This is a genomic window from Streptomyces kanasensis (assembly GCF_043077165.1).
Classification (GTDB): Bacteria; Actinomycetota; Actinomycetes; order Streptomycetales; family Streptomycetaceae; genus Streptomyces; species Streptomyces changanensis.
The window spans coordinates 256062-307863 of record NZ_JBIBSF010000004.1 but is presented as its reverse complement, the minus strand read 5'-3'; the positions used below and the strand labels follow the sequence as shown (position 1 = coordinate 307863).

Sequence of the window (51802 nt, the reverse complement as noted above, 5' to 3'; positions counted from 1 at the left end):
CGGGGGGGGGGGGGGGGGGGGGGGGGGGGGGGGGGGGGGGGGGGGGGGGGGGTGGGTGGGGGGGGGGGGGGGGGGGGGGGGGGGGGGGGGGGGGGCGCGGCCCGCCCCCCCCACCGCTGCCCCGGTGCCACGTCGCGCCGGAACCCCACCGACCGGTGCCGTTCCACGGACGTACGGCCGCGGAAGCTCCCCCTCGAGTCCGCCGGGGTGGTCGCCCCCGCCGGAGCCCGGTCGACACATCCTGCCCGGCGGCCCGGCGGACGCGTAACCTCCGGTCGGCCCCCTCCGACCGGCCGACGGCCGCGGACGGCGTACCGGCGCGGCCCGGAGTCCCGCCCCGGGCGGCTCAGAGGGGCAGGACGGCGCGGACCGTGAAGCCGCCCTCCGGGCAGGGGTGCGCCGACAGGCAGCCGCCCAGCAGCTCGGCCCGCTCCCGCAGCCCGGCCAGGCCGTACCCGCCTCCCGGCAGCTCCGCGGCCGCCTCCGCCGGCCCGCCCGGTACCGCTTCCTCCGCCCCGCCCGCCCGCGGTTCCCGCGCCCCGCCCGGCACCGGAGACCCCGCCGGTGCGGCGGGCGCGGGGGTCGGCGGGGTGTTGCGTATCTCCACCGTCAGGGACCGTCCGTCCGGCGCGGGCGCCACCCGGACGGTGACGCGGGCACCCGGGGCGTGCTTGCGGACGTTGTTGAGCGACTCCTGCACGATGCGGAAGGCCGCGCACTCCACTTCCGGCCGCACCGGGGCCGCCCCGGGGGCGGTCACGTCGGCGGTCACGTCCAGCAGGCTGTCGGCGGCCAGTTCGCGCAGGGTGTCGAGGCCCGTGCGGGCCGCGGCGAGGGCCGCGCCGGTGTCGGAGGCGCGCAGGACGCCGACCATGTCGCGCAGCTCCTCCAGCGCCCGGACGCTGTGGCGGCGGATGCTCTCGGCGGTGTCGCGCTTCCAGGGGTCCCCGCCCGCCGCGCCCTCGGCGGCCCGCAGGGCGCCCGACTGGACGGCGATGATGCCGACGTGGTGGGCGACGGTGTCGTGCATCTCCCGGGCGAGGCGGGCGCGTTCGCGCACGACGGCCCGCTCCGACTCCAGCTCCCGCTCGCGCCGCTGCGTGGCCGTGAGGTCGGCGAGGCGGGCCCGCAGCTCGGCCCGGGTGGCGACCAGCAGCCCCAGCGCGGTCGGCCCCAGGCTCAGCAGCGCGGCCGCCTCGATCGAGGTGAGCACTTCCTGGCGGGTCATCGCGGCGAACTCCCCCAGCGGCCAGGGGCAGGCCGCCGCCGCGAAGAGCAGGGCGCAGCCGACGGCGATCCGGGGCCGCGACCGGCCGCACGCGACGGCGACCATCGCGATCATCGGGGGCAGCCACAGGTGCCCGGTGAGGATGGACGGGAGGGTGGCGCAGAGCGTCGTCAACGGCAGCCGCCGGCGCAGCGGCAGCGCGAGCAGCGCGACCGCGCAGACGGCGAGGGGGACGGCGCTGAAGGCGTCGGCGACCGTGAGGAGCTCGGCCGCGGCGGCGACCACGACGATCCGCTCGGCGGTCGAGCGGGTCGTCACCGCACGAGCCGCAGCTGGTGGGCGCGGACCGCCGCCTGCACCCGGTTGGTGACGCCGAGCTTGGCGAGGAGGGTGCTGACGTGGTCCTTCACCGTGGTCGTCCCGATGAACAGCCGCTGGGCGATCTCCGTGTTCGACAGCCCTTCGGCGAGGAGCGCGAGCACGTCGCGCTCCCGGGCCGTCAGCTCCGGTGCGGGGGCCCGCTCACCGGCGGTGGACGACCGGTCCCCGGGGCCGTCGCCCTGCGCGCGCAGGTAGCCGTCGACCACCGTGCGGGCCACCTTCGGGGCGATGACGCTGCCGCCCGCCGCCAGCTCCTTGATGAGGTACTCCAACTGTTCTGGGGCCGTGTCCTTGAGGAGGAAGCCGGCCGCGCCGCCGCGCAGCGCCGCCGACAGGTGCTCGTCGGCGTCGAACGTGGTCAGCATGGCGACGACCGGCGGCTCGGGCAGGGCCCGCAGGTCGGCGAGGACGCTCAGACCGTCCCGGTCGGGCATGCGCACGTCGAGCAGGACCACGTCCGGTCGGTGCCGGACGGCCTCGCCCAGCGCCTCCGAGCCCGTACAGGCGGCCACGGCGCGGGTGCCGTCGAAGCCGTCGACGATCCGCCGGAGTCCCTCTCTGATCAGGTCCTCGTCGTCGACGATCATCACGTGCACTGCTGAACGGTTCATACGGCCGGACCCCACTCAGGCGTTCTGGAGCGCCCTCAGCATAGGCGCTGCCCGCGCGGGCGAGGAGCCGTCGCGGCCCGCGGGGAAGCCCCCGGCACCTGGGGTGCCGGGGGCCTCGGGGGTGCCGCGCCGACCGGTGCCGACCCGTGGGCCGGCCGCCGGGATCAGCCGCAGCGGCCCGCCGGGCGGGCGCGGGTGACGAGGTCGGTCCAGCCGGTCGTGCCGTCGAGCCAGACCACCCGGGTGCCGGTGTCGGCCGCCGGGGAGAGCTGCATGCCGCGGTTGCAGGAGACCCGCTGGGTGCGCGAGCCGTCCGTGGTGAGCTGCCAGACCTTCGGCAGGGCGGCGTTGTCGAGCGCCTGCGAGCCGTCGCCGACGGGGGTGGCGCTGACGGTGACCGCCGTGTCCGAGACGGTGAGGTCCGAGGCGACGAGGGCGCCCGGCTTGTACTCGCTGCTGATGTCGTACGTGCCGGTGCCGTCGTGTCCGGTGCGGCGGATGGTCGACTGGCCGTCGTCGTCGAGGTTCTCGTCGTTGAGCCAGAAGACGTGGGTGGCGTTGACTCCGGTGCGGCCCAGGGACTGCGGTTCGCCGAGCTGCTCGGCGAGGACGGTCCGGCCCGTCCCCAGGTCGAGGATCTCGACGCCGAGCCGGTGGCCGCCGTCCGCCGGGTACAGCTTGGCGTAGGCGATCCGGCCGTGGCCGACGGAGGGCAGGCCGGTGAGGGTGTCGTCGCGGGCGCCGTCGACGTACGTGGGCCGCGGGTCGCCGGCCCGGAGGAAGCCGACGTGACGGCCGTCGCCGAGGACGTCGTACACGTCGAAGACGGTCGTGCCGCGGTCGACGCGCAGGCTGAGGACGTCGCCCTGCGTCGACAGCAGCTTCTTCACCGGGCCGCCCGCGAGGGGCCGGGAGAGGACGTCGACGCCGTCGGGGCCGTACGCGGCCCACACCACCGTGCGGCCGTCGGTGGCCGGGTTCACGTGGTAGCGGCCGTCGTTGGGGCTCATGAGCCGGGGGGCGCCCTTGCCGTCGACGCGGCCGGCGAGGACGGAGTACGGCTCGGAGCCGTCCTCGTCGGACCGGGCGGCCGTCCACCAGCCGCCGCCCGCCTGGACCTCGGTGCCGTCGGTGTTCACCTTGGTGAGCAGGGCGTCGGAGTCGACGCCGAGCGCGTTCTCCCAGCCGCGCACGATGCCGTGGGCGGTGAAGGACCGCTTGACGGTGTCGACCTGGCGCGCGGTGGCGCCGAGGTCCCGGGCGGCCGCGACGACGGCCTCACGCCCCTCGGTGAAGCCGTCGAGCGGGGTGAGGTACTCGGTGAGCGCCTTGTAGACGATCCGGTCGGCCAGCTCGGGGCCGAGGTCCTGGCGCACGTCCCACAGGGCGCCGGAGAAGATCGTGGAGTTGAGGTGGACCCCGCCGTTGTCGATGCCGAAGGTCACGCCGAGGAAGTTCTTCGCCGTGGTGGCGCCGTCGTCCAGGTCGCGCAGGGCGCAGTCGCGGGGCTTCGCCGTGCGGCACAGGTCCTCGCCGATGAGCCCGGCGTCGGGGTCGTCCATCGAGCGGCCGGAGCGGTCGACGTCGATGGCGTTGCCGAAGTAGTCGGCGACGGCCTCGTTGAGGGCGCCGGACTGGCCGGCGTAGACGAGGCCGGCGGTGTTCTCGACGACGCCGTGCGTCATCTCGTGGCCGACGACGTCGAGGTCGGCGGAGAGCGGGCGGAACTCGTCGTCACCCGAGCCGTACACCATCTTGGTGCCGTCCCAGAAGGCGTTGACGTAGGGCTCGCCGAACAGGGTCACGCCGACGAGGGAGTCGACGGCGGAGCCGCGCCCGTCGAGGCCGGACCGGCCGTGCCGCTCCTGGTAGTAGTCGTGGACCTGGCCCGCGGCCCAGTGGGCGTCGACCGCGCCGGAGTCGGTGGCGTCCTGCCCGAACGCGGGGGTGGGCGAGGAGAACGGCTTCAGGTCCTCCGGCCAGCCGCCGAGGACGTCCAGGACGTCCTTGTCGCGGGCGTCCCAGGTGGTGAGCGCGTTCTTGCCGCCCCCGGCCATGCGGGCCCGGTCGGTCATCAGGTACGGCCCGTCGGCGGCCGGCCGGTCGACGTTCAGCGGCACCTTCGTGCCGTCGAGGCGCACGCCGCTGCCGGTGACGGCTTCGGCGGGGTCCGCCGCGGCGGCCGGGGCGGCGGGGCCCTCCGCGGCGGCCGCGCCCGCCGCCCGCTGCCGGGTGTCCGCGGCGGCGGTCCGGGGGGCGGTGAGGGTCTTGATGCCGGTGTGCTGGAGGAGGGGGTAGCCGGCCCGCGCGTCCACGTAGACGTGCTGGAGGACCGGTTCTCCCGTCACCGGGTTCGTCCCGCGCACGGTCACGTGGTACGCGAGGACGCCCGTGCCGCGCGGGATGACGACGAGCCCCGCCGAGCTGCCCCTGAGCGCCGGGCCGCCGGTCGCGTCACGGCGGGCGGGGTCGGCGCCGGACCGGGTGAGCCGGTCGCCGCCGAACCGGTCGAGCGTCGCGCCGACGGCGCGGCGGACGGCGGTCTCCGCGCTGACGGCCGGCGTGGTGCCGACCGTCAGGCCGGTGAAGTACCGGCCTGAGGTGCCGGTCACGGCCCGGCGCCCGGCGCCGGTCTCCATGCGGACGACGTACTGGCCGCCGAGGACCGGGACGCCCCGGTGCCTCTGCTGGAGCCGTACCGTCTCGTCGGCGCCGCGTCGGAGGGTCTGCACGGGGGCGAGATCGCGCCGCGGCTCGGGGATCTTGTACCGGCTCTCCTTCGCGGCGAGGTGGCCGCGCGCCGCGTCGGCGGGGGAGGCGCCGGCGTCGGCCGGATCGCGGATGCCGTCCACGAGGGACGGGGTGTCCGTCTCGGGGAGCGGGATGAGGTCGGCCCCCGGTGCGGTGGGCCGGGGGTCGCCCGGCGCCGCCGTGGTGGCCTGCGGGCCCGCCGTCCGGGTGGTGCCGGCGGCGTGGGCGGCGGGGACCGCCGTGATCAGCAGCCCGGCGGCGAGGAGCGCCGCTCCCCCGCTCGCGGCAGCCCCCTTCCGTATGCCGGTTCTCGCTGAAGTCGTCCTGGATGCGCGCACAGTTCGTACCCCTCCTACGTGCTTGGTCAGAGCCGTTCGGGTGGTGTGGGGCCATGCAAGCGGCGCGCTTCACCGGTGGGCAATGAGCCAACTGTGCGGAGAAGTGGACATGCACACTTGTGTGTCCGGTGAGGGCCCGAAGAGAATCCGACCCATGATCAAGGGGGGATTGCCCCCACTTGGCCTGGGGGAGGCCGAGGAGCGGGCGTATGAGGCATTGCTGCTGGAACGGGCCGAACGCGTCGAGGAGTTGGCACACCTCCTCGACCTTCCGAGGGAGCGGGTGCACACCGCGCTGGACCGGCTGGTGGAACACGGGTTCGCCCGGCCGGCGGACCCGGCCCGGGAGGGCGGACTGCCGCACCCGGCGGCGCCGGCGACGGCGATCCGCACGCTGATCGACCGGCGACAGGAGGAACTCCACCGCAGGTCGGCGGAGTTGGAGCGGCTCCGGTCGACCGCCGAGCGGCTCGCGGCGGAGCGGGCGGCCGCCGCGCAGTCGGGGGCCGGCGGCGTCGAGGCCGTGACCGGGCGGCGGGCGGTCGACGAGCGGGTCGGGCGGCTCCTCGCCGGGGCCGAGCGGGAGGTGCTGCTGATGGACCGGCCGCCGTACGCGGGCCTGGACGTCAGCGGGTTGCTCGCCCGGGGTGTCGAGGTGCGGGCGGTACTGGACCGGGCGGGGCTCGCCGCGCCCGGACGGGCCCGCGCGGTGGCGGCGCTGGCGCGGCGGGGGTTGCGGGTGCGGGTGGCGGCGGGGGTGCCGACGCGGCTGGTGGCCGTGGACCGGCGGGTGACGCTGCTGCCACCGGCGGACCCGGCCGACCCGCGGGCGTACGCCCTGGTCGTCGCCGACGCGCGCCTGAGGGAGGCGCTGGTGCCGCTCTTCGAGGCGGTGTGGGAACGGGCGGTACCACTGGAGTGCCCGGGTGCGGGTGCGCCGGGCGCCGGGCCGGGTGAGGGTGCGGGCTCTGGTGCGGGCTCGGCCGGTGCGGCGGGGGGCGGCTCCGGTGCCGGTGCCGGTTCGGCCGGGGCCGAGGCGGCGGGGGCCGGTGCGGCGGGGCCGGCGGGCGCGGTGGGCCGGACTTCCGTGGGGGCCTGGCGGGACGGCGGGGCCGGGGACCGGGCGGAGCAGCGGGAGTTGCTGCGGCTGCTCGCCGCGGGGCTGAAGGACGAGGCCATAGCGCGGCGGCTCGGCGTGCACGTCCACACCGCGCGGCGCCGGATCAGCCGGCTGCTGGAGGCGCTGGACGCGCGCACGCGCTTCCAGGCGGGGGCGCGGGCCACGGCCCGGGGCTGGCTGGAGCCCTGACGCGGGCCCGGACGGGGGCTACCGCCGGCAAGGGCACGGGATCCGCCGCCCCGCCGGGCGGACGGCGCGGGCCGGTACGGGCGGGTACGAGTGAGGCGCGGGTCGGTCCGGGCGGGGCACAGGCCGGCACGGGCCGGACGCCCGGACCCCGTACGAACGCGCGGCAACGGCCGGCCGCGCCCCCTACGAGGGCGCGGCCGGCCCGTTCCGGCGCGGGGCGTCAGGCCGCCGTCGCGACGGCGGTGGTCGCCGGCGCCAGGGCGATGTCGAGCACCTGCCGGACGTCCGTCACCGTGTGCACCTCCAGCGTGTCCAGGACCTCGGCGGGCACGTCGTCGAGGTCGGCCTCGTTCCGCTTGGGGATGACCACGGTCGTGATCCCGGCCCGGTGGGCGGCGAGCAGCTTCTGCTTGACCCCGCCGATCGGCAGGACCCGGCCGGTCAGCGACACCTCCCCGGTCATCGCCACGTCCGTGCGCACCAGTCGGCCGCTGAGCAGCGAGGCGAGCGCGGTGGTCATGGTGACGCCGGCGCTCGGCCCGTCCTTCGGTACGGCTCCGGCCGGGAAGTGGATGTGGACGCCCCGGTCCTTCAGCCCGGTGACCGGCAGTTCGAGTTCGGCGCCGTGGGAGCGGAGGAAGGAGAGCGCGATCCGGGCGGACTCCTGCATGACGTCTCCGAGCTGCCCGGTGAGGGTGAGCCCCGCCGCCCCGGTCTCCGGGTCGGCGAGCGACGCCTCCACGAAGAGGACGTCCCCGCCCGCGCCGGTGACGGCCAGGCCGGTGGCCACGCCCGGCACGGACGTGCGGCGCTCGGCCGGGTCCTGGGCGGACTCCGGTACGTGGTGGGGCCGTCCGATGAGCCCGCGCAGGTCGTCCCCGCCGATCGTGGTGGGCAGCTCGCGGTCGCCCAGCTCGGTCTGGGCGGCGACCTTACGGAGCAGCCGGGCGAGGGAGCGCTCCAGGTTCCGCACGCCCGCCTCGCGTGTGTACTCGCCGGCCAGCCGGCGCAGCGCGCCCTCCTCGACCACGACCTCGTCGCGGGCGAGTCCGGCCCTCTCCAGCTGCCGGGGCAGCAGGTGGTCGCGGGCGATGACGACCTTCTCGTCCTCGGTGTAGCCGTCGAGGCGGACCAGCTCCATGCGGTCCAGGAGGGCCTCGGGGATGGCTTCGAGCACGTTGGCGGTGGCGAGGAAGACGACGTCGCTGAGGTCGAGCTCGACTTCGAGGTAGTGGTCGCGGAAGGTGTGGTTCTGCGCGGGGTCCAGCACCTCCAGCAGGGCGGCCGCCGGGTCGCCGCGGAAGTCGGAGCCGAGCTTGTCGATCTCGTCGAGGAGGACGACGGGGTTCATGGACCCGGCCTCCTTGACGGCGCGGACGATCCGGCCGGGCAGGGCGCCGACGTAGGTGCGGCGGTGGCCGCGGATCTCCGCCTCGTCCCGGACGCCGCCGAGGGCGACGCGGACGAACTTCCGCCCCATCGCGTGGGCGACGGACTCGCCGAGGCTGGTCTTGCCGACGCCGGGCGGTCCGACGAGGGCGAGCACGGCCCCGCCGCGGCGGCCGCCGACGACACCGAGCCCGCGGTCGGCACGGCGCTTGCGCACGGCCAGGTACTCGGTGATGCGCTCCTTCACGTCGTCGAGCCCGGCGTGCTCGGCGTCGAGGACCTGCTTGGCGCCCCGGATGTCGTACCGGTCCTCGGTGCGCTCGTTCCACGGCAGCTCCAGGACGGTGTCGAGCCAGGTGCGGATCCAGGCGCCCTCGGGTGACTGGTCGCTGGCGCGCTCCAGCTTGTCGACCTCCTTGAGGGCGGCCTCGCGCACCTTCCCGGGCAGGTCGGCGGCCTCCACGCGGGCCCGGTAGTCGTCCGTCCCGCCCTCGTCGTCCTCGCCGTTGAGCTCGCGGAGCTCCTTGCGGACGGCCTCCAGCTGGCGGCGGAGGAGGAACTCGCGCTGCTGCCGGTCGACGCCCTCCTGGACGTCCTTGGCGATGGACTCGGCGACGTCCTGCTCGGCGAGGTGCTCGCGCAACTGCTCGGTGGCGAGCCGGAGCCGCGCGACGGGTTCGACGGTCTCCAGCAGGGCCACCTTCTGGGCGGTGGTGAGGAACGGCGAGTAGCCGGAGTTGTCGGCGAGGGCGGCGACGCCGTCGATCTGCTGGACCCGGTCGACCACCTGCCAGGCCCCGCGCTTGCGCAGCCAGCTGGTGGCGAGGGCCTTGTACTCCTTGACCAGCTCGACCACGGCCCCCGGCAGCGGCTCCGGCACGGTCTCCTCCACGCGGGTGCCCTGCACCCACAGCGCCGCTCCGGGCCCGGTCGTGCCGGCGCCGATCCGCACGCGCGCCCGGCCCCGGATGAGCGCCCCGGGGTCCCCGTCGGAGAGCCGCCCGACCTGCTCGACGGTGCCGAGGACGCCGATGCCGGCGTACGTGCCGTCCACCCGTGGCACGAGCAGCACCCGCGGCTTGTCGTTCCCGTCCCGGGCGGCGGCCTGGGCGGCCTCCACGGCGGCGCGGACGTCGGTGTCGGACAGGTCCAGCGGTACGACCATGCCCGGCAGGACGACCTCGTCGTCGAGCGGCAGCACGGGCAGGGTGAGCGGTGCGGACGTCGAAGCCATGATCTCCCCTTCGGCAGTCAAGTTGAGCTGTACCGACTCAATGCACCTGGGCACCCCGGTGTTCCCGGGGGCGCGTTCGCCCACAGCGATCACCGCTCCCACCAGCGGTGACCCGGGCGACCGACCCGTCCCGCGTCCGCGTTCCGGGGGCGTTGTCAGTGGCCGCTCCTACGATCCGTCCATGAGCATGATCGGAGAGTACGTACGGCTGACGCCGGCGCAGTTCGAGCGCGCGCTCGGGGATCCCGAGTGGGCCCGGGGCCTCGTCGACGAGCTGGTCGACGCGGAACTGGACGAGGAACCGGACGCGGCGTCAGCCCGCTGCCTGAGCACCGACAAGGCGTGGCACGCGCTGGACTTCCTGCTGTCGCGGCTCGACTTCCCGGTCGACGTCGTCTTCGGCGAGGAGCCGCTCCCGGAGGCCGGGGACTGGGGGTACGCGCCGCCGCGCTACCTCACCCCGGAGCGGGTCCGCGCGGCCGCCGAGGCGCTGGCGGACGTGCCCGCGGCCCGGCTGGTGGAGGGCGTCGGGCCGGAGGACCTGGCCCGGGCGGAGGTGTACCCCAGCGTGGTGTGGGAGCGCGGCGAGTCCCTCGACTACGTGACGCACCACTACGACGAGCTGGTCCCGTTCCTCACCTCCGCGGCCCGCGACGGTGACGCGGTGCTGCTCTGGCTGGACTGAGCACGCGGACGGTCCCCGCCGGACCGGCGGGGACCGCCGCGCTCCGCGGCGTCAGGCCGTGGCGCGGTGTTCGCATCCCGAGGCCGGCACGGTGTCGCCCGCGTCGACGCGCAGATGGTCCTCGCCACCGCCGCACGACCGGACGGTGTCGCCCGGCGCCCCGTCCCGCAGGACGATCCGGTCGCCCCCGCCGTGGGTGGTGACCTCGTCGCGGCCGGTACCCGCGTCGACGGAGGCGTCGACGGGCGCCGCCACGTGGACCCGGTCGTCGCCGTCCCGCACCCGGACGGCGACGCGGCTGACGCCCTCCACCGGGCCGCAGGTGACCAGGACGTCGCTGCGCCGCACGCAGCCGGGACCGGCGGTGACCCCGGCCTCGTCCTGCACGGCGACCTCGCCGAGGAGGACCCCGACGACGACGTCGTTCGCGACGCGGCCGCTCGCGGTGTACACGACGGCGGCGCCCTGCCGGACGGCGGTGCCGCCGGCGGCACCGGCCCCGGCCGCCGCGGGCGTCGCCAGGGCGAGGGGCAGGGCCAGGCCGAGGACGGCGGCGGACGCGGTCGCGCGCCGCAGCGCGGCACCGGCGGCGGAGGGTGTTCTCATCAGCGGTCTCTCCATTCGCGCACGGACGAGGCGCCTGTCCGGCCCCTCACCGCCCACCGAAACAGAGGGTGACGGGAACCGCACGATTTGTTAACCCCTGGTGATGCCGTGACGCCTCGTGTGTAATGGCCCCATGCAGAATGCAGTTATTACCGCGGCGTGGGTGCGCGGCTGGGCGGTCTCGCGCGGCACACCGCCGCCGCTCGAGGAGCCGTGGGGCTACCGCATCGACGTGGGCCTCAGCCGGCACGTCTTCCGCCACGTGCTGCCCGAGCCGGACGCGGCCACCGTCCGCAAGCTCTGCGAGACGGTCACCCAGCCGTACGCCTGGCTGAAGGTGCTCGCCGAGCCGGAGGACGTCGCCGACTGGCTCACCCCCGAGTGGACCGTCCCCGACGACCCGGGCTTCATGATGTACACCGCGCTGAGCCCCTCCCCCGAGGTCGCGCCGCCCACCGGCTACACGCTGCACACCGAGTTCCACGAGGGCGTCCACCACGTCCGCGTCCTCGCCGGCGACGGCGGGCTCGCCGCCCACGGCCAGGTCGCCCCGACGGGCCCGACCGCGGTGTTCGACCAGATCGAGACGTTCGACGGCCACCAGCGGCGCGGCCTCGGCACCCTCGTCATGCGGCGCCTCCAGACGGCGGCCGCCCGCGCCGGGGCCTCGACCGGCGTCCTGAGCGCGACCGTCGACGGCCGCCGGTTGTACGCCTCGCTGGGATGGCACCACCAGGGACCGCTCACCGGCGTCGTACGCGACGGCTCCACCCCCTGAGGGGCGCCGCTCACCCCGGGGCGACGACCCGTCCGGCGGCGCGCCGCACCAGCGGCCACCCGGCGACGCCGATCAGCAGCGCCAGGACGTGACCCCAGGCCGTCAGGGGGTCCTCGAAGGCGACCAGGTCCCGCAGCAGCATCGCCCCCACCCAGACGAGCACCGCGCCGCGCACCACCGGCCCGAGCAGCCCGGCCAGCGCGCCCACGCACGCGAGCAGCCCGAAGCTGATCCCGTAGTCCAGGCGGTGCAGGGACGTTTCCGGCAGGTGCCCCGCGACCACGGACACCGCCACCGGGACCTGCGTCACCAGCGTCGCCCCGACGTGCCCCACGGCGAACACGCCCGCCGTCCGCCACGCCCCGATCCGCCGCTCCAGCGCCGTGAGGACCAGGACGAAGCCGACGGCGTACGGGGAGGACAGGCCGCCCGCCACCCACAGCGCGCTCGCGAGGAGCACCGCCGACGGCGTGCGGGACAGGTGGGCGACGTCGGTGCTGGAGGCGTGCAGCAGCGCGGTGACGGTACGCGGGTCGCCGAACTGGGCGTAGAGGGAGGTCGCGAGGAGCACGAGCGCGTACCCGAAGGTGAACGGCGTACCGGCCGGCGTCGGCAGCAGCCGCGACGCCCGCCGCAGGATGCCGGGCCACGACCGCACCACCGGCACGGCCGGCCCGGTGGACGCGGCGGTGACCCTCGGCGCGGTGGGCCCGGTCCGCGCCCCGAGCCCCCGCGGCACGGCGGCGGCCGGTGGGGCGACCGGCCCGGTGGACGCGGCGAGCTCGGGCACGGAGGCCACCGTCGGCACGGCGGCCACCGGCCGCGTGACAGCGGCCCTCGGCGCGACGGCGGCCGTCGGCACGGCGGCGACCGTCCGTACCGCGCCCCCCGGCGTGACCGTCCCGGGCGGCGCGGCGGCGACCGGCGGCGTGACCGTCCGGGGCGGCGCGGTGGGGCGTGCCCCCGCCGGCGTCCGCTCGTCGGCGACGGTCCCTGGGGCGCGTGGGGTGCGTGGGCCGGGTACGCGGCACGACGGCCGCTCCGCGGCATCCGCTCCGCCCGGCGTACCGCGGGTCTCCGCTTCGAGGCGCACGGCGAGGCCCCCTCCTTCTCGGCCCCCCGGCATCCGTCAACCCCTCGGCCCACCAGCCCCCTTACCCAACGCGACCGATCACACCCCCGTCCATGACGCAGGTCACACGGCGTCAGGACGGCCCGGCTGCCGCATAAAGTCGGCGCATGCCAGTGACGCTCGACCGACGTGAAGGACCGTACGGCGAAGTCGTGCTGCGGCGGCGCGACGACCACTTCGAGATCATCGCCAACGGCACCTTCCTCATGGACACCTCCGACGGCCGCTCCGAGCGGCTGCTCGTCGACGCCGCCCTCCGGGCCCTGGGCGGGACGCCGGGCACCCGGCCCCCCGGCGAGGACCGGACGGCCGGCGGCGGCCCCGCACCCGGCCGCGCCGGCGCCCGGCCCTCCGTCCTCATCGGGGGCCTCGGCGTCGGCTTCTCGCTCGCCCACGCCGCCGCCGACCCCGCCTGGGGCCGCATCGCCGTCGTGGAGCGGGAGCAGGCCATCATCGACTGGCACCGCGAGGGCCCGCTCGCCGCCCTCTCCGCCACGGCGCTCGCCGACCCCCGGACCGTCCTGCTCCACACGGACCTCGTCGCCCACGTCCGCGACCCGGACGTCACCGACACCTACGACGCGCTCTGCCTCGACATCGACAACGGCCCGGACTGGACGGTCACGGAGGGCAACGACGGCCTTTACTCACCGTCCGGTCTCGCCGCCTGCGCGCGCCGGCTCAACCCCGGCGGCGTCCTCGCCGTCTGGTCCGCCCGGCCGTCCGCCGATTTCGAAACGTCCTTGCGGAATGCCGGATTCAGCAGGGTAAGGACGGAAGAGGTGCCCGTTGCCCGGGGCGTGCCGGACGTCGTCCACCTCGGGATTCGCCCCGCGTAGCCTCGACGCGGTCGCTGCCTTTATGTTGTTGCCGGAACGCACGGATCTACAGCTCGCGCAGGACGCGACGGGGGCGGGGCATGGAGCACGCACACACCAGCCACACCGGCAGCGCGGTCACGCCGGGCACGCAGCGCCGGGTCCTGGTCGTCGAGGACGACACGACCATCGTGGAGGCCATCTCCGCCCGACTGCGGGCGGAGGGGTTCCTGGTCCAGACCGCGCCGGACGGGCCGGCGGCGGTCGACGCCGCCGAGGCGTGGCAGCCGGACCTCATGGTCCTGGACGTCATGCTGCCCGGCTTCGACGGCCTGGAGGTCTGCCGCCGGGTCCAGGCCCAGCGGCCCGTACCGGTCCTGATGCTCACCGCGCGGGACGACGAGACGGACATGCTGGTCGGCCTCGGCGTCGGCGCCGACGACTACATGACCAAGCCGTTCTCGATGCGGGAGCTGGTGGCCCGCGTCCACGTGCTGCTGCGGCGCGTCGAGCGGGCCGCCCTGGCCGCGGTCACCCCGCGCAGCGGCATCCTGCGCCTCGGCGAGCTGGAGATCGACCACGCCCAGCGCCGCGTACGCGTCAGGAACGACGACGTGCACCTGACGCCGACCGAGTTCGACCTGCTGGTCTGCCTGGCCAACACGCCGCGTGCCGTCCTCTCCCGCGAGCAGCTGCTCGCGGAGGTGTGGGACTGGGCCGACGCCTCGGGCACCCGCACCGTGGACAGCCACATCAAGGCCCTGCGCCGGAAGATCGGCGCCGAGCGGATCCGCACGGTGCACGGGGTGGGGTACGCCCTGGAGACCCCGGCGCCGTGAGGCGCCGCCGCCCGGGGGCGCGCGCGGACCGGACCCGGGACCCGGCGCCCGGCCGCGCGACGGACCCGGGACCCGACCGCGCGACGGACCCGGGACCCGACCGCACCGCCGACCGGTCGCCGGACCCGGCACCGGGCCGGACACGGGACCCGGCACCGGAGCGCACGGTCGACCGTCCGTCGGGTCGCCGCTGCCGCGCGGGCGGACGCGCCGGGCGACGGGGCCGGCTGGGCCCGGTCACCATCTCGATCAAGACCAAGCTCGGCACGCTCGTCGTGGTCTCCGTCTTCATCACCACCGGCCTGCTGCTGGTGGCCCTGCGGACGGAGACGGAGCTGCGGTTCATCACCGTCTTCTCGGTGATCGCCACGCTGCTCCTCACGCAGTTCGTGGCGCACGGCCTCACCGCGCCGCTCGACGAGATGAACACCGTGGCCAAGGGCATATCGCACGGCGACTACACCCGCCGCGTGCGCGGCGCGGGACGCCGGGACGAGCTGGGCGACCTCGCCGAGACGATCAACCGCATGGCGGACGACCTGGAGGCGGTCGACCGGCACCGCAAGGAGCTGGTCGCCAACGTGTCGCACGAGCTGCGCACGCCCATCGCCGCCCTGCGGGCCGTCCTGGAGAACGTCGTGGACGGCGTCTCGGCCGCCGACCCGGAGACCATGCGCACCGCCCTGGCGCAGACCGAGCGACTGGGCCGCCTGGTGGAGACGCTGCTGGACCTGTCGCGCCTGGACAACGGCGTCGTGCCGCTGCGCTGCCGCCCCTTCGAGGTGTGGCCGTACCTGTCGGGCGTCCTGAAGGAGGCCAGCCTCGCCGCGTCGCACCGCGCCGTCGGCTCCGGCAGCCGCCCCCACACCCGTACGGACGTCCACCTGCACCTGGACGTCTCCCCGCCCGAGCTGACCGCCCACGCCGACGTCGAGCGGCTCCACCAGGTGGTGGCGAACCTCGTCGACAACGCCGTGAAGCACTCGCCGCCGCACGGCCGCGTGACGGTACGGGCGCGGCGCGGCTCCTCCCCCGGTTCGCTGGACCTGGAGGTCGTGGACGAGGGACCGGGCATCCCGCCGTCGGAGCGGCACAAGGTCTTCGAGCGGTTCAACCGGGGCAGCGTCCCCGCGCCGCACGGCCCGGGCAGCGACGGCGGCACGGGACTGGGCCTGGCCATCGCCCGCTGGGCGGTCGATCTGCACGGTGGCCGTATCGGTGTGGCCGAATCGGCACGCGGCTGCCGCATCCTCGTCACCCTTCCGGGGATTCCCCGACCGCGCGGTTGACATAGGGTTCGAACCGGAACCGCTCTCCGTCCGTGTACCAGTACGGCGTACCGGCGCGGAGGGGTGCGGAGCCGGTCAGGGGTGCGGACCGCAGGTGGCCGCAGCTCCGCCGGGCGCTGCCCGGTCACCGCGGGTCATCACCGAACCACGCTTGTTTCCCGCCATTTCTTCCCGTGAAACTCGTCGTTCGATGTGATGTGCACGACGATGGCACGCCCGGCCTGCACCTCCCGCCGGGAGAGGCGTAGCCTTGATTCCCGCTGTCCATCACCTTGTGAAGCGGAAGAGGGCGGTTGCCGCCGTGTCGTCTCAGTCCCCCAGTAACTCGAGCATCTCGACCGACCAAGACGGCCAGGGCCAAAACCCTGCGGCCGCCTTCGGCGCCAACGAGTGGCTCGTCGACGAGATCTACCAGCAGTACCTCCAGGACCCGAATTCGGTCGACCGCGCCTGGTGGGACTTCTTCGCCGACTACAAGCCGGGCGCGTCCGGCTCGGCGGACGAACCCGCCGGCGGCTCCCCCGCGGCCTCGGGGGCCGCGGGTACCGTGACGCCGGCCCCGGCCGCGGAGGCGCCCACCGCACAGGCCCCCGCCGCCCCCGCGCAGCCGGCGCCCGCACCCGCGGCGCAGGCCCCCGCGCAACCGGCACAGCCCGCGCCCGCCCCGGCCCCGGCGAAGCCCGCCGCGGCGGCTCCGGCCGCCCCGGCCCCGGCGAAGCCCGCGGCCGCGGCCCCCGCCGCCAAGCCCGCGCCCGCCAAGCCGGCGCCCGCGCAGGCGGCCCCGGCCACGGAGTCCGCGGCGGGTCCGGAGTTCGTGACGCTGCGGGGCCCGGCCGGCGCCGTGGCGAAGAACATGGACGCCTCGCTGGAGATGCCGACCGCCACCTCGGTGCGCGCGGTCCCGGTGAAGCTGCTGTTCGACAACCGCATCGTCATCAACAACCACCTGAAGCGGGCCCGCGGCGGGAAGATCTCCTTCACGCACATCATCGGGTACGCGATGGTGCAGGCCATCAAGGCCATGCCCTCCATGAACTGGTCGTACCAGCTCAAGGACGGCAAGCCCACGCTGGTGAAGCCGGAGCACGTCAACCTCGGCCTCGCCATCGACCTGGTCAAGCCCAACGGCGACCGCCAGCTCGTCGTCGCGGCCATCAAGAAGGCCGAGACGCTCGGCTTCTTCGAGTTCTGGCAGGCGTACGAGGACATCGTCCGGCGCGCCCGCGCCAACAAGCTGACGATGGACGACTTCACCGGCGTCACCGTCTCGCTGACCAACCCGGGCGGCCTCGGCACGGTCCACTCCGTGCCGCGCCTGATGCCCGGACAGTCGGTCATCATGGGCGTCGGCTCGATGGACTACCCGGCCGAGTTCCAGGGCACCTCCCAGGACACCCTGAACAAGCTGGGCATCTCGAAGGTGATGACCCTCACCTCGACGTACGACCACCGGGTCATCCAGGGTGCCGCCTCCGGCGAGTTCCTGCGGATCGTCGCGAGCCTCCTCCTCGGCGACGACGAGTTCTACGACGACGTCTTCAAGTCGCTGCGCATCCCCTACGAGCCGGTCCGCTGGTTCAAGGACATCGACGCCTCGCACGACGACGACGTCACGAAGGCCGCGCGCGTCTTCGAGCTGATCCACTCCTACCGGGTCCGCGGCCACGTCATGGCCGACACCGACCCGCTGGAGTACCGCCAGCGCAAGCACCCCGACCTGGACATCACCGAGCACGGCCTCACCCTGTGGGACCTGGAGCGCGAGTTCGCGGTCGGCGGCTTCGGCGGCAAGTCGATGATGAAGCTGCGCGACATCCTCGGCGTCCTGCGCGACTCGTACTGCCGCACCACCGGCATCGAGTTCATGCACATCCAGGACCCGAAGCAGCGCAAGTGGATCCAGGACCGCGTCGAGCGCCCGCACTCCAAGCCGGAGCGCGAGGAGCAGCTGCGCATCCTGCGCCGGCTGAACGCCGCCGAGGCGTTCGAGACGTTCCTGCAGACCAAGTACGTCGGCCAGAAGCGCTTCAGCCTGGAGGGCGGCGAGTCCGTCATCCCGCTGCTCGACGCGGTGATCGACTCGGCCGCCGAGTCGCGCCTCGACGAGGTCGTCATCGGCATGGCCCACCGCGGCCGGCTGAACGTCCTGGCGAACATCGTCGGCAAGTCGTACGCGCAGATCTTCCGCGAGTTCGAGGGCAACCTCGACCCGAAGTCGATGCACGGCTCCGGCGACGTGAAGTACCACCTGGGCGCCGAGGGGACCTTCACCGGCCTCGACGGCGAGCAGATCAAGGTCAGCCTGGTCGCCAACCCCTCCCACCTGGAGGCCGTCGACCCGGTCCTGGAGGGCGTCGTCCGCGCCAAGCAGGACATCATCGGCAAGGCCGGCACGGACTTCACCGTCCTGCCCATCGCCCTCCACGGCGACGCGGCCTTCGCGGGCCAGGGCGTCGTCGCCGAGACGCTGAACATGTCGCAGCTGCGCGGCTACCGCACCGGCGGCACGGTGCACGTCGTCATCAACAACCAGGTCGGCTTCACCGCCGCGCCGGAGTCGTCGCGTTCCTCCATGTACGCCACCGACGTGGCCCGCATGATCGAGGCGCCGATCTTCCACGTGAACGGCGACGACCCGGAGGCGTGCGTCCGCGTGGCGCGGCTCGCGTTCGAGTTCCGCCAGACGTTCAACAAGGACGTCGTGATCGACCTCATCTGCTACCGCCGCCGCGGGCACAACGAGGGCGACAACCCGCAGTTCACCAACCCGGCGATGGTCTCGCTGATCGACAAGAAGCGCTCGGTGCGCAAGCTGTACACCGAGTCGCTGATCGGCCGCGGCGACATCACCCTGGAGGAGGCGGAGCAGGCGCTCCAGGACTTCCAGGGCCAGCTGGAGAAGGTCTTCACCGAGGTGCGCGAGGCCACCGGGCAGCCCGGTGGCGGCATGGCGGTCGACCCGCAGGCCGGCTTCCCCGCGGAGGGCCTGAACACGGCCGTCTCCCAGGAGGTCGTCAAGCGGATCGCGGAGTCGCAGGTCAACATCCCCGACCACGTCACCGTCCACCCGCGGCTCATGCCGCAGCTCCAGCGCCGCGCGCAGTCGATCTACGACGGCACGATCGACTGGGGCATGGGCGAGACGCTGGCCATCGGCTCGCTGCTGATGGAGGGCACCCCGGTCCGCCTCGCCGGCCAGGACTCCCGCCGCGGCACGTTCGGCCAGCGCCACGCGGTCCTGGTCGACCAGGAGACCAACGAGGACTACACGCCGCTGCTCTACCTCGCGGACGAGCAGGCCCGGTACAACATCTACGACTCGCTGCTCAGCGAGTACGCGGCGATGGGCTTCGAGTACGGCTACTCCCTGGCCCGCCCGGACGCGCTGGTCATGTGGGAGGCGCAGTTCGGCGACTTCGTCAACGGCGCGCAGACCGTCGTCGACGAGTTCATCTCCTCGGCCGAGCAGAAGTGGGGCCAGACCTCCGGCGTCACGCTGCTCCTGCCGCACGGCTACGAGGGCCAGGGCCCGGACCACTCGTCCGCCCGCCCGGAGCGCTTCCTGCAGATGTGCGCGCAGAACAACATGACGGTCGCCATGCCGACGCTGCCGTCGAACTACTTCCACCTCCTGCGGTGGCAGGTGCACAACCCGCACCACAAGCCGCTGGTGGTCTTCACCCCGAAGTCGATGCTGCGCCTGAAGGCCGCCGCGTCGAAGATGGAGGAGTTCACGCAGGGCTCGTTCCGCCCGGTCATCGGTGACGCGTCGGCCGACCCGGCCGCCGTCCGCCGGGTCGTCTTCTGCGCCGGCAAGGTCTACTACGACCTGGAGGCCGAGCGGCAGAAGCGCGGCGCCACGGACACGGCGATCATCCGGCTGGAGCGGCTGTACCCGCTGCCGGGCGCCGAGCTCCAGGCGGAGATCGCCAAGTACTCCAACGCCGAGAAGTACATCTGGGCGCAGGAGGAGCCGGCGAACCAGGGCGCGTGGCCGTTCATCGCGCTGAACCTCATCGACCACCTGGACCTGGCGGTCGGCGCGGACATCCCGCAGGGCGAGCGCCTGCGTCGCATCTCGCGGCCGCACAGCTCGTCCCCGGCGGTCGGCTCGGCCAAGCGCCACCAGGCGGAGCAGATGCAGCTGGTGACCGAGGTCTTCGAGGTCTGACCGGCGGCACCGTACGCACGGCCGGAGGGCCCGGCACCCGTGAGTCACGGGTGCCGGGCCCTCCGGCGCACCCGGCCCTCCGGCCCTCCGGCGCACGGGCCGTCGGCGTAGGGAAAGGGGGACCCCTTCGGTGGGGGCGGTGGGTGCTCCGTCCTAGGGTGGGAGGCAGTGTCGGCCGACCGGCCGAGGGCGAATCAGGAGCACCGTCTTGTACTTCACCGATCGTGGCATCGAGGAGCTGGAGAGCCGGCGTGGCGAGGAGGAGGTCTCCTTCGCCTGGCTCGCCGAGCAGCTGCGGACCTTCGTCGACCTGAACCCCGACTTCGAGGTGCCGGTCGAGCGCCTGGCGACCTGGCTGGCGCGGCTGGACGACGAGGACGACGAGTAGGACGAGCGGGACGGGCGGCTGTCGGTCCGTCCAACGGGACGGGCGGTCAGCCGCCCGGCGGCCGGTGCGGCGGGGCCGGTGCGCCGGCCGCGCGCAGCCGGTCGTACGCGAGCCCCAGCGCGCCATGGAGGGTGAGCAGCGCCCCCGAGCAGGCCAAGCCGGCACTGGGGGCGCGGCGGGCGAGGGCCCAGGCGGTGAGGGGCAGGCCGACGGCCAGCTGGGCCGCCGCGAGGGCGCGGGCGCGCGGGCCGCGCAGCCAGGGGCCGAGCCTGCCGTGCTCGACGGCGTCCAGTTCGGCCCGTACGGCGTCGCGGAGGCCGTGGCCCTCGGCGGTACGACTGTCGGGGCGGGCCCGGGCGGCGGCGCGCAGGCGGGCCGGGGGCTCGCCGGGCCGGACACCGGGCGGGAGCTCCACCCCGAGGCGGGCCAGGACGGCGAGGAGGCCGACCAGGCGGGCCCGGGCGTCGGCGTCCGGGTCGTCGCGGGCGAGGGACTGGAGGTCCTGGACGTCGAGGACCGGGTCGAGGCCGAGGCGTTCGGCGAAGGTGAGCATGGCCTCGTCCTCGCCCGCGGGGGTGCCGTCGGCGAGCCAGGTGTAGTCGACGGGCCTGCGGAAGCCGGAGGCCAGGGCGTAGCCCGCCCGGTCGTCGTCCCACCACAGGGCGACCACCGGCCAGGGCGTGCCCACCGCCAGGGCGGTGGCCCAGCCGGTGGCGACGCGTTCGACGGGTGCCGCGCCGTGGCGCCAGGGTCGCCCCTCGGGGACGACGGCGCTCCAGCCGGGGCCCGCGGGCGTGAGCACCACGCGTTCGCCCAGCAGGTGGGCCGGTGCGGCGACCGCGCCGGTGTCGGCCCGGCAGAGCAGCAGCGCGCCCGTCGTCGTCGCGTCCATGCGCCATACGCTAGGACAATTCGTCCGTTTCCGGCGGCCTTGACGTCCCTCTCCCGCGACCTATCGTGTACCGGTCGGACGCGATATGCCGCGTCCCGGCGGCGTCGGTGAGGGGCCGGTGACGCCCCGTTCGGAAAGGTCCTGCGACATGCCCTCCGTCTTCGCCCACGGCCGTCTGCGGCTCTACCTGCTGAAGCTCCTCGACGAGGCGCCGCGCCACGGCTACGAGGTGATCCGGCTGCTGGAGGAGCGCTTCCAGGGCCTGTACGCGCCGTCGGCGGGCACCGTCTACCCGCGCCTGGCCAAGCTGGAGGCGGAGGGGCTGGTCCGGCACGCCCCGGAGGGCGGCCGGAAGGTCTACTCGATCACCGAGGCGGGCCGCGCCGAACTGGCCGCACGCGGGGGCGAGCTGGCCGACCTGGAGCGGGAGATCCACGCGTCGGTCACCGAGCTCGCCGCCGGGCTCGCGGCGGAGATCCGCAGCGACGTGCGGGGGGCGGCGGGCCGGCTGCGCGACGAACTGCGCGCGGCGGCCGGCGGCGGGGCCCGGGGGGCGGCACCGGGGCCCGGCGGGGACGGGGAGCGGTGGCAGGGTGCCGAGGAGGAGCTGCGGCGGGCCGGGCGGGAGTGGCGGGAGCAGACGCGGCGGGCCCGCGACGAGGCACGGCGCGCCCGCGAGGAGGCGCGGGCCGCGCGCCGCCAGGCGGCGGAGGCGCAGGAGCGGGCCCGTCAGGAGGTGCTGCGCGTCGCCCAGCGGGTGCAGGAGCGCCTCGCGCGGGGCGACTGGCCCGCGGGGGTCCGCGAGGGGCTCACGGAGCTCACGAAGGGCCTGGGCGGCCTCGGCGGCCTCTTCGGCCCGGCGGCGGGACCCGCGCCGACCGACCCGCCGCCCGCCGCGCCGGGGCCGGAGCGCGGACCGGGGGCAGGGCCGGGACGGGAGCGCGACCGGGCGGCGGACGCCGGTACGACGGGGGACCCGGTCCGGGACCTGGAGCGGCTGCTGGACCGCTTCCGCGACGACGTCCGGGACGCGGCCCGCGACCACGGTGTGACGCAGGCGCAGCTGGCCGAGGCCCGCCACCACCTGGCGGCGGCGGCGCACCACGTGACCGCCCTGCTGCGCGGCCCGCACGCGTGACCGGGCGCCCGCGGCGCCCACGCACCACCCTGACAGGCCGGCCTGTCCGGTCCGCCGACCCGGTACGCCCGCCCGACTGGGTCCGGTCGCCCGGCCGGCTCCGGCCGCCCGACTCGACTCGGCCGGCCGACCCACTCAGCCCGGCCGACCCGGCCCGGTCGCCAGGCCGGTCCGGCCGCCCAACCCACTCCGCCCGGGCGACCCGCTCCGGCCGCCCGACTCGGTTCGGCCGCCCGACTCGGTCCGCCTGCCCGTCGACCCGGCCCGGCCCCCGGCCGGCTGGTCCGCCCGGCCGGCTCAGCCGACCCGGTCCGCCCGCCCAGGTCCGCCGACCGACCCGCTCCGGCCGCCCGACCCACTCCGCCCTCCCGACCCGCTCCGGCCGCCGGATCCGCTCCGGCCGGCCGCCCGGCCGGTTGAGCCGACGCGGCCGGCCGGGACGGCCCGGTCAGCTCGCCCGGGCGGTGCCGGGCCCGGCGGGCATCGCCCGTTCCAGCGCGGTGTACGTCGCCCCGTGGTCCGCGAGGACGTCCGCGACGACGCCCGGGCGGGCGGCGAGGGCGAGGAGCAGGTGCCCGTCGCCGATGTGGCGGTCGCCGCGGCCGAGGGCGACGCGCAGCGACCGCTCCAGGACGTCCTTCGCCGACCGGGTGAAGGGCCGGTGGCCGGACCACCGGCGCGCGGGCCTCCGGCCGCCCGCCAGGGCGCCCGCCCCGTGGGTCGCCTCGACCTTCGCGACGATCTCCGTCACGTCGATGCCGAGGCCGGCCAGGGCGTCGGCGTCCGCCCTCGTCAGGCCGCCCCGCCGCCGCGCCTCCGCGAGGGCCGACTCCACCGAGACGCGCCGGCCGGTGACCCCGAGGGCGGCGAGGGCGGTGGCGGACGGGCCGCCCTCCAGGTCGAGCAGGGCGAGCAGCAGGTGCTCCTCGGTGACGGCGTCGGCGTCCGCCCGCTCCGCGTGGGCGGCCGCGCCCTTGACCGCGCTCCGGGCGCTCTTCGTGAACCGTTCGAACATCAACGCCTCCCGTGCTTCTTGTGGACGGCCTGTCGGCTGACGCCCAGCTCGGCCGCGATCTCCTGCCACGACCAGCCCTGGGCGCGGGCGCTGCGGACCTGTACGGCTTCCAGCTGCTCCAGCAGCCGCCGCAGCGCGGCCACGGCCCGCAACCCCACGCGGGGGTCGCGGTCGCCGGCGCGTGCGGCGAGATCGGTTGCTTCGGTCATGCCGTCAACGTATGTTGACGGCACCCTCGCGTCAACCGTAGTTGACGAACGGGGTCAGCGCGCCGCCGGCGAGACGGTGACCGTCACCCGCGCCCCGGGTACCGCGTGCACCCGCACCCGGGCCGACGCGCCCGGCGGCACGGTCCCGGTGCGCGGCCACGCCCGCCCCTCGACGGCCACGCGCCAGCCGTGCGCCGACGCGGGGAGCGAGAGGACCGTGGCGCCGCCGCGCCCGGCGACGTAGGCGAGCCGCTCCGGAGTCCGCGTGACCACCCGGCCCGCCACCGCCTCCGCGTACGGCGCGGCCGTCTGCTCCTTGTTCGTCCGGAAGGCGCCCGACGCGTCGACGGCGCAGTACCCGCCGCCGTAGCACCACACGTACCCGGCCCAGCCGGAGCTGTAGCGGTCCAGGGAGGCGAGCGCGTCGCGGTAGAAGCGGCCCATGTTCGGCAGGGCGTTGTTCAGCGGACCCCACTCCCCCACCACCACCGGCACCCGGTACGTCCTCGGGTACTGCGTCACCGCCGCCTCGTACGCCTCGATCCATCCGGCCGACGGGTCGTAGTCGGCGCCCGCCTCCATCGCCGTGTCGTAGAAGTGCGGGGCGTAGACGACCTTCGGATCCTCGATCCGGCCCAGCCCCGTGGGAACGCCCTCGCCGACGATCGGGGTCGGTTCGACGAAGAGCCAGCTGTCGCCGTCGACGGGGCGGATGGCGTCCGCGAGGCGGTTGTACAGGGGGGTGAGGTGGTCGCGCTCGATCCTGCGGGCGGCCGTCGGCAGGTCCTCCCCCGCGCGCAGCTCGCCCATCGGCTCGTTGATCAGGTCGTAGCCGAGCACCGCCGGGTGCTGCCCCAGGCGACCGGCGAGCACCCGCCACATCGCCGCCTGCGCGCGCCGCAGGTCCTCGTCCTCGTACAGGTGGGTGAAGGCGCGCTGCACGGCCGGTTCGAAGTACTCGGCGAACCAGTCGTCCGGGTGCGGGGTGAAGGGCAGGCCGTCGGTGCGGGTGGCCCACTCCGGGATGCCGCGGTGGCCGAAGGCGGGGCCGAAGACGTCCTGGTGGGCGTCGATCAGGACCCGGACGTCGTACCGGTGCGCCCAGTTGAGGATCCGCTCGATCTTCCGCAGGTACGCCTCGCTGTACCGGCCGCGCCGCGGCTCCAGGTCGTCCCAGAAGACCAGCAGGCGGGCGAAGCCGAAGCCGTGCGCCCGCAGGTCGCGGAAGTGGCGCTCGGTGACGGCCGACAGGGCCGCGTCACCGCGGTGGGTCTTGTCCTCGACGTTCCAGCCGCGCAGGGTCAGGACGCGGCCGCGGTCGTCGGTGAGGGGCGGGATGCCCGTCGGCCGGGCGGTGGACGCGGACGGCGGCGCGGTGTGCGCCGCCGCGGCCGGGCCCGTGGACGCCCCGGCGGCCCGCTGCGGGGCCGGGGGCGGGGCCGCCCGCTGCGGGGCCGGGGCCGGGGCGGCCGCGGCCAGCAGGGCGGTGAGGAGGAGGGCGCTGACGGTGGTTCGCATGGGGACCTCCGGCATGGCGGGGTGGTCGTGCGCGCGATGCCGGAGATCCCATCAGCCGGACTGACGGTCCATCAAGAGGCCGGTCAGGAAACGGGGGTGAGGACGACCTTCCCGAACAGGTCGCCGGACTCCATCTTCGCGAAGCCCTCCCGCGCCCGGTCGAGGGGCAGGACCTCGTCGATCACCGGCCGGACCCCGGTGGCCGCGCAGAAGGACAGCAGGTCCTCCAGCTCGTCCTTCGAGCCCATCGTCGAGCCGACGACCTTCAGCTCCAGGAAGAAGATCCGGGTCAGCTCGGCGTGCGAGGGCCGGTCGCCGCTGGTCGCGCCGGAGATGACGAGCGTGCCGCCCGGCTTCAGCGACTTGACCGAATGCGACCACGTGGCCGCGCCGACCGTCTCGATCACCGCGTCCACGCGCTGCGGCAGCCGGGCGCCCGGCTCGAACGCGTCGACCGCGCCGAGGTCGACGGCCCGCTTGCGCTTGGCCTCGTCACGGCTGGTGGCGAAGACGCGCAGGCCGGCGGCCTTGCCGAGGACGATCGCGGCGGTCGCCACGCCGCCGCCCGCCCCCTGCACGAGGACGGAGTCGCCGGGGCGGACCCCGGCGTTGGTGAAGAGCATGCGGTAGGCGGTGAGCCAGGCCGTGGGGAGACAGGCAGCCTCCTCGAAGCTGAGCTCCTTCGGCTTCGGCAGCACGTTCCAGACGGGCACGGCGACCCGTTCGGCGAACGTGCCCTGGTAGCGCTCGGTCAGGATGGACCGGGGCTCGCGCGGTCCGACACCGTGCCCGGTCTGGCCGATGACGGAGTGGATGACGACCTCGTTGCCGTCCTCGTCGACGCCTGCGGCGTCGCACCCGAGGATCATCGGCAGTTTGTCCTCGGGGAGGCCGACCCCGCGCAGGGACCAGAGGTCGTGGTGGTTGAGGGAGGCGGCCCTGACGGTGACGGTGGTCCAGCCCGGCCGTACCTCGGGCTCGGGGCGGTCGCCCAGCTCCAGGCCGTTGAGGGGCTGATCGCGGTCGATACGTGCGGCATAGGCAGCGAACATGGCCCCGAGACTAGGCGCGGGCCGGTGCGCGGCGGAACCACGCGCCGGTGTGACGCACGTCCCTCCGCACGCCCCCGTGTGCCGGGAGGCCGGGCGGGGGCCGTGCGGAGGGAGTGCCTCCGCGTACCGCCCCCGCCCCTCAGCGGGCCGCCGGCGCTTCCTCAGTCGCGCCGCCACTGGGCGGGCGAGCCCTTGGTGGCCGGGTCCTCGTACGAGCCGGCCCTGCCCCGGTCGACGTGGAACCGGGTCAGCGTGGTGACGGGCGAGGCCGGGTCCCGCCGGTCGGCGATGACCCGCAGGTGGGCGGTGAACCGCTCCGGGGTAGCCTCGTAGACGTCGTAGCCGTAGCGGTTGCCCTCGAAGTACTTCAGGTGCGGGTTGGCGCGCCCCATGACGGGGCCGTTCGTGGCGTTCCAGTCGGCGGAGTACGCCCCCGAGGTCACCGAGTGCGCGGTGAACTCCGTGCCCAGCAGCGGCGATGAGGGGTCGTCGAAGTCGACGCGCACGTCGTCGACGAAGGCCGAGTGCCAGTCCCCCGTGATGACGACGAAGTCCTCCAGACCGCTGCGGTGGACGTGCCCGAGGACCTCCTTCCGCTCGGCGAGGAAGCCGTCCCACTGGTCGGTGAACATGTACGGGCCGCCCGGCCGGGCCCGCAGCTGGCTCAACATGATCGAGTTGGCCCAGACGTGCCAGCCGTCGGGCGCCCGGTCGACCGTGTCCTTGAGCCAGCCCTTCTGCGCGGCCCCGAGGATGGTGCCGTCGGGCAGGTTCTGCGCCGAGCGGTGGGAGCGCAGGTCCAGGACGGTCAGCTCCAGCAGGTCGCCCCAGCGGCGGACGCGGTGGATCTCCGGGTCGGGGAGGGCGGAGGTCGCCGACCGGTCGCGGTGCGGCATGTTCTCGTACCACGCCTGGTAGGCGGCGGCCCGGCGCTGGAGGAAGGGCGCCCCGCCGCCCGTGCCGCTGTAGTCGTTGACGACCTCGTGGTCGTCCCAGGTCAGGAACCACGGGTGGGCGGCGTGCGCGTCCCGCAGGGACGGGTCGCCCTTGTACAGGGCGTGGCGGCGGCGGTAGTCGGCGAGGGTGAGGACGGCCGGCCCCTCGTGGTCGCGCACGTGGTCGCCGCCGACCGGCCCGTGCTCGTAGACGTAGTCGCCGAGGTGCACGACGAAGTCGACGTCCTCGCGGGCGATGCCGCGGTGCGCGGCGTAGTACCCGTCGTGGAACGCCTGGCAGTTGGCCGCGGCGAAGCGGACCCGGGGCACGGGCCCGGCCGGCGCGGTCCGCGTCCGGCCGACGCGGCTGGTGCGGCCGAGGGCGGTGAAGGCGTACCAGTAGGTGCGGCCCGGGGCGAGCCCGCCGACCGGTACGTGGACGCTGTGGCCGAGCGTCGCGGAGGCCGGCGCGGTGCCGCGCGCGACGACCCGGGTCAGCCCCGCGTCCTCGGCGACCGCCCACCCGACCTCGACGACCTCGGGCAGCGGCTGCTCGGCGGCGAGCGGTTCGGGCGCGAGCCGCGTCCACAGCAGCACACCAGTGGGCGTCGGGTCGCCGGAGGCCACGCCGAGGGTGAACGGCGCGGCCTCGTACACGGCGCCCAGCGCCTCCGCCGCCTCCCGGGCCCGCGCGGGCGACAGCCCCGGGCCGAGCGGCCAGACGGTGTGGAGGACGCCCGCGGCGGCCGCGGCCTTCAGCAGGTTCCGTCGGTCGAGGCTCACAGGGCGCTCCCGGTGGCGGTCAGGGTGAGGGCGATCCCGTCGGCGTAGCCGTCGTTGGAGGTGCCGCCGCCGGTGCGGGTGAGGACGAGGAGGAGCCGTGCGCGGCGTGCGCCGGGCGGTACGGCCGCGGCGGCGGTCCGTTCGACCAGTCCGGTACGGCCGCCCCGCTCCCGGGAGGTGACGGGGCCGAGGACGCTGAGCGCGACGGGCGTGCCGGCGGCGTCGCGGAACTCGACGGAGAGCCGGGCGCCGTCCTCCTGGGCCGCGTACCCGCCGAGCCAGGCGCCGAGGGCGTAGCGCACGCGCCCCGCGTCGACGGCGGCGTGCCCGGTGGCGCCGTCGGAGGGCAGGGCGACGTCCTGGAGGAGGACCGTGCGCGGCGCGGTGCCGCCGGTGAAGAAGCGGCTGCCGCGCCGCGGGGGGCCGGGGTCCTCGGCGGTGGGGTAGCCCCCGCCGTGGGCGTACGCGACCAGTGCGGGGGCGCCCTCGACGACCTGCCAGCCCGTCACGGCGCCGACCGGTCGGGGGGTTCCGCCGGGTCCGCTCTCGGCGTCTCCGTTGACGACCAGGTTCACTCGCGCCTCCCGGGGCGGGTAGGGGGTGGGGCGTGCGCATCAGAACACCCGCGAGTGACGGAAGGAAGACCTCCGCATGACCCCCCGGTGCCCCGTCCACGGGCGGCCGGCCGGAGCCGTGCCCGCTCCACACGCGCCCCGCCGACCACGAGCCGTCCCCACCCTCCGCACGCGCCCCGCCGGCCGGCGTCGCCCCCCCCACGCCGGCGGGGGTGGGGCGGGGCCCCCGGCGCACCTCCCCGGGGCCGGTGGCCTCGGGTCCCGGTACGGGAGCCGTACCGGCGCCGCCGGCCCCGGCGGGGGCGCCCCGGCGGGGCCCGCCCCGGCCGGGTGCCGCGTGGCCCCACCGCCACCGGCCGGTGGCGGGCCCCCACGGGCCCCGGCACGCACGAGGGCCGTGCCGCACCCCCGCACGGGATGCGACACGGCCCTCGTCACGCCGTTGCGCCGGCTCAGCGCCGGGCGACCCCCTCCGCACGCGCCGCCGCCGCGACGGCCGCGGTGACCGCCGGGGCGACCCGCTCGTCGAACGGCGACGGGATCACGTAGTCGGCGGCCAGATCGTCCCCGACGACACCGGCCAGCGCCTCGGCCGCCGCGATCTTCATGCCCTCCGTGATGCGGGAGGCCCGCACCTGGAGCGCGCCCGCGAAGATCCCGGGGAAGGCCAGCACGTTGTTGATCTGGTTCGGGAAGTCCGACCGGCCGGTGGCCACGACCGCCGCGTACTTGTGCGCGATCTCGGGGTGGACCTCCGGGTTCGGGTTGGCCATGGCGAACACGAACGACTCCGGCGCCATCGAGGCGACCGCCGGCTCGGGGACCGTACCGCCGGAGACGCCGATGAACACGTCGGCGCCGGCGAGCGCCGACTCCAGCGAGCCGGACAGGCCCGCCTTGTTCGTGAGCTCGGCGAGCTCGCGCTTGACCGGGGTGAGGTCCTCCCGGTCACGGCTGACGACGCCCTTGCGGTCCGCGACCGCCACGTCGCCGATGCCGGCCTCCAGCAGGAACTTCGCGATGGCCACGCCCGCCGCGCCCGCGCCGGAGATGACCGCGCGCAGGTCGCCGAGGCCACGGCCGGTCAGCTTGGCGGCGTTGCGCAGGGCCGCCAGGGTGACGATCGCGGTGCCGTGCTGGTCGTCGTGGAAGACCGGGATGTCGAGGCGCTCCTGGAGCCTGCGCTCGATCTCGAAGCACCGCGGCGCCGAGATGTCCTCCAGGTTGACCCCGCCAAAGGACGGGGCGAGCCGGACCACGGTGTCGATGATCTCGTCGGTGTCGGTCGTGGCGAGCGCGATGGGCACCGCGTCCACGCCGCCGAACTGCTTGAACAGGATGGCCTTGCCCTCCATCACGGGGAGGGAGGCCTCCGGCCCGATGTCGCCGAGGCCCAGGACGGCGGTGCCGTCCGTGACGACGGCGACGACCTGCGACTTCCAGGTGTAGTCGTGCACGAGCTCCGGACGCTCGGCGATGGCGCTGCACACCTTGGCGACGCCGGGGGTGTACGCGAGGGACAGGTCGTCCTTGTCGCGCACGGGGACGGTGGCCTGCACCGCCATCTTCCCGCCCCGGTGGAGGGCGAAAGCCGGATCGAAGGGCTCGTCCGAAGCGTTCTGCGTACCGGTGCCGGTATCGCTGTCGCTACGAGGGTTGACGATCTCCGCTGCCATTGGGATGACCCCTTTAGTCTTCATTGTCTGAGGGTGGCCACTCCTGGTGAGGAGGGGTGGGCTGGCACCGCGTACGTCCCCCGCCCGGGCGGTTGGCCCGCCCCTGCAGGGGATCGGTCGTACGCGCGGGCGCGCCGCACAACGCGCCCTGAGCCCCGGATGAGGGGTGTAAGGATCCTTCTTACCGGACGGAGGGCACCGCCGACGAGTCCGTTTCCCCGCGACACCCCTCACACGGAAAGTGTCCCGGACGGCTGATCGCCGCGTGCGTCCGGGTCCACCCCGGCACCCGGACAGGGGTCCGGTCCGGGGCTCGCGGGACTCCCGCCGGGGGGCCGCATATCCGGCCATTCGCCCAGGGGCGGCGCCACCCCGGTGACATGACTCATAGGAGAATGTCTGGACAAGTCGACTGGGCCCCGGAATGCGGTCGCAATGACGTCCGGATGCCGAGATCCACGGGAGATTTTCCGGCGTGGCGGCATGGATCCCGGAGAAGGTGCGGCCGTCGTGGGCCCGTGTCATGAGCATCGGGGGTCACCCGTTACCCGATTTTGACATGCTGAGGCCCTTGTTACGGGTGGTCCGAATGGCAAGATGCCGTAATCACACGAGGTCGCGACACCCGAAGGTGCGTGCCCGACCCATTGGCATTCCTTTCACCCGCCGGAGGAAACCGACCATGACCGCAAGCACCACCCACCGCTCGACCGCCGCGAAGACCCGGACGCCGCGGACGTCCCGGACCGCCGCGGTCGCTGCGACCGCGGTCGCCGGCGCCATGCTGCTCAGCGCCTGTGGCGACCAGACGCAGAGCGGGACCTCCAGCAACGAGACGAAGGGGTCAGCCGTGGCCTCCGCCCCCCTGGCGGACAAGCTGCCGCAGAGCATCCGCGACAAGGGCGTCATCAAGGTCGGTTCGGACATCGCCTACGCCCCGGTCGAGTTCAAGGACGCGGCCGGCAAGACGGTCGGCATCGACCCGGACCTCGCCGCGGCCATGGGCAAGCAGCTCGGCGTGACGTTCCAGTTCGAGAACGGCACCTTCGACACCCTCATCACGGGCCTGCGGTCCAAGCGGTACGACATCGCGATGTCGGCGATGACGGACACCAAGGCCCGCCAGGAGGGCATCGACTCGGAGACGGGGAAGAAGGTCGGCGAGGGCGTCGACTTCGTCGACTACTTCAACGCGGGCGTCTCCATCTACACCAAGAAGGGCGTCGACAAGGGCATCAAGACCTGGGCCGACCTCTGCGGCAAGAAGATCGTCGTCCAGCGCGGCACCGTCTCGGAGGACCTGGCCAAGGCCGAGTCGAAGAAGTGCGTCGACGGCAAGAAGCCCGCGATCACGATCGAGGCGTTCGACACCGACCAGCAGGCGCAGACCCGTCTGCGCGCGGGTGGCGCCGACGCCGGCTCCTCGGACTTCCCCGTCGCCGCGTACACCGTGAAGACCTCGGGCGGCGGCAAGGACTTCCAGATCGTCGGCGAGCAGGTCGAGGCCGCCCCGTACGGCATCGCGGTCGCCAAGAACAACGCGCAGCTGCGCGACGCGATCAAGGCCGCCATGGACGCGGTCATCGCCAACGGCGAGTACAAGAAGGTCCTCGAGAAGTGGGGCGTGGCCCAGGGCGCCGTCACCGAGGCCAAGATCAACGGCGGTTCCTGATCCCCCGGCCGGCACCGACAGGCCACTGAGAGGCACCACCACTGTGACAACTGACATGAAGAAGAAGGGCCCGGAGGACGACGTCCCGCCCGCCGGTCCCGAGGCGATCAAGGCGGTCCCGGTCCGCCACTACGGCCGGTACGTCAGCGCCGTCGTCGCCCTGGCGGCCTTCGCCGCGATCGTTTTCGCGTTCGCGCAGGGCCAGATCAACTGGGACGCCATCCCGGACTACTTCTTCGACGACCGCATCATCGAGGGCGTCGGCCAGACCCTGCTGCTGACCGTCCTGTCCATGACCATCGGCATCGTCGGCGGCATCCTCCTCGCGGTGATGCGCCTGTCGAGGAACCCGGTGACGTCGTCGATCGCCTGGTTCTACATCTGGTTCTTCCGCGGCACCCCGGTCCTGGTCCAGCTCTTCGTCTGGTTCAACCTGGGCCTGGTCTTCGAGTACATCAACCTCGGCCCGTTCTACAAGGACGAGTGGTCCGACTTCATGACGCCGTTCCTCACGGCGCTCCTGGGGCTCGGGCTGAACGAGGCCGCCTACATGGCCGAGATCTGCCGCGCGGGCCTCCTCGCGGTCGACGAGGGCCAGACCGAGGCGGCTCACGCCCTGGGCATGAGCCACAGCAAGACGCTGCGCCGGATCGTGATCCCGCAGGCGATGCGCGTCATCGTGCCCCCGACGGGCAACGAGGTCATCAACATGCTGAAGACGACCTCGCTGGTGGCTGCGGTGCAGTACTACGAACTCCTCCGCAACGCTCAGGACATCGGCCAGTCGTCCGGCGCGCCGGTGGAGATGCTCTTCCTGGCTGCCACCTGGTACCTGATCATGACCTCGATCCTCAGCGTCGGGCAGTACTACCTGGAGAGGTACTACGCGCGCGGCAGCTCCCGCTCGCTGCCGGACACGCCCTGGCAGAAGGTGAAGACGCACCTGATGTCGTTCTCCAGCCGGCAGGGAGGCACCGCATGACCGCCATGGTGAAGGCCGAGGGCGTCCACAAGTCCTACGGCGCCGCGCACATCCTCAAGGGCATCGACCTCGAGGTGGCGCCCGGCGAGGTGTTCTGCCTGATCGGCCCGTCCGGCTCCGGCAAGTCGACCTTCCTGCGGTGCATCAACCACCTGGAAAAGGTCAACGCCGGCCGGCTGTACGTCGACGGCGAGCTGGTCGGCTACCGCCAGAAGGGCGACAAGCTGTACGAGCTCAAGGACAACGAGGTCGCGCTGAAGCGGCGGGACATCGGCATGGTGTTCCAGCGCTTCAACCTCTTCCCCCACATGACGGCCGTCGAGAACGTCATGGAGGCGCCGGTCCAGGTGAAGGGCGAGACCAGGGCGGTGGCGCGCGAGCGGGCGCTGAAGCTGCTGGACCGGGTCGGCCTGGGCGACCGCGCCGGCCACTACCCCTCGCAGCTCTCCGGCGGCCAGCAGCAGCGCGTGGCCATCGCCCGGGCGCTGGCCATGGAGCCGAAGCTGATGCTGTTCGACGAGCCGACGTCGGCGCTCGACCCGGAGCTCGTGGGTGACGTCCTGGACGTCATGCGGGACCTCGCCGAGTCGGGCATGACGATGGTCGTCGTCACGCACGAGATGGGCTTCGCCCGCGAGGTGGGCGACTCGCTCGTCTTCATGGACGGCGGCGTGGTCGTCGAGTCGGGCAGCCCGCGCGACGTGCTCACCAACCCGCAGCACGAGCGGACGCAGGCGTTCCTGTCGAAGGTGCTGTAAAGGGACGACAGCGCGGAAAAGGGGCCGGCCACCGGGTGCGCGATCCGGTGGCCGGCCCCCTTTCGCCCTCCGCCCACACGGCGAGACGGCGCCGCTTTCGCTACCCCACCCAACGGAATCCGTCAAGGCCTCCTGCGGAATTTCCACCCGGCCGCCGGAATTTCCGTAATACTTGACGGGCACCCGCTTTTCACCGGAAAGACCGCGCCGCCCTACCGGTCACTCCGCGAGGACGACATCCGGCCGACCCGTTCCCCTCACGGGGACGATCGTCTGCGGTAATAATCCCTTTCGGACCTTATCCCTTACGCTGGGTCCGTTCGACTCCCCGGACCGCTCTTGTAAGGACGACAAGTGGAACTGGCCTATTACTCGGACTACGCCGTGCAGCTGGTGAACACCGAGGAGCCGGCGCGCGGCAAGGACGCGCTCACTTCCGTCGAGGCCGTGCGCGAGCTGTTCGGCGAGATGACGCAGATGGCGCGGCGCGTCACCGACGCGGACGTCACCCGCTTCCGCTCGGTGCGGGCGCGGCTGCGCGCGGTCTTCACGGCGGCCGACGAGGGCGACCAGGGACGGGCCGTGGACCTGCTGAACTCGCTGCTGCTGGAGTTCCCCGTCAGCCCGCAGATCTCCGGCCACGACCAGCTGGACGACGAGGGCCGGCCGCGCTGGCACATGCACCTCGCCGAGCACCCGTCGAACGCCACCGCCGGGTACGCCGCGATCGCCGCGATGGGGCTCGCCTTCCACCTCACCGAGTTCGGGGCCGACCGGCTCGGCCTGTGCCAGGCGGCCCCGTGCCGCAACGCCTACCTGGACACGTCCACGAACCGCTCCCGCCGGTACTGCTCCGACCGCTGCGCCACCCGCGCCAACGTGGCCGCCTACCGCGCCCGCAAGCGCCTGGAGAGCGAGCGGTCGGCGGGCACCGGCCGCACCGCCGAGACGAGCCACGCCAGCACGACGGCCGCCGAGCGCTGACGCCCCGGGCGGATCCCCCGGTACCGCGCCCGCACCAGGCCCAGCACGAGCGCGGCGGGGACCGCCCCGAACGTCCTGCTGTCCACGGCCTCCGCGTCGGTGTTGTCCCCCAGCACCCACCAGCCGCCGTCCCGCCGCTCGACGAGCCGCTTCACGATCAGCAGGTCCTGCCGGAACGGATGGCGCAGCACGGCCACGGCCCCCGGGCGCGGCGGCGCCCCGTACCGCACCAGCAGCCGGTCGCCGTGGCACAGCGTGGGCACCATGGACGGCCCCGTCACCTCGGCGACCCCGTAGGGGAACAGGGGGCCCCGTCCTCGCTCCGTCATCCGCCTCCACCACCTGCCGTGCATGCCGCGCGGTTCCTCCACGAGTCCCATGATCCCCCTGGACTTTCGTCCTAAGCCCCGGGGGCTGCCCGCGAAAACCGGCCCGTCACCGAGTAATGTCCCACCTTGAGAAGACGATCACGAGGAAGGACAGCAGCATGCTCTCCCGCCTGTTCGCCCCCAAGGTGAAGGTCAGCGCCCACTGCGACCTGCCGTGCGGCGTGTACGACCCCGCCCAGGCCCGCATCGAGGCCGAGTCGGTCAAGGCCGTCCAGGACAAGATGGCCGCGAACGACGACCCGCACTTCCAGGCCCGCGCCACGGTCATCAAGGAGCAGCGCGCCGAGCTGGCGAAGCACCACGTCTCCGTGCTGTGGAGCGACTACTTCAAGCCCCCGCACTTCGAGAAGTACCCGGAGCTGCACCAGCTGGTCAACGACACCCTGAAGGCCCTCTCGGCCGCCAAGGCGTCGACCGACCCGGCGACGGGCCAGAAGGCCCTGGACTACATCGCCCAGATCGACAAGATCTTCTGGGAGACGAAGAAGGCCTGACCCACCCGGTCCGGCCCCGCCGAGCGACGGCTTCTGCCCGCCGGTCGGACGCCCCCGCACCCGGTCCCGCACCGCCCACCCGGCGGCCGCGGGGCCGGGTGCGGCCGTTTCCCGTGGCGGGCGGTGGGCGGCGGGTCGTGGTGGCGGTGGGCGGGCGACATCGGCGGGCGGCGCGTGGCGGCTCACGGCGGCGGTCGTCGGCCCAGGCGCGGGGCCGCGGGTCGTGGTGGCGGCGGGCGGGCGGCCGGATGCGCGCGGCGGCGGTCGTCGGGGTCAACCGGCGCACGGCAGGGGGGTGCCGTGGCGCAGCAGCCAGTGGCGGTACGCGGAGGTGCGCAGGGCCGCCTCGCGGTAGGCGGCGGCGAGTGCGGCGTAGGCCGTGCCGTACGGGGCGGCGCCGTCGTCGCCCGGCCGGTGGTAGAGCAGGAGCCGTACGGCGAGGGGGTCGTCCCGCAGGGGCCGGATCGCCATGTCGTCGCGCGGGCCCGAGGTGGGCTGGCAGGGGGCGACGGCCTCGCCGACGACGATGAGGGACGCGGCCGTGTGGTAGTCGGCGTGCATCAGCGGCGGGTCGATGCCCGCGGCGCCGAGGACGCGGCGCAGTCCGTCCCACTCCCCGTCGACGGTCGGGTCGACCATCCAGCGGTCCTCGGCCAGGTCGGTGATGTCGACGACGGGCGCGGCGGCGGCCGGGTGGTCGCGGGCCATGGAGATGAACTGCGGTTCGCGCTCGACGAGCACGCGCCGCTCCAGCCCGTCCGGCACCTGTAACGGGCAGCCCTCCACCTCGTGGACGAAGGCCACGTCGAGCTGGCCCGCTGCCAGGGCGCGCAACAGGGCGTTGGCGGAGACGTCCATGTGCAGGGTGATGTCCGTGCCGGGCAGCCGCTGCCGCAGCCGCCGCAGCCAGCCGGCGAGGGCCCGGCTGGCGGTGGAGCCGATGCGCAGGCGGGCCCCGTCGGCGCGGGCGGCGGCCGCGCGCGCCTCACTGACGAGCAGGCCCATCTGGGCCACCAGCGGGCGCGCGCGGCTCAGCACGACGCGGCCCAGCGGGGTGGGCCGGCAGCCGGTGCGGCCGCGGGTGAACAGCTCGGCGCCGAGCGCGTGCTCGATGCGGCGCAGCTGGGTGGTGAGGGAGGGCTGGCTCATGCCCAGGGACCTGGCGGCCTTGTGCAGGCTGCCCGTGTCGGCGATGGCGCACAGCGCCCGCAGGTGTCTCACCTCCAGCTCCATGACCCGAGCGTAGGGCGGTCACCGCGCGCCGCACCAGACACCGTGAGCCCGTGAATTTCCCCCAGGCCGAAGGGAGTTGTCGGGGGTGATGCGCCCGTGCTATCGCCCTCTGGCATCATCCGCGGGCTCCCGGGGCTCCCCGACACTTTCGTCCAACCGAACGCGTCCCCCCAACCGTTCAGGACGAGTAGGAGCCCCCCATGAAGCACCCCAGGGCCGTGCTGGCCGCCGCGCTGAGCGTCGCCGCCGCTCTCGCCGCCGTGCCCGCCGCCACCGCCGCGGAGGCGCCCGTCGCCCCGGCCACCGACCGGAGCGCCGCGCACGCCCCGTACGCCGCGTACGCCGGTTCGTCGGAGGAGGCGAAGGCGAACCGCGCCTTCTTCGAAGCGGTCATGGACTCCGTGGCGCGCAAGCGCGCCGCGACGCCCGGCGCGCAGGCCGTGACGGTCGTGTACTCGGCGGCCAACGCCCCGAGCTTCCGCACGCAGATAGCCCGCTCGACGCAGATCTGGAACAGCTCGGTCGTCAACGTGAAGCTGCAGGAGGGCAGCAACCCCGACTTCCGGTACTACGAGGGCAACGACTCGCGCGGCTCGTACGCCAGCACCGACGGGCACGGCCGGGGCTACATCTTCCTCGACTACCGCCAGAACCAGACCTACAACTCCACCCGGGTCACGTCCCACGAGACGGGGCACGTGCTCGGTCTGCCGGACCACTACTCGGGACCGTGCAGCGAGCTGATGTCCGGCGGCGGGCCCGGCCCGTCGTGCCAGAACGCGATCCCGAACGCGCAGGAGCGCTCCCGGGTCGACTCGCTCTGGCGCAACGGTCTGGCCGCCGCCGTCGCCCGCGTGTCCTGACCGACAGCAGGCACCGGCGCCCCGCGGAGCGACCGCGGGGCGCCGGGGCGTTCAGGCCGCCTGGAGGAGGTCGCGCGCGAAGCGCGTGCCGGCGGGCAGCTGCCGCAGGATCCGGTCGAGGGCCTGCTCGAAGTCGCCACCCGTGACGCCGGACTCGTACGCCGCTCCCCCGCAGTGCAGGGTGAGTTGGAGGTCCACCCGCTCGGGTGAGCCGTCGGGCAGCGCCTCACCGAGCGCCAACAGGCAGCTGAGAGTGCCCTGTTGGGTCGCCTGGTCGTGGACGACCGGCAGCGGGAGGTCCCACTCCAGGACGCAGCCCGCCAGCGGCCGACCACCGTCCTCCTGCGCCGCCCGCAGCGCGGCGAAGCCGCCGCCGCCGTACCGCACGCCCCGGACGCGGGTGCTGACGCCCCGACCCTCCGAGGCGATGACGATCGCTTCCGCACCACGCCGGTCCCGGTACCAGCCGGTCCAGACTTCAGTCGACTCCGATGACATGGCGCGGACTGTAGCGGTACGGCCGCCCCCGGCGTGACGCCGGACACCCTCCGGGCCGGAGTTCAGCCGATCTTGGCGCTGTTGCCCGGCTCGTCCCGCGGCGGCGGCCCGTCCGGCGCCCTGTCGGGCGTCCCGTGTGCCTCCGGTGTCCCGGGCGTCCTGCGGGTCCCGCGCTCGGGCGCCTCGCCGAAGCGGGCGCAATCGGGGTTGCCGCACGGGCGGGGGTGCCAGGTGGGGACCCACGCGCCGAGGACCTTGCGTCGCTGTATGTCCGTACCGACAGGCTGTCCGCAGGAGGGACAGGCGGGCTCGGTGGCCCCCGTCTCCTGCGGGCGGCGGACGGTGCGGCGTCCTTCGCTGCCCATGCCTCCAGGGTAGGACGGTTCAGCGCTTCGTGGTGGAGCGGATCGTCCCCGCCGGCTGAGGAACGGCACGGGCCGGACCGGGGACCCCCCGGCCCGGCCCGTGCGGCCCGCCCGCGCTCACCTCAGTACGAGCGCCGGGTGACGAACTCCGCCAGCGACAGCAGCTCACCGGCCGCCGCCACGTCGGGCACCGCGCGCGACAGCTCGTCGACCGCCCGCGCCATCCGGTCGGCTGCCTCCGCCTGGGCCCAGTCCCGCCCGCCGGCCCGCTCGACGGCCCTGGCCGCGCGGGCCACGTGCTCGTCCGTCGGCGCCGGCCGCCGGTACAGCTCGGCCAGCTCCGCGCCCTCCGCCGTGCCGGAGGTGAGGGCGGCGACGACGGGCAGCGACTTCTTGAGGGCGACCAGGTCCGCCCCGGCCGGCTTGCCGGTGTGCCGGGGGTCGCCCCAGATGCCGATCAGGTCGTCGATCAGCTGGAACGCCAGCCCGGCCTGCCGGCCGAACGCGTCCATCGCCGCGACCTGCGCCTCCCCCGCGCCCGCGTACAGGGCGCCGAGCGCGCAGGCGCAGCCGAGCAGCGCACCCGTCTTGGCCTCCGCCATCGCCAGGCACTCGTCCAACGACACGTCGAGCGGGCCGCGCCCCTCGAAGGCGCAGTCCGCCTGCTGGCCCGCGCACAGCTCGACCACGCAGGCGCCGAGCCGGGCCGCCGCGGCCGGCGCGGCCGGGTGCCCCTCGGCGACGAGCGTGCCGAGCGCCAGGGCCTGCAGGGCGTCCCCGGCGACCAGGGCGTCGGGCACGCCGAAGACCGTCCAGGCGGTGGGCCGGTCACGGCGCGTGCGGTCCTCGTCGACGATGTCGTCGTGGAGCAGCGTGAAGTTGTGCACCAGCTCCACGGCGGCGGCCGCCCCCACCGCGACGGCCGGGTCGCCGCCGAGGGCGCGGGTCGCGGCCAGGACGAGGGCCGGGCGGAGCGCCTTGCCGGGGCGGCCGGAGGCGGGTGTCCCGTCGGCGTGCTCCCAGCCGAAGTGGTACATGGCCACCCGCCGCAGGGGGCCGGGCAGCGAGTCCAGGCCGGCGCGCAGCCGGGGGGTGACGGCGGCGTGGGTGCGGTCGAGGAGCGCGACCGCGTCCCGGGCGTCGCCCTCGTCGTGCCGCGTACCGGTCCCGTCCGTCTGGGTCATCGTCACGGTTCTTCCTCCGCTCCCTGGGCCTGCGTCCTCTTCCGGGCAGGGGTACGGGCGGGGGCGCCGGTGCAGGGCGCCCCCGCCCGTACCCGGTCCTCACCTCCAGCGGCTGATTTCGACGTTCTCCAGGACGCCCAGGGCGTCGGGCACCAGGATGGCGGCCGAGTAGTACGCCGTGACCAGGTACGAGATGATCGCCTGTTCGTCGATACCCATGAAGCGCACCGACATACTCGGCTCGATCTCGTCCGGGATGCCGGTCTGGTGCAGACCGATCACGCCCTGGTCCGCCTCCCCGGTGCGCAGGCAGAGGATGGACGTGGTGCGGGCGTCACTGATCGGGATCTTGTTGCAGGGGAAGATGGGCACGCCGCGCCAGGTCGGGATGCGGTGGCCGCCGACGTCGATGCTCTCGGGGACCAGGCCGCGCCGGTTGCACTCGCGGCCGAAGGCGGCGATGGCCTTCGGGTGGGCGAGGAAGAGCTTGCTGCCCCGTCGGCGGGAGAGCAGCTCGTCCATGTCGTCCGGGCCGGGCGCCCCCTCGTGCGGCTGGATCCGCTGGCCGTAGTCGGCGTTGGCGAGCAGGCCGAACTCGCGGTTGTTGATGAGCTCGTGCTCCTGGCGCTCGCGCAGGGCCTCGACCGTCAGCCGCAGCTGCTGCTCGGTCTGGTTCATGGGCTGGTTGTACAGGTCGGCGACGCGCGTGTGGACCTTGAGCACGGTCTGCGCGACGCTCAGCTCGTACTCGCGCGGGGCCGGGTCGTAGTCGACGTAGGTGTGCGGGATGACCGGCTCGCCACTGTGGCCCGAGGAGAGGTCGATCGCCTTCTCGCCGTACCGGTTGGTCCGCTGGTGCGGGATGGACGCCATGCCCGCCAGGTGGGCGGAGAGGGACCCGGCGCGCTCGGCGAGGTTGAGCACGTCGGCGCGGGTCAGCTCCAGCAGCACGCAGGCCGTGGCGGCCCGGTGGGTGTACTCCCAGGCGCACTCGCCGTCGAGCAGGGCGCCGTCGCCGAAGTACGCGCCGTCGGCCAGGACGTCGACGACGGCCTCGTCGCCGTAGGGGCCGGTGCCGACCTTCTCGACCCTGCCGTGGGCGAGGAGGAAGACCCGGTCCGCGGCCGAGCCGGCCTCGACGATGACGTCACCGGGGGCGACGTCGCGCTGCGAGCAGCGCGTGGCGAGCTCCCGCAGGGCGTCCTGGTCGTCGTACCCGCGCAGGGGTGGCAGCTCGCACAGCTCGGCCGGGATCACCTCGACGCGCTCGCCGGTCTGCACGAAGGTGACGCGCCCGTCACCCACGGCGTACGTGAGCCTCCGGTTCACCCGGTACGCGCCGCCCTGGACCTGCACCCACGGGAGCATCTTCAGGACCCACCGGGAGGTGATCTCCTGCATCTGGGGTGCTGACTTGGTGGTGGTGGCCAGGTTCCGCGCCGCCGCGGTGCCGAGGCTCTGCTGCGGAGGCACGTGCTCCGCCCGGACCTCGTCGCCGACCGAACCAACCGAACCAACCGACATGGACGTCCCTCTCGATCTTTCTGAACGGACCTGCGGCAGAAGCCTTTCAGCACGTGGCGTACGCGCGCCATTACACAAATGAGTGGGACTGGATGAAGATATCGCTGGGCAGCTAGAGATCGTTTTCGATTCGGCGGCGGTGACGATGGCGCCCGGAGCGGCACGGAGCGACCGGCTCCGGGCCGCCGCGCCCGTACGGCGACCCCGCCGGTCGCGACCCCACCCCGTACTGCCGATGCCGCCGCCGCGCGACCCCCCGTGCGCCGCCCCGCGACCCCGGCCGCGCCCGTACCGGGGGACCGGCCCGGGGGCCGGACCGAGCCGGGCCGCACAATGGGCGGGTGACGTCCCGCGACCCCGCCGCCGCCCTGGAGCCGCGGCTGCCCTCCCCGCTGCTGCCGGTCGACGACGACCGGTTCACCCGGCGCGGCCTGCGGCTGCTGCTGAAGCGGGACGACCTCATCCACCCGGACCTGGTGGGCAACAAGTGGCGCAAGCTGGCCCCGAACCTGGCGGGGGCGGCCGGGCGCCCCGTGCTGACCTTCGGCGGCGCCTACTCCAACCACCTGCGCGCCACCGCGGCCGCCGGACGACTGCTCGGCTTCCCGACGGTCGGCGTCGTCCGGGGAGACGAGCTGGCCGGCCGGCCCCTGAACCCGTCGCTGGAGCGGTGCGCGGCGGACGGGATGCGCCTGGTCTTCGTCGACCGGGCGACGTACCGCGCGAAGGACGACCCGGCGGTCCTGGCGGGGCTGCTGCACGGTGCGCCCGAGGGCACGGTGGTCGTCCCGGAGGGCGGCAGCAACGCGGCGGCGGTGCGCGGCTGCGTGGGGCTGGGCCGGGAGCTGCGCGGCCGGGCGGACGTCGTGGCGGTGGCGTGCGGTACGGGCGGCACCCTGGCCGGGCTGGCGGCGGGCCTCGGGCCGGAACAGCGCGCGCTGGGGATTCCGGTACTGCGGGGCGGTTTCCTGGGCGGGGCGGTCCGGGCCCTGCAGAAGCGGGCCTTCGGCGGACCGGCCGGCCGATGGGACACGGACGACCGCTTCCACTTCGGCGGGTACGCCCGGAGCGGTCCGGCGCTGGAGGAGTTCGCCGAGGACTTCGGGGCGCGGCACGGGCTGGCCGTGGAACGCGTGTACGTCGCCAAGATGCTGTACGCGCTGGCGACCCTGGCCGAGGAGGGCGCCTTCACGCCGGGGACGACCGTGGCCGCGGTGGTGACCGGCCGCCCGGAACCGGCCGCGGGCGGTCCCGGCTGAGAACGGGACGGTTCGACACCCCGGCGCCTGGGTACGTCAACCCTCCGCCGGATTCTCCGGATTGGTCGCCGCAGAGCACTAGCCACTGTCCGTACTCATGTGCTTACCATGAGTGACAGCCGTCGGACCCGGGGGCCCCGGCGACACGGCACCATGGATCGCGATAGCGTCACCGCGACTACGCACTCCTGCGTACCGCACGGTTCCGGGGGGATCTCAGACCCCCCGGTCCCCGAACGAGTTTGTGCCACCTTGGAGGTGAGGGTGTCCCAGATCGCAGGCGAGCCCGGGACCCAGGACTTCGTGGAAGTCCGGCTGCCCGCTGCGGGTGCCTACCTGTCCGTGTTGCGTACGGCCACGGCCGGCCTCGCGGCGCGCTTGGACTTCACCCTCGACGAGATCGAGGACCTGCGCATCGCGGTCGACGAGGCCTGCGCGATCCTGCTGCAACAGGCCGTGGCCGGCTCGGTCCTCAGCTGCGTCTTCCGGTTGATCGACGACTCCCTGGAGGTCACGGTGTCGGCGCCCACGACCGACGGCCGCGCGCCGGAGCGGGACACCTTCGCCTGGACGGTGCTGTCCGCCCTGGCGGGCAAGGTGGACTCCTCGGTGGCGGACGACCGTACGGTCTCGATCAGCCTGTACAAACAGCGCGGCGCGGGACCCGGGCCGGCGTGAGGGACGGGGACGGTCCGGTGCGGAACGAGGAGCGCGGCCCCCGGGCCTTCAGCGCGGCGGAGGGCATCGAGGGCATCCCGGAACAGCAGGCGCGGCCGCACCCGGTGGACGGTCTGGTGGAGGCGCCGGAGCAGGCGCGGACAGAGCGGGCGGCCAAGATGAGCGAACACGGGCACGAGCGGCGGAACAGGACCCAGCACGACCCCCAGGACCGCAGTGGCGCGAAGGCGATGTTCGTCCGCCTGCGCGACCTGCCGGACGGCTCCCCGGAGCGGGCGGAGCTGCGCAACCAACTCGTCCGCATGCACCTGCCGCTGGTCGAGCACCTGGCCCGCCGCTTCCGCAACCGCGGCGAGCCGCTGGACGACCTGACGCAGGTCGCGACCATCGGCCTGATCAAGTCGGTGGACCGCTTCGACCCGGAGCGGGGCGTCGAGTTCTCGACGTACGCGACGCCGACGGTCGTGGGCGAGATCAAGCGGCACTTCCGCGACAAGGGGTGGGCGGTCCGGGTGCCGCGCCGCCTCCAGGAGCTGCGCCTGTCCCTCACCACGGCGACGGCGGAGCTGTCCCAGCTGCACGGGCGCTCCCCCACGGTGCACGAGCTGGCCGAGAAGCTCGGCATCTCCGAGGAGGAGGTCCTGGAGGGGCTGGAGTCCGCCAACGCCTACTCCACGCTCTCGCTGGACGTGCCCGACACGGACGACGAGTCGCCCGCCGTCGCGGACACGCTGGGCGCGGAGGACGAGGCGCTGGAGGGCGTCGAGTACCGCGAGTCACTGAAGCCGCTGCTGGAGGACCTGCCTCCGCGCGAGAAGCGGATCCTGCTGCTGCGGTTCTTCGGGAACATGACCCAGTCGCAGATCGCGCAGGAGGTCGGCATCTCGCAGATGCACGTCTCCCGGCTGCTGGCCCGGACGCTGGCACAGCTGCGCGAGAAGCTGCTGGTCGAGGAGTAGGGCCCGGCCGGGGGGCGGCACGCCCCGCCCGGGGCGTCGACCCCGACCGGGGCGTGGCGCCCCGGCCCGAGGGCAGGCGCCGCGCCCGGTCCGAGGGGTGGCACTCCGCCCGGAGGGAACGTCCGCTGTCCGGTCCGAGGAGGCCCCGTCCGCCCCGCCGTGCTCCGCGCGCGGTGGACCGCCGGGCGGCGGACCCGGGGGGTTGTGGACGGGACCCGACGCGCGGGCCCCGGGGTGCGTGCGCGCCGGAGCGCTCAGGCGCCGCCGCGGCCGATGCCGAGGGCCTGGGTGGTCGCGGGGTGGACGAGGCAGACCAGCCCCGTGACCGCCGCGGCGGCCAGGGCGATGCCCGCCGGGATCGCCGCGCCGGTCGCCGTGAGCAGGGTGTACGCGACGGGCAGCGCCATGATCTGCGTGACGATCGCCGGTCCCCGGCTCCAGCTGCGGCAGCGCAGCAGACCCCGCGCGGCGAGCAGCGGGATGAGGCCCAGGGCGACGAGGGTCGCCCCGCCGGTGAGGGCCTGGGTGACGCCGTCGGGCCTGCCGGTCAGGGTGTTCACGAGGACGTAGACGCCCCCGGCGAAGAGGGCCAGCGCCTCCAGGCCGGCCACCGCGGCGGCGGCCGTCACGCGGGTGGGACGGGTCCGGGGGGCGGGGTGCTGTTCGCTGCTGCTCACCCCAGCAGGGTAGCCGCCCGCTCCCGGCCCCCCTGGGCGCGGTACCGCGCGGTAGGTAACCTGGCGGGCATGCGCGCACTCCTCGTGGTCAACCCGGCAGCCACCACCACGAGTGCCCGCACCCGTGACGTACTGATCCACGCCCTGGCCAGCGAGATGAAGCTGGACGCGGTGACGACGGAGTACCGGGGGCACGCCCGTGACCTCGCCCGGCGGGCGGCCGACTCCGACGACGTCGACCTGGTCGTGGCGCTCGGCGGCGACGGTACCGTCAACGAGGTCGTCAACGGTCTGCTGCACCGGGGACCGGACCCCGACCGGCTGCCGCGGCTCGCGGTGGTGCCGGGCGGCTCCACGAACGTCTTCGCCCGCGCGCTGGGCCTGCCCAACGACGCCGTCGAGGCGACCGGCGCCATCCTGGACGCGCTGACCGGGCGGCGCAGCCGCACGGTCGGCCTCGGACTGGCGGCCGGCACGCCCGGTACGGAGGACGAGGCGGTCCCGCCCCGCTGGTTCACCTTCTGTGCGGGCTTCGGCTTCGACGCGGGGGTGGTCGGCCGCGTCGAGCAGCAGCGGGAGCGGGGCAAGCGGTCGACGCACGCGCTGTACCTGCGGCAGGTGGTCCGCCAGCTGCTGGGCGACCCGCACCGCCGGCACGGCACGATCACGCTGGAGCGGCCGGGGCACGACCCGGTCCGGGACCTCGTGCTGTCGATAGTCTGCAACACCTCGCCGTGGACGTACCTGGGCAACCGGCCGGTGTACGCCTCGCCCGAGGCGTCCTTCGACACCGCGCTCGACGTGCTCGCCCTGAGCCGGTTGTCGACGCCCGCCGTCGCCCGGTACGCCACCCAGCTGCTGACCTCGACCCCGGAACGCGGTCCGCACGGCAAGGACGCGGTGACCTTGCACGACCAGACGGACTTCGCCTTGCATTCGAAGGTGCCGCTCCCCTTCCAGATGGACGGAGACCACCTGGGGCTCCGCACGAGCGTGACGTTCACAGGCGTTCGCCGAGCACTGGGTGTGATTGTGTGAGTGGAAGGGCCCTTGGCCCTTTATCTCGAACGTATGGGCTGGGGTCCACCCCATGGAAGTACGGCTGTGACCTAGCCGACACCGAGGAATCAAAAAAAACTTTCCGGAAGGGGTTGTATCCGCCGCTGAGGTTTGCGAGTCTCTACGTGGCGATCGGGACGGCCCGCAACACCGGCCTCCACTGAAAGCCAGAACCCCTCCTCAGTCCAGGACCACACCAGTTCGTCTGGCCGTCGGCCCTTCCCTTGCGGGGGGATTCGTGAAAGCGTTCACATTCACAAGCAACTTGCATGCAACACCAAGGAGAGGTAGCAGCCATGGACTGGCGTCACAACGCCGTTTGTCGTGAGGAAGACCCCGAGCTGTTCTTCCCCATCGGCAACACCGGTCCTGCGCTGCTGCAGATCGAGGAAGCCAAGGCCGTCTGCCGACGCTGCCCCGTGATGGAGCAGTGCCTGCAGTGGGCGCTCGAGTCCGGTCAGGACTCCGGCGTCTGGGGTGGCCTCAGCGAGGACGAGCGCCGCGCGATGAAGCGCCGCGCCGCCCGTAACCGGGCGCGCAACGCCAGCGCCTGAGCACCGCCACCGCGCCTCCCGAGTAGCAGCGCGCAGCAGTAACCCACAGCGTTCGAGCCCCGGACCGTGCCGACACGGACCGGGGCTCGCTGCTGTACCCGCACACCACGCGCGCACCGCGCGCGTGCCGGGTGCACGCCGCCGGCTGCCGGCCGCGGCGGCGGCCGGGGACGGACGGGGGCCGACGGCGGGGGCCGGCGACGGAGGGACGGGGCCGACGGGGGTCGGGCGCGGGCCCTGCCGGCGCTACTTCTGGGCGCGCACCGGGACGTCCAGCACGACGCGCGTCCCGCGCTCGGGGGCCGGGCGCATGTCGAACGTACCGCCCAACTCCCCCTCCACCAGGGTGCGGACGATCTGGAGTCCGAGGTTCCCGGTGCGCTGCGGGTCGAAGCCGGGCGGCAGACCGCGGCCGTCGTCCTGGACGGTGATGAGCAGCCGCGCGTCGCCGACCCGTCCGTCGCCGCGGACCGCCGCCACCTCGACGGTGCCGTGCTCGCCGGGGGCGAAGGCGTGCTCCAGGGCGTTCTGGAGGACCTCGGTCAGCACCATGGACAGGGGCGTGGCGACCTCGGCGTCGAGCACGCCGAAGCGGCCGTTGCGCCGGCAGACGACCCCGCCCGGGGAGATCTCGGCGACCATCGAGATGACGCGGTCGGCGATGTCGTCGAACTCGACGCGCTCGTCGAGGTTCTGGGAGAGCGTCTCGTGGACGATGGCGATCGAGCCGACCCGCCGCACCGCCTCGTTCAGCGCCTCCCTCCCCCGGTCGGAGTCCATCCGGCGGGCCTGGAGGCGCAGCAGGGCGGCGACCGTCTGGAGGTTGTTCTTCACCCGGTGGTGGATCTCCCGGATGGTCGCGTCCTTGGTGATCAACTCCCGCTCGCGGCGCCGGAGTTCGGTGACGTCCCGGAGGAGGACGAGCGAGCCGATCCGGATGCCCTTGGGCTTGAGGGGGATGGCCCGCAGCTGGATCACCCCGCCGTTGCCCTCGACCTCCGCCTCGCGCGGGGCGTAGCCGCTGGCCAGTTTGACCAGCGCCTCGTCGACGGGGCCGCGGGAGGGCGCGAGTTCGGCGGTGATCTGGCCGAGGTGCTGGCCGACGAGGTCGGCGGCCAGACCCAGCCGGTGGTAGGCGGAGAGGGCGTTCGGCGAGGCGTACTGGACGACGCCTTCCGCGTCGAGCCGGATCAGGCCGTCACCGGCGCGCGGCGAGGCGTCCATGTCGACCTGCTGCTCCGCGAAGGGGAAGCTGCCCGCGGCGATCATCTGGGCGAGGTCGGAGGCGGACTGGAGGTAGGTGAGCTCCAGCCGGGAGGGCGTCCGGACGGTGAGCAGGTTGGTGTTGCGGGCGATCACGCCGAGGACGCGGCCCGCCCGGCGCACGGGGATCGACTCGACGCGTACGGGGACCTCCTCCCGCCACTCCGGGTCGCCCTCGCGCACGATCCGGCCCTCGTCGAGGGCCGCGTCGAGCAGCGGCCGGCGGCCCCGGGGGACGAGGTGGCCGACCATGTCGTCCTGGTAGGAGGTGGGCCCGGTGTTGGGGCGCATCTGCGCGACCGAGACGTACCGGGTCCCGTCCCGGGTCGGCACCCACAGCACGAGGTCGGCGAAGGACAGGTCGGAGAGCAGCTGCCACTCCGAGACCAGCAGGTGGAGCCACTCGAGGTCGGACTCCCCGAGGGCGGTGTGCTGGCGGACGAGGTCGTTCATGGACGGCACATCCGCGAGCGTACCCGGGGCCCGAACCTGGTGCTTTGCCCGTCCGTGGGGGAGGATGGGCCGGGAAAGTCCGCGCATGTGGATGGACAGCCCCAAATGGTCTAGTCCACAATGACGACATGAAGACCTCCACCCTCCCCGCACAGGAGGGTGGACCGGGGAACCGGCGCTCTCTGCCCTGACTGCGCCGGGGCCCCACCCGCGGCCGCGGGACCGCACACCCGCCGGCCGCTGCTACTCCGGGCTGCGGTGCCGGACGGGTTGAGGGTCCCGTCGCGGCGCCGCGGCCCGCGGGTGTTTCCGGGGGCTTCGCGGATCCACGGGTCAGGGCACCTCCGCCGCGCACTCGGGCCACGCCCGCATGGCCGCCTCCGCCACCGCCTCCAGCTCCTCCCGCGTCGCCCCGTCGCGCGCCTGCTGCGACATGCCCTGGAGCACGGCCCCACTGAAGCGGGCGAGCGCGCGGGCGTCCGTGCCCGCCGGGAGCAGGCCCGCGGCGACGTCCGCGCGGATGCGCGCCTCCATGCCGGCGAGGTTGGCGTTGCGCCGGTCGCGCAGGGAGTCCGCCACGTCCGGGGTGGCGCAGTTGGCCGCGGCGGAGATCACCAGGCAGCCGCGCGGGTGCTCCGGGTCCGTGAACTCCGTCGCCGCCTCGCGCAGCATCCGCCCTATCCCGGCGCGGGCGGTGGGCTCGGCGTCGAGGGCGCGGGCCGCGTAGGAGCCGTGGGAGCGGACGTACTCGGTCACGACCTCCTCGAAGAGGGCTCTCTTGTCGCCGAAGGCGGCGTACAGGCTCGGCGCGCCGATGCCCATCGCCCGCGTCAGCTCGGCGACCGAGGTCGTCTCGTACCCGTGCTCCCAGAAGGCCATGGTGGCCCGCTCCAGGGCCGTGGCCCGGTCGAAGGAGCGGGGCCGGCCGCGCTGCGTCGTCGCCATGCCGCCATTTTATAGCGCGCACTAGGGAATGCTGCTACGGTTCTTTCTGTAACGCTCACTAGGGAAAGAGGGGGGCGTCCCATGGGCACGCTCACGGGCAGGACGGTATTGGTCACGGGCGGTAGCCGGGGCATCGGGCGGGCGGTCGCGGAGCGCCTCGGGCGCGACGGCGCACGGGTCGCGGTGCACTACGGGGTCAACGAGACCGCCGCCAAGGAGACCGTCACGGCGATCGAGGCGGCCGGTGGATCCGCCTTCGCGATCGGCCAGGAGCTGGGCGTGCCGGGGGACGCCGAGGGCCTGTGGGCTGCGTTCGACCGGCACGCGGACGGGCTGGACATCCTCGTGAACAACGCGGGCATCGCGGCGCCGGCCGTCTTCGGGGAGGTCGAGGAGGCGGCGTACGACAAGCTCTTCGCGGTGAACACCAAGGCGCCGTTCTTCGTGACGCAGGCCGGACTCGGCCGGCTGCGCGACGGCGGCCGCGTGGTCAACGTCTCGACGGGTCTGTCGCGGGCGGCGCTGATGCCGGAGCACATCGCGTACGCGATGAGCAAGGGCGCGCTGGACCTGTTCACGTCGTACCTTTCGAAGGCCCTCGGCCCGCGGGGCATCACCGTCAACACCGTGGCCCCCGGCATCGTCGACACGGACATCAACGCCGGCTGGCTGCGGGAGAGCGACGAAGCGTGGGCCGGTGCGGCGGCCATCTCCGCCTTGGGCCGGGTGGGCCGACCGTCGGACATAGCCGACGTGGTGGCGTTCCTGGCGTCGGACGACGCGCGGGCGGTCACGGGCCACTGGATCGACGCGACGAACGGCTCCCTGCCGTAGGGGCGCTCCGTCGCACTCGGCGGGGTGACGGGGTGGCGGGACGGCGGCTTGGCGGATGGCCCGCTCGACGCGGAGGCGGCTCGGCGGATGGCCCGCTCGACGCGGAGGCGGCCCGGCGGATGGCCCGCTCGACGCGGAGGCGGCCCGGCGCCATGGGGGACGGCGCCATGGGGGACGGCGGCTCGGTGGCCGGCGGGTGGTGGCGTGGTGGTGAGTCGGGCGCTCGCCGGCGGTGGCCGGGATCAGCGCGTCTCGGTGACCTTCGCGAGGGCCCTCGGCGCGTCCGGGTCCTGGCCGCGCGCGATGGTCACCTCGTAGGCGAGCTGCTGCAGCGGCAGGATCTCCAGGACCGGCTGGAGCTCCTCCGGCACACCGTCGACCGGCAGGACGAAGCCCGCCGACGCCGCCTCCACCTGCGCCCGCGGACCCACGACGAACAGGTCGGCGCCCCGGCCGCGCAGCCGGTCGAGCACGGGCTGGAGCGCCTCGCCGCCGCGCCCCTCGGTGACCACCGCGATGACCGGTGAGACGTTGTCGACCATGGCCAGCGGCCCGTGCAGCAGGTCGGCCCCGGAGTAGGCGAGCGCCGGGACGTAGCTGGTCTCCATCAGCTTCAGGGCGGCCTCGCGGGCCGTCGGGTAGCCGTACCCACGGGAGGTGAGCACCATCCGCTCGGCGAAGCGGTAGCGCGCGGCGAGGGTGCGCACCTCGTCGCGGCGGGCCAGGATCCGCTCGGCGAGGTCGGGCAGGGCGTGCGCGGCGGCGCCGTCGCCGCCGCGCAGCCCCTCCACGAGGAGGTACAGGGTGAGCAGCGAGGCGGTGTACGTCTTCGTCGCGGGCAGCGCCCGCTCGGGGCCCGCCAGGACGTCGAGGTGGTACTCGGACACGGCGGACAGCGGTGAGTCCGGGTTGTTGGTCACGGCGAGCGTGACCGCGCCGGCCTCCCGGGCCGCCCGGGTGGAGGCCACCAGGTCGGGCGAGCCGCCGGACTGGCTGACGGTGATCACCAGTACGTCGGTCAGGTCGGGGCGGGCGCCGTAGGCCGTGGTGGTCGACATGGAGGTGAGACCGCAGGGCACGCCGAGGCGGATCTCCAGCAGGTACTTGGCGTACAGCGCGGCGTTGTCGGAAGTGCCGCGTCCGGTCAGCAGCACGAAGCGGCACCCGCGCGCCGCGATGGCCCGCGCGACGGCGTGGACCTCCGGCGCGCCACGCTCCAGGATCCGGCGGAGCACGGCGGGCTGCTCCGCCATCTCCCCCGCCATGATCCGGCCGGGCTCGTCACTCATGGCACCAGTCGACCAGGGTTCGCGCCGGGCCGCCAGCGGTGGGCGGACGTCGGGACGCGTGGCCGCCGGCAGTGGAGGGTGTGGGTAGGTCGGGGGTGTTCCGGGCCATGGGACGGCGGGGGCGATTCTGCTAGATTGGTCTATACCACCTTGAGGTATGTGACCCTTTCCCCTCCTCCCAGATCGGCAGGCCCAGCGTGGAAGTTGTCATCGTCCAGGACGCCCAGGCAGGCGGCGAGCTCATCGCGGAGGGCATCGCCGACCTCCTGCGCCGCAAGCCCGACGCTCTGCTCGGCGTGGCCACGGGCTCGACGCCGCTGCCCATCTACGACGCGCTGACCGCGAAGGTCCGCTCGGGCGCCGTGGACGTCTCCCGCGCGCGGATCGCCCAGCTCGACGAGTACGTCGGGCTGCCCGCCGGGCACCCGGAGTCGTACCGCTCCACCGTGCTGCGCCAGGTGGTCGAGCCGCTCGGACTGGACGCGGACGCCTTCATGGGCCCCGACGGCTCCGCCGAGGACGTGCAGGCGGCCTGCGAGGCGTACGACCGGGCGCTCGCCGAGGCCGGCGGGGTCGACCTCCAGATCCTGGGCATCGGCACCGACGGCCACATCGGCTTCAACGAGCCGTGCTCGTCGCTCGCCTCGCGCACCCGGATCAAGACGCTCACCGAGCAGACCCGGATCGACAACGCCCGGTTCTTCGAGGGCGACATCGACCAGGTGCCGCACCACGTCATCACCCAGGGCATCGGCACCATCCTGGAGGCCCGCCACCTGGTCCTGCTCGCCACCGGCGAGGGCAAGGCCGAGGCGGTCGCCCAGACCGTCGAGGGCCCGGTCGCCGCGCTCGTCCCGGCGTCCGCGCTCCAGCTCCACCCGCACGCCACGGTCGTCGTCGACGAGGCCGCCGCGTCCCGGCTGAAGCTCGCGGACTACTTCCGTCACACCTACGCCAACAAGCCGGCCTGGCAGGGTCTGTGAGCCGCCTGTGACCCGGTGGCCCCGGGGGCATGACGGAGGGGCCGGGGGCCCCCCCGGGGCCCCCCCCCCCCCCCCCCGCGCGGCCCCCCCCCGCCCCCCCACCCCCCCCCCCCGCCCCCCCACCCCCCCCCCCCCCCCCGCGGGCGCCGGGGGCCCCCCCCCG

Annotated in this window: 46 protein-coding genes; 22 read left to right on the top strand and 24 right to left on the bottom strand. The window is 74.4% G+C overall.

Features of this window, described 5'->3' with window-relative positions:
- Positions 1–346: 346 nt before the first annotated feature.
- The 3 genes from ACF053_RS13040 to ACF053_RS13030 all read right to left on the bottom strand — a co-directional run bounded on the left by ACF053_RS13040 (position 347) and on the right by ACF053_RS13030 (position 5309).
- Positions 347–1546 carry a sensor histidine kinase gene (locus ACF053_RS13040; RefSeq protein ID WP_391953925.1) on the bottom strand — a complete coding sequence of 400 codons (1200 nt, stop codon included), beginning with the start codon at positions 1544–1546 and terminating at the stop codon, positions 347–349.
- Entirely contained in the window at positions 1543–2220 is a 678-nt protein-coding gene (locus ACF053_RS13035) for a response regulator (protein ID WP_391953924.1), read from the bottom strand. The genes ACF053_RS13040 and ACF053_RS13035 overlap by 4 nt, the downstream gene beginning before the upstream one ends.
- A gap of 164 nt (positions 2221–2384) precedes the next feature.
- Positions 2385–5309: a M4 family metallopeptidase gene (locus ACF053_RS13030; protein WP_391953923.1), complete on the bottom strand. Its 2925-nt coding sequence runs from the start codon at positions 5307–5309 to the stop codon at positions 2385–2387.
- 154 nt (positions 5310–5463) lie between these two features.
- Between ACF053_RS13030 and ACF053_RS13025 the strand changes: the two genes are divergently transcribed.
- Positions 5464–6618 carry a helix-turn-helix domain-containing protein gene (locus ACF053_RS13025; RefSeq protein ID WP_391953922.1) on the top strand — a complete coding sequence of 385 codons (1155 nt, stop codon included), beginning with the start codon at positions 5464–5466 and terminating at the stop codon, positions 6616–6618.
- 220 nt (positions 6619–6838) lie between these two features.
- On the opposite strand, the gene lon is transcribed toward ACF053_RS13025, so the two are convergent.
- Entirely contained in the window at positions 6839–9241 is a 2403-nt protein-coding gene (lon, locus tag ACF053_RS13020; protein WP_391953921.1) for an endopeptidase La, read from the bottom strand.
- A gap of 181 nt (positions 9242–9422) precedes the next feature.
- Between lon and ACF053_RS13015 the strand changes: the two genes are divergently transcribed.
- Positions 9423–9926, top strand: coding sequence for a YfbM family protein (locus ACF053_RS13015; protein WP_391953920.1), 504 nt, complete (start codon positions 9423–9425; stop codon positions 9924–9926).
- 51 nt (positions 9927–9977) lie between these two features.
- On the opposite strand, the gene ACF053_RS13010 is transcribed toward ACF053_RS13015, so the two are convergent.
- Positions 9978–10532 carry a hypothetical protein gene (locus ACF053_RS13010; protein ID WP_391953919.1) on the bottom strand — a complete coding sequence of 185 codons (555 nt, stop codon included), beginning with the start codon at positions 10530–10532 and terminating at the stop codon, positions 9978–9980.
- Positions 10533–10665: 133 nt separating this feature from the next.
- Here ACF053_RS13010 and ACF053_RS13005 point away from each other — a divergent pair, with 133 nt between their 5' ends.
- A complete protein-coding gene (locus tag ACF053_RS13005; RefSeq protein WP_391953918.1) occupies positions 10666–11310 on the top strand; it encodes a GNAT family N-acetyltransferase in 645 nt (214 codons plus the stop codon).
- 10 nt (positions 11311–11320) lie between these two features.
- Here the strand turns inward: ACF053_RS13005 and ACF053_RS13000 are convergent, their stop codons facing one another.
- Positions 11321–12100, bottom strand: a complete 780-nt coding sequence (locus ACF053_RS13000; protein WP_391953917.1) for a rhomboid-like protein — start codon at positions 12098–12100, stop codon at positions 11321–11323.
- 449 nt (positions 12101–12549) lie between these two features.
- Between ACF053_RS13000 and ACF053_RS12995 the strand changes: the two genes are divergently transcribed.
- The 5 genes from ACF053_RS12995 to ACF053_RS12975 all read left to right on the top strand — a co-directional run bounded on the left by ACF053_RS12995 (position 12550) and on the right by ACF053_RS12975 (position 19947).
- On the top strand, positions 12550–13281 hold the full coding sequence (locus ACF053_RS12995) for a spermidine synthase (protein ID WP_391953916.1): 732 nt from the start codon (positions 12550–12552) through the stop codon (positions 13279–13281).
- Between the two features lie 80 nt (positions 13282–13361).
- Entirely contained in the window at positions 13362–14099 is a 738-nt protein-coding gene (locus ACF053_RS12990) for a response regulator transcription factor (RefSeq protein WP_391953915.1), read from the top strand.
- A gap of 227 nt (positions 14100–14326) precedes the next feature.
- Entirely contained in the window at positions 14327–15388 is a 1062-nt protein-coding gene (locus ACF053_RS12985; RefSeq protein WP_391954102.1) for a HAMP domain-containing sensor histidine kinase, read from the top strand.
- Positions 15389–15689: 301 nt separating this feature from the next.
- Complete coding sequence (locus tag ACF053_RS12980; RefSeq protein WP_391953914.1) at positions 15690–19559, top strand: multifunctional oxoglutarate decarboxylase/oxoglutarate dehydrogenase thiamine pyrophosphate-binding subunit/dihydrolipoyllysine-residue succinyltransferase subunit; 3870 nt, start codon at positions 15690–15692, stop codon at positions 19557–19559.
- Positions 19560–19767: 208 nt separating this feature from the next.
- A complete protein-coding gene (locus tag ACF053_RS12975) occupies positions 19768–19947 on the top strand; it encodes a DUF6104 family protein (RefSeq protein WP_058943427.1) in 180 nt (59 codons plus the stop codon).
- Between the two features lie 46 nt (positions 19948–19993).
- Here the strand turns inward: ACF053_RS12975 and ACF053_RS12970 are convergent, their stop codons facing one another.
- Positions 19994–20839, bottom strand: coding sequence for a hypothetical protein (locus ACF053_RS12970; protein WP_391953913.1), 846 nt, complete (start codon positions 20837–20839; stop codon positions 19994–19996).
- A gap of 148 nt (positions 20840–20987) precedes the next feature.
- Between ACF053_RS12970 and ACF053_RS12965 the strand changes: the two genes are divergently transcribed.
- Complete coding sequence (locus ACF053_RS12965) at positions 20988–21977, top strand: PadR family transcriptional regulator (protein WP_391953912.1); 990 nt, start codon at positions 20988–20990, stop codon at positions 21975–21977.
- Between the two features lie 448 nt (positions 21978–22425).
- On the opposite strand, the gene ACF053_RS12960 is transcribed toward ACF053_RS12965, so the two are convergent.
- The 7 genes from ACF053_RS12960 to ACF053_RS12930 all read right to left on the bottom strand — a co-directional run bounded on the left by ACF053_RS12960 (position 22426) and on the right by ACF053_RS12930 (position 29740).
- Entirely contained in the window at positions 22426–22992 is a 567-nt protein-coding gene (locus tag ACF053_RS12960; RefSeq protein WP_391953911.1) for a Clp protease N-terminal domain-containing protein, read from the bottom strand.
- Positions 22992–23201, bottom strand: coding sequence for a helix-turn-helix domain-containing protein (locus ACF053_RS12955; RefSeq protein WP_058943441.1), 210 nt, complete (start codon positions 23199–23201; stop codon positions 22992–22994). The genes ACF053_RS12960 and ACF053_RS12955 overlap by 1 nt, the downstream gene beginning before the upstream one ends.
- Before the next feature lie 54 nt (positions 23202–23255).
- Positions 23256–24719: a glycoside hydrolase family 5 protein gene (locus ACF053_RS12950; protein ID WP_391953910.1), complete on the bottom strand. Its 1464-nt coding sequence runs from the start codon at positions 24717–24719 to the stop codon at positions 23256–23258.
- Between the two features lie 83 nt (positions 24720–24802).
- Complete coding sequence (locus ACF053_RS12945; protein ID WP_228980564.1) at positions 24803–25771, bottom strand: zinc-binding dehydrogenase; 969 nt, start codon at positions 25769–25771, stop codon at positions 24803–24805.
- A 161-nt stretch (positions 25772–25932) separates the two neighbouring features.
- Positions 25933–27489: an alkaline phosphatase D family protein gene (locus ACF053_RS12940; RefSeq protein WP_391953909.1), complete on the bottom strand. Its 1557-nt coding sequence runs from the start codon at positions 27487–27489 to the stop codon at positions 25933–25935.
- Positions 27486–28064 carry a phosphoesterase gene (locus ACF053_RS12935; protein ID WP_391953908.1) on the bottom strand — a complete coding sequence of 193 codons (579 nt, stop codon included), beginning with the start codon at positions 28062–28064 and terminating at the stop codon, positions 27486–27488. Before ACF053_RS12935 ends, ACF053_RS12940 begins: the two co-directional genes overlap by 4 nt.
- Before the next feature lie 452 nt (positions 28065–28516).
- Positions 28517–29740 carry an NAD(P)-dependent malic enzyme gene (locus tag ACF053_RS12930; protein ID WP_391953907.1) on the bottom strand — a complete coding sequence of 408 codons (1224 nt, stop codon included), beginning with the start codon at positions 29738–29740 and terminating at the stop codon, positions 28517–28519.
- A 682-nt stretch (positions 29741–30422) separates the two neighbouring features.
- Here ACF053_RS12930 and ACF053_RS12925 point away from each other — a divergent pair.
- The 4 genes from ACF053_RS12925 to ACF053_RS12910 all read left to right on the top strand — a co-directional run bounded on the left by ACF053_RS12925 (position 30423) and on the right by ACF053_RS12910 (position 34136).
- On the top strand, positions 30423–31412 hold the full coding sequence (locus ACF053_RS12925) for an ABC transporter substrate-binding protein (protein WP_391953906.1): 990 nt from the start codon (positions 30423–30425) through the stop codon (positions 31410–31412).
- Positions 31413–31467: 55 nt separating this feature from the next.
- Positions 31468–32394, top strand: a complete 927-nt coding sequence (locus tag ACF053_RS12920) for an amino acid ABC transporter permease (protein ID WP_257375459.1) — start codon at positions 31468–31470, stop codon at positions 32392–32394.
- A complete protein-coding gene (locus tag ACF053_RS12915; protein ID WP_391953905.1) occupies positions 32391–33152 on the top strand; it encodes an amino acid ABC transporter ATP-binding protein in 762 nt (253 codons plus the stop codon). The genes ACF053_RS12920 and ACF053_RS12915 overlap by 4 nt, the downstream gene beginning before the upstream one ends.
- Before the next feature lie 354 nt (positions 33153–33506).
- Complete coding sequence (locus tag ACF053_RS12910) at positions 33507–34136, top strand: CGNR zinc finger domain-containing protein (protein ID WP_391953904.1); 630 nt, start codon at positions 33507–33509, stop codon at positions 34134–34136.
- On the opposite strand, the gene sodX is transcribed toward ACF053_RS12910, so the two are convergent.
- Positions 34040–34465 carry a nickel-type superoxide dismutase maturation protease gene (gene sodX, locus ACF053_RS12905; RefSeq protein WP_391953903.1) on the bottom strand — a complete coding sequence of 142 codons (426 nt, stop codon included), beginning with the start codon at positions 34463–34465 and terminating at the stop codon, positions 34040–34042. The two genes, ACF053_RS12910 and sodX, sit on opposite strands and share 97 nt — an antisense overlap.
- Positions 34466–34623: 158 nt before the next feature.
- Between sodX and sodN the strand changes: the two genes are divergently transcribed.
- A complete protein-coding gene (gene sodN, locus ACF053_RS12900; RefSeq protein WP_019075224.1) occupies positions 34624–35019 on the top strand; it encodes a superoxide dismutase, Ni in 396 nt (131 codons plus the stop codon).
- Positions 35020–35292: 273 nt separating this feature from the next.
- Here sodN and ACF053_RS12895 read toward each other — a convergent pair whose 3' ends face one another.
- The gene (locus ACF053_RS12895) at positions 35293–36252 is read right to left on the bottom strand and encodes a LysR family transcriptional regulator (RefSeq protein ID WP_391953902.1); all 960 of its coding nucleotides are present in this window, start codon (positions 36250–36252) and stop codon (positions 35293–35295) included.
- A gap of 200 nt (positions 36253–36452) precedes the next feature.
- Here ACF053_RS12895 and snpA point away from each other — a divergent pair, with 200 nt between their 5' ends.
- Positions 36453–37115, top strand: coding sequence for a snapalysin (snpA, locus tag ACF053_RS12890; protein ID WP_391953901.1), 663 nt, complete (start codon positions 36453–36455; stop codon positions 37113–37115).
- 51 nt (positions 37116–37166) lie between these two features.
- Here snpA and ACF053_RS12885 read toward each other — a convergent pair whose 3' ends face one another.
- The 4 genes from ACF053_RS12885 to ACF053_RS12870 all read right to left on the bottom strand — a co-directional run bounded on the left by ACF053_RS12885 (position 37167) and on the right by ACF053_RS12870 (position 40686).
- Positions 37167–37613, bottom strand: coding sequence for a DUF6304 family protein (locus ACF053_RS12885; protein WP_391953900.1), 447 nt, complete (start codon positions 37611–37613; stop codon positions 37167–37169).
- Positions 37614–37675: 62 nt separating this feature from the next.
- Positions 37676–37978, bottom strand: coding sequence for a hypothetical protein (locus ACF053_RS12880; protein WP_391953899.1), 303 nt, complete (start codon positions 37976–37978; stop codon positions 37676–37678).
- Between the two features lie 122 nt (positions 37979–38100).
- Entirely contained in the window at positions 38101–39162 is a 1062-nt protein-coding gene (locus tag ACF053_RS12875; RefSeq protein WP_391954101.1) for a family 2 encapsulin nanocompartment cargo protein polyprenyl transferase, read from the bottom strand.
- Between the two features lie 99 nt (positions 39163–39261).
- A complete protein-coding gene (locus ACF053_RS12870; RefSeq protein ID WP_391953898.1) occupies positions 39262–40686 on the bottom strand; it encodes a family 2B encapsulin nanocompartment shell protein in 1425 nt (474 codons plus the stop codon).
- A gap of 341 nt (positions 40687–41027) precedes the next feature.
- Between ACF053_RS12870 and ACF053_RS12865 the strand changes: the two genes are divergently transcribed.
- The 3 genes from ACF053_RS12865 (at position 41028) to ACF053_RS12855 (ending at position 43582) form a co-directional block, all read left to right on the top strand.
- A complete protein-coding gene (locus tag ACF053_RS12865) occupies positions 41028–41945 on the top strand; it encodes a 1-aminocyclopropane-1-carboxylate deaminase/D-cysteine desulfhydrase (RefSeq protein ID WP_391953897.1) in 918 nt (305 codons plus the stop codon).
- A 264-nt stretch (positions 41946–42209) separates the two neighbouring features.
- The gene (locus tag ACF053_RS12860) at positions 42210–42623 is read left to right on the top strand and encodes an ATP-binding protein (protein WP_028963827.1); all 414 of its coding nucleotides are present in this window, start codon (positions 42210–42212) and stop codon (positions 42621–42623) included.
- Complete coding sequence (locus tag ACF053_RS12855; protein ID WP_058943411.1) at positions 42620–43582, top strand: RNA polymerase sigma factor SigF; 963 nt, start codon at positions 42620–42622, stop codon at positions 43580–43582. Before ACF053_RS12860 ends, ACF053_RS12855 begins: the two co-directional genes overlap by 4 nt.
- 254 nt (positions 43583–43836) lie before the next feature.
- Here ACF053_RS12855 and ACF053_RS12850 read toward each other — a convergent pair whose 3' ends face one another.
- Complete coding sequence (locus tag ACF053_RS12850; protein WP_391953896.1) at positions 43837–44259, bottom strand: hypothetical protein; 423 nt, start codon at positions 44257–44259, stop codon at positions 43837–43839.
- Between the two features lie 69 nt (positions 44260–44328).
- Here ACF053_RS12850 and ACF053_RS12845 point away from each other — a divergent pair, with 69 nt between their 5' ends.
- Both ACF053_RS12845 and ACF053_RS12840 read left to right on the top strand, forming a co-directional pair.
- Positions 44329–45297, top strand: a complete 969-nt coding sequence (locus ACF053_RS12845; protein WP_391953895.1) for a diacylglycerol/lipid kinase family protein — start codon at positions 44329–44331, stop codon at positions 45295–45297.
- A gap of 317 nt (positions 45298–45614) precedes the next feature.
- Entirely contained in the window at positions 45615–45872 is a 258-nt protein-coding gene (locus ACF053_RS12840; RefSeq protein WP_003953983.1) for a WhiB family transcriptional regulator, read from the top strand.
- A 246-nt stretch (positions 45873–46118) separates the two neighbouring features.
- On the opposite strand, the gene ACF053_RS12835 is transcribed toward ACF053_RS12840, so the two are convergent.
- Together ACF053_RS12835 and ACF053_RS12830 are read right to left on the bottom strand one after the other, a co-directional pair.
- Positions 46119–47588 (bottom strand): sensor histidine kinase, encoded by a 1470-nt coding sequence (locus ACF053_RS12835; protein ID WP_391954100.1) that lies wholly within the window; start codon positions 47586–47588, stop codon positions 46119–46121.
- Between the two features lie 333 nt (positions 47589–47921).
- Positions 47922–48533, bottom strand: coding sequence for a TetR/AcrR family transcriptional regulator (locus tag ACF053_RS12830; protein WP_391953894.1), 612 nt, complete (start codon positions 48531–48533; stop codon positions 47922–47924).
- A gap of 81 nt (positions 48534–48614) precedes the next feature.
- On the opposite strand from ACF053_RS12830, the gene ACF053_RS12825 reads away from it, so the two are divergent.
- Positions 48615–49367 (top strand): SDR family oxidoreductase, encoded by a 753-nt coding sequence (locus ACF053_RS12825; RefSeq protein ID WP_391953893.1) that lies wholly within the window; start codon positions 48615–48617, stop codon positions 49365–49367.
- Between the two features lie 242 nt (positions 49368–49609).
- On the opposite strand, the gene ACF053_RS12820 is transcribed toward ACF053_RS12825, so the two are convergent.
- Positions 49610–50656, bottom strand: coding sequence for an SIS domain-containing protein (locus ACF053_RS12820; protein WP_391953892.1), 1047 nt, complete (start codon positions 50654–50656; stop codon positions 49610–49612).
- Positions 50657–50853: 197 nt separating this feature from the next.
- Here ACF053_RS12820 and nagB point away from each other — a divergent pair, with 197 nt between their 5' ends.
- Complete coding sequence (nagB, locus tag ACF053_RS12815; protein ID WP_058945445.1) at positions 50854–51639, top strand: glucosamine-6-phosphate deaminase; 786 nt, start codon at positions 50854–50856, stop codon at positions 51637–51639.
- Positions 51640–51802: the final 163 nt, after the last annotated feature.

Coding starts and splice junctions, on each gene's coding strand:
- ACF053_RS12960 (WP_391953911.1), bottom strand. CDS start 22,992: ATGTTCGAACGGTTCACGAAGAGCGCCCGGAGCGCGGTCAAGGGCGCG.
- ACF053_RS12820 (WP_391953892.1), bottom strand. CDS start 50,656: ATGAGTGACGAGCCCGGCCGGATCATGGCGGGGGAGATGGCGGAGCAG.
- lon (WP_391953921.1), bottom strand. CDS start 9,241: ATGGCTTCGACGTCCGCACCGCTCACCCTGCCCGTGCTGCCGCTCGAC.
- ACF053_RS12950 (WP_391953910.1), bottom strand. CDS start 24,719: ATGCGAACCACCGTCAGCGCCCTCCTCCTCACCGCCCTGCTGGCCGCG.
- ACF053_RS12915 (WP_391953905.1), top strand. CDS start 32,391: ATGACCGCCATGGTGAAGGCCGAGGGCGTCCACAAGTCCTACGGCGCC.
- ACF053_RS12895 (WP_391953902.1), bottom strand. CDS start 36,252: ATGGAGCTGGAGGTGAGACACCTGCGGGCGCTGTGCGCCATCGCCGAC.
- ACF053_RS12965 (WP_391953912.1), top strand. CDS start 20,988: ATGCCCTCCGTCTTCGCCCACGGCCGTCTGCGGCTCTACCTGCTGAAG.
- ACF053_RS12835 (WP_391954100.1), bottom strand. CDS start 47,588: ATGAACGACCTCGTCCGCCAGCACACCGCCCTCGGGGAGTCCGACCTC.
- ACF053_RS12830 (WP_391953894.1), bottom strand. CDS start 48,533: ATGGCGACGACGCAGCGCGGCCGGCCCCGCTCCTTCGACCGGGCCACG.
- ACF053_RS13025 (WP_391953922.1), top strand. CDS start 5,464: ATGATCAAGGGGGGATTGCCCCCACTTGGCCTGGGGGAGGCCGAGGAG.
- ACF053_RS12885 (WP_391953900.1), bottom strand. CDS start 37,613: ATGTCATCGGAGTCGACTGAAGTCTGGACCGGCTGGTACCGGGACCGG.
- ACF053_RS12840 (WP_003953983.1), top strand. CDS start 45,615: ATGGACTGGCGTCACAACGCCGTTTGTCGTGAGGAAGACCCCGAGCTG.
- ACF053_RS12880 (WP_391953899.1), bottom strand. CDS start 37,978: ATGGGCAGCGAAGGACGCCGCACCGTCCGCCGCCCGCAGGAGACGGGG.
- ACF053_RS13015 (WP_391953920.1), top strand. CDS start 9,423: ATGAGCATGATCGGAGAGTACGTACGGCTGACGCCGGCGCAGTTCGAG.
- ACF053_RS12930 (WP_391953907.1), bottom strand. CDS start 29,740: ATGGCAGCGGAGATCGTCAACCCTCGTAGCGACAGCGATACCGGCACC.
- ACF053_RS12825 (WP_391953893.1), top strand. CDS start 48,615: ATGGGCACGCTCACGGGCAGGACGGTATTGGTCACGGGCGGTAGCCGG.
- ACF053_RS12925 (WP_391953906.1), top strand. CDS start 30,423: ATGACCGCAAGCACCACCCACCGCTCGACCGCCGCGAAGACCCGGACG.
- ACF053_RS12875 (WP_391954101.1), bottom strand. CDS start 39,162: ATGACCCAGACGGACGGGACCGGTACGCGGCACGACGAGGGCGACGCC.
- sodX (WP_391953903.1), bottom strand. CDS start 34,465: ATGACGGAGCGAGGACGGGGCCCCCTGTTCCCCTACGGGGTCGCCGAG.
- ACF053_RS12945 (WP_228980564.1), bottom strand. CDS start 25,771: ATGTTCGCTGCCTATGCCGCACGTATCGACCGCGATCAGCCCCTCAAC.
- ACF053_RS12995 (WP_391953916.1), top strand. CDS start 12,550: ATGCCAGTGACGCTCGACCGACGTGAAGGACCGTACGGCGAAGTCGTG.
- ACF053_RS12970 (WP_391953913.1), bottom strand. CDS start 20,839: ATGGACGCGACGACGACGGGCGCGCTGCTGCTCTGCCGGGCCGACACC.
- ACF053_RS13035 (WP_391953924.1), bottom strand. CDS start 2,220: ATGAACCGTTCAGCAGTGCACGTGATGATCGTCGACGACGAGGACCTG.
- ACF053_RS13010 (WP_391953919.1), bottom strand. CDS start 10,532: ATGAGAACACCCTCCGCCGCCGGTGCCGCGCTGCGGCGCGCGACCGCG.
- snpA (WP_391953901.1), top strand. CDS start 36,453: ATGAAGCACCCCAGGGCCGTGCTGGCCGCCGCGCTGAGCGTCGCCGCC.
- sodN (WP_019075224.1), top strand. CDS start 34,624: ATGCTCTCCCGCCTGTTCGCCCCCAAGGTGAAGGTCAGCGCCCACTGC.
- ACF053_RS13005 (WP_391953918.1), top strand. CDS start 10,666: ATGCAGAATGCAGTTATTACCGCGGCGTGGGTGCGCGGCTGGGCGGTC.
- ACF053_RS12955 (WP_058943441.1), bottom strand. CDS start 23,201: ATGACCGAAGCAACCGATCTCGCCGCACGCGCCGGCGACCGCGACCCC.
- ACF053_RS12845 (WP_391953895.1), top strand. CDS start 44,329: ATGCGCGCACTCCTCGTGGTCAACCCGGCAGCCACCACCACGAGTGCC.
- ACF053_RS12870 (WP_391953898.1), bottom strand. CDS start 40,686: ATGTCGGTTGGTTCGGTTGGTTCGGTCGGCGACGAGGTCCGGGCGGAG.
- ACF053_RS12990 (WP_391953915.1), top strand. CDS start 13,362: ATGGAGCACGCACACACCAGCCACACCGGCAGCGCGGTCACGCCGGGC.
- ACF053_RS12920 (WP_257375459.1), top strand. CDS start 31,468: ATGAAGAAGAAGGGCCCGGAGGACGACGTCCCGCCCGCCGGTCCCGAG.